Genomic DNA, 55,566 nt, shown 5'->3' with positions numbered 1-55,566 from the left:
AGGTCGGCAGCTTCATCGCCTATTCGGCGATGCGCTTCTACAACGACAACTGCTTCCAGACCGCGGCGTCGCTGACCTACACCTCGCTGCTGGCGCTGGTGCCGCTGATGACCATCGGCTTCGCCATCTTCTCCGCCTTCCCGGCCTTCAACGCGCTGCAGTCGCGCATCCAGACGCTGCTGTTCAAGAACCTGATACCGGAGAACAGCGACGCCATCCTGCAATATCTGGCCGCCTTCATGGCGAACGCCGGCCAGATGCCGGTCTTCGGCATTCTCGGCTTGGCCATCTCCGCGGTGCTGCTGATCTGGACCATCGAGGGGTCCTTCGCCACGGTCTGGCGGGTGCGGGAGCCGCGCTCCTACGTCACGCGCATCCTGTCCTTCTGGGCCGTGGTGTCGCTCAGCCCGCTGTTCGCCGGCGCCAGCCTGTCGCTGTCCAGCACGCTGTGGTCGGTGCTGCAGATCGCCCATCTGGAAAGCTACGCCGACCCGCTGGTCGGGATCGGCGCTGTGCTGCCCTTCCTGCTGCAGCTGGTCGGCTGCACGCTGCTGTACATCATCATCCCGAACCGCGACGTCTATTGGCTGGACGCCGCCTGCGGCGGGGCCATCGCGTCGGTGCTGCTGGAGACGTCGAAGGCCGGCTTCGCCCTCTACATGAGGGAGTTTCCCGCCTACCAGACCATCTACGGCGCGCTGGCGACGGTGCCGATCTTCCTGTTCTGGCTCTACATCGCCTGGTCCACGGTGCTGTTCGGCGCGGTGGTCACGGCGTCGCTGCCGGAATGGCGGGCCGGCAAGATCACCCGCGGCGGGCCGGAGGGGCTGCTGCCGGCGCAGAGGCTCGGGCTGGCGCTGGCCGTGCTGCACGAGCTGATGGACGCCAGCCGCCTGGGCGTCGGCCTGCGCCGCCGCACTCTGGTCGGGCGGGTGCCGGTCGGCACCGTGCTGATCGACGGCATCCTGGAGCAGCTGCGCGACGCCCACTGGGTGGCCCACACCACCCGCGACTCCTGGGTCGTCACCCGCGACCTGGGCGAGGCGACCCTCTACGACCTGATGAAGGCCCTGGGCATCGGCCTGCGCGGGTCGGTGCGCGGCCTCGGCGGGCTGGAGCTGCCCTGGCAGGACCGCACCGCCCAGCTGCTCGACCATGCCGAGAAGAACCAGGAGGACATCCTGAGCGTCGTGATCAAGGACCTGCTGTCCGACACGCCGGTGGAGGCAGGGGCGCCGAAGGGGGAGGGCGCCCCGGCCGTGCCGTTCCGCGCCGGGCGGCGGCCCTGAGCAGGGCTTGCCATGGCGGGCGCCTTTCCACATGGTAGGCGGCTGCGCGCACGCCCCGTGCGACCTTCCGGACCATGAACGCCGAATGACCGAGCCAGCCGCACCGCCGTCGGCGGAGCCGATTTTCGCCGAAGGGCACAACGCCCTGGCGGCGTGGCTGTGGGCGCACGGCCGCGCGGACGAGGCCGTCGCCGCGTGGCGGCGGTCCGTGGACCTTCTCCCCGGTTTCGCCGAGGCGCACCACAATCTGGCGCTCGCCTACTGGACGATGAGCCGTCTGGACGAAGCGGTCGGCGAACAGCGGGCGGCGGTGCGCTCCGCCCCCGGCATGGCCGAGGCGCACGCCAATCTCGGGGCGCTCCTGCTCAGCGTCGGCCGGCCGGCCGAGGCCGCCGCCGCGTTGCGCCGGGCGCTCGCCCTGGTTCCCGGCGACGCCACGGCGCTGGCCAACCTGGCGCTTGCGGGGGTGTCGCCGTCGCGGCCGGGGGCGGTCGATCCGGCCGCGGCCCGGCGCGCCGCCCTGGCCGACCCCGAACTTGCCGAGGCCCACGCGCGCCTGGGCGACTCGCTGTCCCAGGCGACCCGGCTGGAGGATGCCGCCTGCGCCTACCGGCGTGCGCTCGCCCTGTCCCCCGCGCTGGCGGAGGTCTGGGCCAACCTGGGGTTCGTGCGCCAGAGCCAGGGCGACCTGGACGGGGCCGAGAGCGGCTACCGGCGGGCCCTGGCGCTCGATCCCGGCGCGATGGTGGTCGGCTCGAACCTCGCGTACCTCGGCATCTTCCGGCCGGACGTGACGCCGGCGCGCGTGCTCGATGCCCACGCCGCCTGGGATGCCCGGCATGGGCGCCCCCTGGCGGCCTCCTGGCGTCCCCACGCCAACGCGCGCGATCCCGAACGCCGTCCGGTGGTCGGCATCCTGTCCGGCGACTTCCGCGACCATCCCGCGGGCCGCTTCGCCATCCGCGGAGTCGAAGCGCTGGCCGCGCAGGGGTTCGACCTCCTCCTCTACGCGAACCAGACCGAGGAGGACGGATACACCCGCCGCTTCCGCGACGCGGCCCGGCAATTCCGTCACGTCATGGACCGGACCGACGCGGAACTGGCCGACCTGATCCGCGCGGACCGGATCGACGTGCTGATCGACCTCGCCGGCCACAACGCCCGCGGGCGCCCGGGCCTGTTCGCGCGGCGTCCGGCCCCGGTTCAGGTCGCGTGGGCGGGCTACATGGCGACGACCGGGATGGCCGCGATGGACGCGCTCCTGGCCGACCGCCACCACGTCCCAGAGGGGGCGGAGCGCTTCTATCGCGAGCGTATCCTGCGCCTGCCCGACGCGTTCATCGCCTGGGATCCGCCGGCCGGCGCCGCCGATCCCGGCCCGCCGCCCTGCCGGACCGGCGGTCCGGTCACCTTCGGGGCCTTCAACATCGTCACCAAGCTGAACGACGGGGTCCTGGCGACCTGGGCGGCGGTGATGGGGCGGGTGCCCGGCGCGCGCCTGCTCGTCAAGACGACCGCCCTGTCGTGCCCGGCCACCGCCGCCCTGTGGCGGGCGCGCTTCGCCGCCTTCGGCATCGCTCCGCACCGCCTGACCTTCCGCGGCGGGACGGGCACGATGGAGCATATGGCGGCGATCGCCGGAGTCGACGTCGCGCTCGACCCCTTCCCCTTTTCCGGCAGCACCACGACGCTGGAGACGCTGTGGATGGGCGTGCCGGTGATCACGCTGTCCGGCGAGACCTTCGCGTCCCGCCATTCCCTGGCGTTCCAGCGCACCGCCGGGCTGGACGGCATGGCGGCGCGCGACCGGGACCAGTATGTCGATCTGGCGGTGGCCTGGGCGACGGACCGCGACCGTCTCGCCGCCTTCCGGCGCGAGGCGCGCGCGCGCATGGCGGCGTCCCCCCTGTGCGACGGCGAGCGATTCGGCCGCGGCCTTGCGGAGCTGCTGCACGCGGAATGGCGCCGCTGGTGCGAAGCGGCGTAGCGGCTCACACCACCGCGCGGTACTTCCCGATCAGGTCGGCGGCGAAGCCGTCCAGGTCGTTGTCGGCGGGCAGGGTCTGGACGTAGGCGCAGCCGTTGCAGGCCGGGATCTCCTCCCGCCGGCCCTCCAGGTGCTTCAGGCGGAAGTCGCGCAACCGATCGCCGTTCCAGATGTCGATCAGCGGCTCCTCGGCCACGTTGCCGACGATGGTGCCCATGGCCCAGTCGGCGCAGCAGACCGACACCTCCCCGTTGAAGTTGATGGCCAGCTTCAGGAAGGGCTCCGAGCAGACCTTGCGCCCGGTGTCCGGGGCCGCGGCGAAGGCGCTCTCCTCGGCCAGCGCCTCCCCATGGACGGGATGGACGAACAGGCTGTCGCTGATCGGGCCGAAGGTGTCGATGAAGGTCTGCCGTTCCTCCGCGGTCAGCTCCACGTTGATGATTTTGCAGTGGAGATGGAAGGCGCGCCCCAGCTCCGTCTTGCGGCGGTGCAGGTAGGCGACGTTGTCCACCACGGTCTGGAAGCTGTCGAAGCGCCGCGTGACGCGCTTGTACATGGAGTCGCTGGCCCCGTAGACCGACACGCGCATGGCGTCGAGCCCGGCGGCGAGCAGCGCGTCCGCCCGCTCCCGCGTCAGCAGGGAGCCGTTGCTGGTCATCTCCACATGGCGGGCCAGCCCGCGCGCCTTCAGCAGGTGGACCATGTGGTCCACGCGCGGGTTCACCAGCGGCTCCCCGTCCTTGTAGAGGTGGACGGACTTGATCGGCGCGTCGAAGGCGGCGATGTCGTCCACGATCTTGCGGAACAGGTCGAACTTCATGGAGCCGCGCGGCCGCCCGACCTCCTTCAGCAGCTCCGGCGAGCCGGTGGCGCAGAAGACGCAGCGGAAGTTGCAGCCGTTGGACGGGTCGATCAGCAGCGAGAAGGGCGTCGTCAGCGGCAGGACCTGCGACAGGTCGCTGCGCTCGCGGTGGCGGCCATAGGGAATGTTCGCGGTGGTCGATTCGGTCATGGCCGGGGTGTCGTCTGCGGATGGGGAGCCGTGTGACTATCAAGGGATCACGGGGATCGTAAAGGAATCCTTCACCCAAGCCGCCGGACAAGGGACATTGGGTCGCGCCCGGACCTCGGGGGCGCAAGACGGCGGTTCAGGCACCATGCTCGACATTCTCTCCCATCGGGTCGTCTACAGCGACCGGCGCTTCTACGCGGCCTTTCCCTCGGCGGCGACGCTGGCCGACGGCACGGTGCTGGTCGCCTTCCGGCGCGCCCGCGACCATCGCTGGCTGCACGGGGAGCCGGCGGAGGGAAGCGGCGACTTCGACAGCGTCGACCATGTGGACTCGCGCTCCCACCTCGTGATGCAGCGCTTCACCCCGGAGTTCGAGCCGCTGGGCGAGCCGCAGGCCCTGCCCACCGATCCGGAGGCCGGTGACCAGGACGCCAACCTGCTGGTGCTGCGCTCCGGCCGCATCCTGATGGGCGGCTTCTCCTGGTACCCGATGTCGGCGCGCCACGGCGCCCGGCTGCGCGAGAAGGGCGTGCACCTGCTGGGCAACGCGGACAGCAGCGGCACCTTCTTCCTGTTCTGGGGCGGCACCACGCGGTTCAGCGACGACGGGGGGCGGCACTGGTCGCCGCACCGTTATTTGCCGGAACTGCCGGACCAGGGGCCGATCATTCCCGGCGTGCGGCCGATGCTGGGCGGCGCCGTGCGCGGGCGGGCCGTGGAGGCGCCGGACGGCACGCTGCTGATGGCGACCTACACCGGCGGGCCCTACACCAGCTACCTGTTCGCCTCCCGCGACCGGGGGGAGAGCTGGGAGCTTCGCAGCACCATCGCCCGCGACGCCGACGGCAAGGCCGGCTTCTGCGAGACCGCGCTGCACCTGACCGAGGACGGACGCCTGATCGCCTTCCACCGCACGACGGGGCTGAAGGACCATCTGGTCACCTCCGTCTCCCGCGACCTGGGCGAGAGCTGGGAGCCCTGGACGCAGAGCGCGGTGGTCGGCCACCCCTACGACGCCTGCCCGCTGCCCGACGGGCGGCTGCTGGTCGTCTACGGCTACCGCCACAAGCCCTACGGCGTGCGCGCCCGCGTCTGGGACCCTTACAAGGGCCCGCTGGATGATGCGCCGGAGTTCGTCATCCGCGACGACGCGCCGTCGCCCGACACCGGCTATCCCTGGGCGACCGTGCTGGCCGACGGGCGGGTGGCCGTCTGCTACTACATCTGCGACGGGGCGGGGATTCGCCACATCCAGGCGACCCTGCTGCGCGTGCGGGGATAATTGACGGTTGGGCGGGCGTGCCCGTATCGTCCGCCGCGTGTCTTCCATCCCGCATTTTGGGGAGTAGTGCCTCCATGAAGCCCGCCCGCCGGCCGTCGAACCCGCTGTTTTCCTCCGGCCCCTGCGCCAAGCGGCCGGGCTGGTCGCTGGATTCCCTGGACGGGGCGCTGCTCGGCCGATCCCACCGGTCCAAGCCGGGCAAGGCGAAGCTGAAGGAGGTCATCGACCTCACCCGCGCGGTGCTGGCCATCCCCGGCGACTACCGCATCGGCATCGTCCCGGCGTCGGACACCGGCGCGGTGGAGATGGCGCTGTGGAACCTGCTGGGCGCCCGCGGCGTGGACATGCTGGCCTGGGAGAGCTTCGGCAAGGAGTGGGTGACGGACGTCACCAAGCAGCTGAAACTGCCCGACGTGCGCCTTCTCCAGGCCGATTACGGCAAGCTTCCCGACCTGGGGCAGGCGGATTTCGGCCGTGACGTGGTCTTCACCTGGAACGGCACGACCTCGGGCGTTCGGGTGCCGAACGGTGACTGGATCCCGGATGACCGCCAGGGCCTGTCGATCTGCGACGCGACCTCGGCCGCCTTCGCCATGGACATCCCCTGGTCGAAGATCGACGTCGCCACTTGGTCCTGGCAGAAGGTGCTGGGCGGCGAGGCCGCGCACGGTATGCTGGTGCTGAGCCCGCGCGCCGTGGAACGGCTGGAGAGCTTCCAGCCCGACCGTCCGCTGCCGAAGATTTTCCGCCTGACGAAAGGCGGCAAGCTGATCGAGGGCATCTTCGTCGGCGACACCATCAACACCCCCTCCATGCTGTGCGTGGAGGACGCCATCGACGGCCTGCGCTGGGCGCTGTCCATCGGCGGCCTCCAGCAACTGGTCCGCCGGTCGGAACAGAACCTGCGCATCGTCGCGGAGTGGGCGGAGGCCAGCCCCTGGGCCGGCTTCCTCGCCACCGACCCGGCGATCCGCTCCTGCACGGCCATCTGCCTGCGCTTCACCGACCCGGACGTCACCGCGCTGAGCGCGGACGCCCAGGCGACCTTCGCCAAGAAGCTCGCGGCGTTGCTTGAGACGGAGGAGGCCGCCTTCGACGCCGGCTCCTACCGCGACGCCCCTCCGGGCCTGCGGCTGTGGGGCGGCGCCACGGTCGAGAACGAGGACATGGAAGCGGTGCTCCCCTGGCTCGACTGGGCCTTCGCGACCGTGAAGGCCGAGCTGGTCAAGTAAGGCGAGGCCAAAGCGAGGCGTCGTCGGGTTGCGCTGGCGCTCCACCCGACCTACGGCCAAGCAAATTCAAGCGTAGGTTGGGTGGAGCGCCAGCGCAACCCAACACCCACCGCCGATTTCAGGTAAACCCGGCTTCGCCCAGCAGGCGGTAGAACTCCCGCAGGGCCAGCTGGCGCTGAGTGCGGTCGGGCAGATCCTCGACGTATTTGTGCTCGAAGTTGGGCTGGCGCAGGTGGTCCACCACGCGCCGCCGCACCATGTCCAGCGCCCGGCGGCTGCGCAGCGTGCCCGGCGCGCAGAGGCCGATCAGGCGGTTGGCGCGGTGGCGCAGCGGGTCGCCGGGGTTGTCGAGATGCTCAACCACCCGGCTGTGGATGATGTAGGCGACCAGCATGTGGTCCAGATTGTCCGCGAAGCGCCGGCGCCGCTCCTCGGGCAGGGGGGCCTCGGCAATCTGGCAGTAGAGGAGCGTCAGCGTCTCCAGATTGTCCTTCACCGGCAGGCGGCGGTCGATGAAGCGGTCGAAGTCCGCCGGGTCGCCGGTCAGCGCCGTCAGCGCCGCGCCGATGTCGTCCGCGTGCTGCCGCCCCAGCTCCGTGCCGGCCAGCGCGATCAGGAAGCGCACGCGGTCGTTGGCGCCGGGAATGCCGGCGGCGACCTCGGCGATGGCCTGCCGACGGCCCGTGGCCCCGCCCGCTTCGTGGAAGCGCAGGCAGCGCAGGACGAGCGCTTCCGCCATCGGCCCGCCGCCGACGATCCCGTCGAGGGACAGCACGCGCTCCAGAACCGCCTGGAAGGCCTCCCGCTCCTTTCCCGGGTCGTGGCGGTAGAGCGGCTGGGTACCCTTCAGCTGCCGACGCACGAGGTCCAGGATGACGAGCCGCGTCTCGTCCAGGTCGTGGAAGGCGAGAAGCTCGTTCAGGTGGACGGCGCGGTCGTCCTCCGCCCGGCCGCCGGGGGCCAGACGGCCGCGCGCCAGGTCGATCAGGTTGCACAGGGCCTCCGCCAGGCTGCCCTGCATCCCCAGGAGTTCCTGCGCGACCGAGGGCGCGCCCATCACGTCGGCGATGACGCCGTCCACGACCGTCAGCGGCTCGTCGGCGAGCCCGCCGTCCTCGCGCACCAATTCGCCGAGGAAATCCAGCTTGGCGAGCCAGTTGCGCATCTGCACCAGCTCCCGCGACAGGACGACGCGGGCGAGGAAATCGCGCTCTTCCGCCGACAGCCGGGAGTTCAGCTGGTCGAACATCGGGCGGAAGCCGGTGGCGGTGATCGCCGGCAGGTCCTTGCGCGTCGCAGCCCGTTGGGCGCGGTCGCGGACCGACTCCAGCAACCCGTTCAGGGCCTCGCGGCGGCTCCGCCCGTCGCCGGCGCCCTGTTCCGCCTGCAGGACGGCCACCCGCCCCACCGCGCCGGTGACGAGGCCGTCGATCCCCAAGAGCCGGGTCAGTTCCGCGTGGTTGTGCAGGACCTCCGTCGGGGTGACGACCGCCCGTTCCACATAGTTGCGCAGCAGCCGGTTGATCGCCATGCGGCTCTGCACGCCGTAGACGTCCCCGACCGTCGTGCAGACCGGCGGCGCCTCGTCCAGCGGGGCCACGGCGACTGTCCGCGACACGGCGCGGAACTCGGCGTGGATTTCCGTTTCCACGTGCCGCCCGTCGGGACGCCGCCAGTCGCGCACCACCCGCACGCCTTCGATCTTCCCGCCGGACAGGATGCGCCGGGCATAGGACAACGCCTCCGCCTCGATGTCGAAGCGGGTGTCGAGGACCCAGTGGTCCACCTTGTAGATCTGCACCTCGAAGCTGGCGGAGGCGGCGGCCATCGCGTTGTTCGCCGATATTGGGACCCCCGATATTGCGGGGTATGCACGCGCAGGATTCGAACATTTTTCAACCGAATTCAACGGCGTTTTTCGACGGTTGCGCAGGCGGATAACCGCCCGACCGTTCTCAGCGCAGGGGAGACGGGCACGCCCTGCGGGGCTTTTCCGTTTGCATGGGACTTGGGGCTGGGGTATTGACGCGCACCGTGTGTCCGACGTTCGCCTCGACCGCGGTGCGTCGGCCCTTGCCCATTTTTTGACGAGACGACGCCGGCCATGCCCGCTGATCCCCTGAGCTCCGCCCTGTTGCCCGCCGGCCTGCACGACGTGCTGCCGCCCGAGGCGGCGCATGAAGCGGCCGCGGTGGAACGCCTGCTGGCAGACTTCACTGCGCATGGCTACCAGCGCGTCAAGCCGCCGCTGGTGGAGTTCGAGGACAACCTGCTGTCCGGCTCCGGCGCGGCTATGGCGAAGCAGACCTTCCGCCTGATGGACCCGCTGTCGCAGCGGATGATGGCCGTCCGCGCCGACATCACGCCGCAGATCGCCCGCATCGCCACCACGCGGCTGAAGAACGAATCGCGCCCGCTGCGCCTGTGCTACTCGGGCCAGGTGCTGCGCGTGAAGGGCTCGCAGCTGCGCCCCGAACGGCAGTTCACCCAGGTCGGCGTGGAGCTGATCGGCCCGCTGGAGGCCGAGGCGGACGCGGAGGTGATCCTGCTGGCCGCCCACGCGCTGGAAGGCGTCGGGGTGCAGCACCTGTCCGTGGACCTTTGCGTGCCGACCATGGTGCCGCTGGTCTGCCGCGGCCTGGGCCTCGCCGAGGAGGAGATGGCCCGCCTGCGGGCGGCGCTCGACCGCAAGGACGCGGCCGCCGTGGCGGCGGTCGGCGGGCCGGCGGCGGCGCTGCTGCAGACGCTGATGACCGCCTCCGGCCCGGCGGAGCGCGCCATGCAGGTGCTGGCCTCCCTGCCGCTGCCGGAAGAGGCGGAGAAGGACCGCCGCCGCCTGACCGACGCGCTGCGCCTGCTGCGCGCGGCGCGCCCGGATCTGGTCATCACCGTGGACCTGGTGGAGCATCGCGGCTTCGAGTACCAGACCGGCCTCAGCTTCACCCTGTTCGCGCGCGACGTGCGCGGCGAGCTGGGGGCGGGCGGGCGCTACCGCGCCGGGGGCCGCGCCGGGGAAGAGGAACAGGGCGAGCCGGCGACCGGTTTCACCCTCTACATGGACACGCTGCTGCGCGCCGTTCCGGCGCCGGCCGCGAAGAAGCGCGTTTATGTGCCGCATGGCACGTCCTGGGCCGCGGCGGGCAAGCTGCGCGCCGAGGGCTGGGTGACGGTGGTCGGGCTCGCCCCGGCGGCCGACCCGGCGGAGGAGGCGCGACGCCTGGGCTGCGGCCACCGGTTGGCCGACGGCGCGGTGACGGCGCTGGAGTAGTCGTTCCCGGATCCCTTGGCCCGAGCGGGGCGGGGACGGGCTTTCCGTTTTGATTGCGTACTTTTTTGCGGAGACACACATGGCCAACGTGGCGGTGGTCGGCGCCCAGTGGGGCGACGAGGGCAAGGGCAAGATCGTCGACTGGCTGTCCAGCCGGGCCGACGTGGTGGTGCGCTTCCAGGGCGGTCACAACGCCGGCCACACGCTGGTGATCAACGGCGTGACGTACAAGCTGAGCCTGCTGCCCTCGGGCGTGGTTCGGCCGAACAAGCTGTCGGTCATCGGCAACGGCGTCGTCTTCGACCCCTGGGCCTTCATCCGCGAAGTCACGGCGATCAAGAGCCAGGGCGTCGAGGTGTCGCCCGAGACGCTGCTGGTCGCCGAGAACGTCCCGCTGATCCTTCCCGTGCACGGCGCCATCGACCGCGCCCGCGAGGAGGCCCGCGGCGCCGGCAAGATCGGCACCACCGGCCGCGGCATCGGCCCGGCCTATGAGGACAAGGTCGCCCGCCGCGCCATCCGCCTGTGCGACCTCTCCGACGAGGCCGTGCTGAAGGAGAAGGTCGACGCGCTGCTCGCCCACCACAACCTGCTGCTCCGCGGCCTGGGTGCGGAGGAGATGAAGCCGGCCGACCTGCTCGACCCGCTGCGCGAGATCACGCCGCAGGTGCTGCCATACGCGTCGGTCGTCTGGAAGAAGCTCGACGAGCTGCGCCGCGCCGGCAAGCGCATCCTGTTCGAAGGCGCGCAGGGCCAGATGCTCGACATCGACCATGGCACGTACCCGTACGTCACCTCCTCCAACACGGTGGCCGGCAACGCCGCCGCGGGCAGCGGCATGGGCCCGCGCGCCGTGGGGTACGTGCTGGGCATCTGCAAGGCGTACACCACCCGCGTCGGCTCCGGCCCGTTCCCGACGGAGCTGTTCGACGACGTGGGCGAGCTGATCGGCCAGCGCGGCAAGGAGTTCGGCGTGGTCACCGGGCGCAAGCGCCGCTGCGGCTGGTTCGACGCCGTCATGGTCCGCCAGGCGGTGAAGACCGGCGGCATCGACGGCATCGCCATGACCAAGCTGGACGTGCTGGACGGCTTCGACGAGATCAAGGTCTGCGTCGGCTACCGCCTGGACGGGCAGGAGCTGGACTATTTCCCGGCCAACGCCGGCGCCCAGGCCCGCGTCGAGCCGATCTACGAGACCTTCGAGGGCTGGAAGGACAGCACCCACGGCGCCCGCTCCTGGGCGGAGCTGCCGGCCCAGGCGGTCAAGTACGTCCGCCATGTGGAGGAGCTGATCCAGGCCCCGGTCGCCCTGCTCTCCACCAGCCCGGAGCGCGACGACACCATCCTGATGAACGACCCGTTCCAGGATTGAGGACGTAAGCGCCGGGAGAAGGGCCCCTGCGTGGTCGCGTTGGGCCCCCCTCCCAACCTCCCCCCACCTTCGGCGGGGGGAGGGGCTGAGCGTCGGAGCGGCGGAGTTCCCTCCCTCGCCGAAGGTGGGGGAGGGTTAGGGTGGGGGCCCAGCGCGACCCCTCAAGGGGCCCAACGCCCGGCGCTTTCCACCCGTTAAGGGTTTGTTTGCCTTTTGCGCGCCTCCTATTGCGCGCACACGCTCGCAGGCTCCGGGGACAAGCAAGCCATGCCGTCCGATTCCATGACCGCCGCGGCCGCGGAACGGATGATGGCCAACGCCGACCCCGTCAGGCTGGGCGAGCGGTACGAGGTCCTGCCCAACGCGCCGCTCCAGGTTCTGAACGGCGTGGGCGGCAACGCCTTCTCCGCGCGATCGCTGCGCGACAAGCGGGCGGAGCCCTTCGCCATCATCGGGCACGGCGCGACTCTGCCGCGGACCGACATCGCCTCCACCGTGTCGAGCCTGGACAACCAGGTGCACATGCGCCTGCTCGACTGGGGCGTGGTGGACTGGCCCGCCGACCATGGGCGGCGATTCTGCCTGATCTTCGAACGGCCGGCCGGCCGTCGGCTGATGAACAGCATCACCGACGGCGTCGAGCCGATTCCCGAAGACCACCTGACCCGCCAGATCATCCACCCGCTGGTGCCCGCGCTGAAGGAGCTGTCGAGCCGCGGCGTGGTGCACGGCGCCATCCGGCCGACCAACCTCTATTACCGTGACTTGGCGTCCGGCGGGCTGATGCTGGGCGAATGCGTGTCCACGCCGCCCGGCTACGGCCAGCCGGTGCTGCTGGAGACGGTGGAGCGGGGCATGGCGGCCCCGGCCGGCCGCGGCAACGGCACGATGGCCGACGACCTCTATTCGCTGGGCGTCACGCTTCTGCTGCTCCTGCTCGGCCGCAACCCGGTGGCCCACCTGGACGAGGAGCAGATCCTCCAGGCGAAGATCGAGCGCGGGTCCTACCCGGCGCTGGTCGGCCAGATGCGCCTGCCGCTGGCGATCAACGAGGTGATTCGCGGCCTGCTGGTGGACGACCCCAAGCAGCGCTGGACCTTGCAGGACCTCGACCTGTGGGTGGCCGGGCGCCGGCTCAGCCCGAAGCAGCCGCAGGTGCCGCGCCGCGCCGCCCGGCCGCTGGAATTTCAGGGGCAGGAATACTGGCACTGCCGCACGCTGGCCCGCGCCTTCGCCAAGCACGTCGCCGCCGCCTCCACGGTGATCGAAGGCGGGGAGCTGGACAAGTGGCTGCGCCGCTCCATGGGCGACGACGCGCGGGCGGAGGCGGTCGGCAACGCCATCCAGACCGCGTCCACCGGCAAGGCCGGCAGCATGTCGGAACGGCTGGTCTCCCGCGTCGGCATGGCGCTCGACCCCACGGCGCCGATCCGCTACCGCGGCAAGGCGATGATGCCGGACGGCATCGGCACCATGCTGGCCGACGCGTTCCTGCGCGGCGAGTCGCCGCAGCCGGTGGCCGAGGTGCTGGCCAACCAGCTGCCCATGTTCTGGGTGAACGTGCAGAGCGACTTCAAGCCGGAGTTCGTGCCGATGGTGCAGAACTTCGACCAGATCCGCGCCTTCCTGGACCGCACCGCGCACGGGCTGGGCGTGGAGCGGGTGCTGTACGAGATGAACCCGACCATGCCCTGCCTCAGCCCGCTGGTCGGCAAGCAGATCCCGACCAACCCGGCGGAGTTGCTGCGCGCACTCGATTGGGTGGCGGCGGGCGGGGAGCGGCACAAGGACCCCATCGACCGGCACATCGCCGCCTTCCTGGCCGTGCGGCACAAGCGGACGGACGAGCTGCTCTACACCCAGCTCGGCTCCAGCGTGGAGCCGATGCGGCGGGTCATCGCCATGCTGACCATCCTGGCCGACGTCCAGGCCCGCACCGGCACTGATTCGCTGTCGCACCTCGCCGCCTGGGTGGTGGCGCTGCTCGATCCCGCCTTCCGGCGCTTCCACAGCCGCCCGCAGCAGGAGACCGTGCGCAAGCAGGCCGACGGTGCCGCCCACAACGGCCGGCTGGGCGAGTTGCTGAAGATCGTCGACGATCCGGAAGCGCTGCGCCGGGACAAGCTGGAGTTCGAGGCCGCCCAGATCGCCTACCGGGAGGCGGACGCGGAGATCAACAAGCTGCGGCAGACCATCGCCGACCGCGGCACGATCATCGAATCGACCGGCCGCCAGGTGGCCGCCATCGCGTCGAGCCTGCTGTCCACCCTTCTGGTGGCCGGCATCATCCTGTTCTTCGCCTTCTGAGGATTTGAGGGAGCACCCATGGCCCGCGGCGGGAAAAAGCGGAAACGCAAAGGCAGCATGCTGACGCTGATCCTGCTGATCATCCCGGCGGGGCTGGTGGTGCTGCCCACCTCGATCCTGTTCGGGGTCGGCATGATCCCGACCATCGTCGCCTACGTCACCGACCGCGATCCGGAGAAGTCGGCGCCGATCACCGTGGGCGGGCTGAACTTCTGCGGCTGCATGCCCTACGCCATCGACCTGTGGAAGCACAACCACACCATCACGGCGGCCGGCAAGATCTTCGCCGATCCCGTGGCGTGGCTGATCATGTACGGGGCGGCGGCGATCGGCTGGGCGCTCTACTACGGCATCCCGCCGGCCGTGGCGAATTTCGAGGTGATGCGGGCGGAAAAGCGCGTCGGCGCGCTGAAGCAGGTGAAGGTCGGCCTGGTCCAGGAATGGGGCCCGGACGTCGCCGGCGACACCTTCGACGATTCGGGCGGCTTCGCGCCGGGCGAGGAGCCGGCCTGACGCTAAAAGCCCCTCGCCCCTTGGGGGAGAGGGGTTGGGGTGAGGGGTCGTTACGGGCGGCAGCCCGGAATAACGCCCTCAACGCCCTTTCTTGACCGCTTTGGATGGCTTCCAGCCGGCCAGAGGCCGGCGCCACCCTCACCCCAACCCCTCTCCCGGGGCGGGAGAGGGCCTTTGAACCATTACCCCGCCAGCTTCTGCTCCAGGGCGGCGTTCTTGATGGCCTTCTGCAGCTTTTCGAAGGCGCGGACCTCGATCTGGCGGACGCGTTCGCGGCTGATGCCGTACTTCTGCGACAGGTCTTCCAGCGTGGTCGGATTGTCGCGCAGGCGACGCTCCACCAGGATGTGGCGTTCGCGCTCGTTCAGGCCTTCCATGGCGTGGGCCAGCAGCTTGCGGCGCTTGCCCAGCTCCTCGCTCTCGGCGAGCGAGATTTCCTGGTTGGCCGTCTCGTCCACCAGCCAGTCCTGCCACTCGCCCTCGCTGTCGGCGCGCAGAGGCGCGTTCAGCGAATGGTCGGGGGCGCCCAGGCGGCGGTTCATGTTGACGACGTCCTGCTCCGGCACCTCAAGGGTGGTGGCGATGTGGCGCACCTGCTCGGGCGACATGTCGCCTTCCTCGATGGCCTGCATCTGGCCCTTCAGGCGGCGCAGGTTGAAGAACAGCTTCTTCTGCGCGGCGGTCGTGCCCATCTTCACGAGCGACCAGCTGTGCAGGATGTATTCCTGGATGGCCGCGCGGATCCACCACATGGCGTAGGTGGCCAGCCGGAAGCCGCGGTCGGGGTCGAAGCGCTTGACCGCCTGCATCATGCCGACGTTGCCCTCGGAGATCAGCTCCGACAGCGGGAGGCCGTAGCCCCGGTAGCCCATGGCGATCTTCGCCACGAGCCGGAGGTGGCTGGTCACCAGCTTGTGGGCGGCGTCCGAATCCTCGTGCTCCTGCCAGCTTTTGGCCAGCATGTACTCCTCCTCCGCCGCGAGCATGGGGAACTTGCGGATTTCCTGGAGGTAGCGCGAGAGGTTGCTTTCGGAACTGATGACCGGAACGCTGGATAGTGTCGCCATGATTGACCCTCTCCGACGGCCGTTGTTCGTGCCTTCTGCCGGGCACCCGACCGTTCTTCAGTGCTGCGCCGCCACGATCGTTTCCGGATGGGAAGCTAGAGCGTGGGTGGCCGTTAACGCGAAGAATAACCGACTTCTACGCGGGGGTATAGAGTTTTATAGTGATTCTAAGGTATGGATCAAATCCCGGATGTCCGGGGGTAGACTGGTCTGGAAACGCACCTGCTCCCCCCGGGTCGGGTGCAGAAAGCTGAGCCCGACCGCGTGCAGCGCCTGCCTGGGAAAGCCAACAAACAAGCCGCGGACGGGTTCCGGAAGGGTTGAGGCGTGACGACCGCCGGCGCGTCCCGCGCGGCCCTTGCCGTAGAGCGGATCGCCGACGACGGGATGGCCGATATGCGCCATGTGCACGCGTATCTGGTGGGTCCGCCCGGTCTCCAGCACGCATTCGACGAGCGCCAGGGCGGTCCCGAACGCCTTCACCACGCGGTAGCGGGTGGCCGCGTGCTTTCCGCCGTGGGCGACCACGGCCATCTTCTTGCGGTCGGCGGTGCTGCGGCCGATGTTGCCTTCGATCCGCCCCTCCTTGGGGGAGGGGACGCCCCAGACCAGCGCCTGGTAGGTGCGGCTGAGCGATCGGCCGGAGAACTGCTCCGTCAGCGCGTGGTGCGCGCGGTCGTTCTTGGCGACCACCATCAGGCCGCTGGTGTCCTTGTCGAGTCGGTGCACGATCCCCGGGCGCTTCACGCCGCCGATGCCCGACAGGCTGTCGCCGCAATGGGCGAGCAGCGCGTTCACCAGCGTGTTGTCCGGGTTGCCGGCGGCGGGGTGGACCACCAGTCCGGCGGGCTTGTCGATCACCAGCACGTCCTCGTCCTCATAGATCACGTCCAGGGGGATGTCCTGGGCCTCTGGCTGTGCAGGTTCAGCTTCGGGGACGAAAACGTCGAAAGTTTGGCCGGGTTTGACCCTGAGGGAGGGGTCCGTTATCGTCCGCCCGCCCTCGCGCACGCAGCCCTGCTCCAGCAGCGCCTGGACGCGCGAGCGCGACAGCCCGGGCAGTCCCGCCGCGAGCGCCTTGTCGAGCCGGTCGCCGCCGGATTCGGCGGGGATCTCGTAGGTGTGGCGATCACCGCCGTTTCCGGCGTCATGGTTGCTGTTGACGGTGCGCTCGGGCATCGTTCGGCGTAACTCCTTACATTCGCGCGAGAGTGGACCCCAAACCGTGCAGTTCCTCAAGGCACTCGTCGTCATCATGGGCGTGTTGATCATCGCCGGCTTCGCGGTGATCGGCGTCGAACTCTACAAGCGCATGAACGATCCCAACCGGGGGAACCCCGGCGCCGACCCGGACCGCGTCGCGTCCGCCCCCGTCGGCCGGACGGAGGAGGTCGGGCTCGACCTGCCGGCCGGGGCGCGCATGGGTGACCCGGTCGCGGTCGGCAACCGCGTCGTCTTCCGCGTCACCATTCCCGACGGCGTGGACCGGCTCTATGTGATGGATCCGCGCTCCGGCGCCATTTCCACCACGGTCACGACTGGCAAGGCAACCAATCCGCGATGAGTTATGACTTCCGCAGCGACAACGTCGCCGGCGCGGCCCCCGAGGTCGTCAACGCCCTGGCCGCCGCCTCGGTCGGGTCGGCCGATCCCTACGGCAACGACCCCTGGTCGGACAACGTCACGCGACGCCTGTCCGACATCTTCGAGACGGAGGTTGCGGTGTTCCCCGTCGCCACGGGCACGGCGGCGAACGCGCTGACCCTGTCGGCGCTGGTGCCTCCCTACGGCGCGGTCTACTGCCACGACGAGAGCCACATCAACACCGACGAGTGCGGCGCGCCGGAGAACTTCACCGACGGCGCCAAGCTGGTCCCGCTGGCGGGTCCGGGCGGCAAGCTGGACCCGGACACCCTGACGGCGGCGCTGGGCAAGGCCGGCATCGGCGTGGTGCATCGGGTGCAGCCGGCGGCGCTCAGCCTGACCCAGGCGACCGAAGCCGGCACCGTCTACCGGCCGGAGGAGGTCGCGGCGCTGGTCGACGTGGCGCACGGCCACGGCATGGCGGTGCACATGGACGGCGCGCGCTTCGCCAACGCCATCGCCCGGCTGGGCTGCGCGCCGGCCGACGTCACCTGGAAGGTGGGCGTCGACGTGCTGGCGCTGGGCGGCACCAAGGGCGGCTGCCTGGCGGCGGAGGCGGTGGTCTTCTTCAACCCCGCCCTGGCCGAGGATTTCGGCTTCCTGCGCAAGCGGGCCGGGCACCTGGTGTCGAAGGGGCGGTTCCTGTCGGCGCAGCTCGACGCGTGGCTGGCCGACGACCTGTGGCTTCGGCTGGCGCGCCACGCCAACGCCATGGCCGATCGGCTGTCGCAGGGCCTTGCCGCGCTGCCGGGGGCGGAGCTGGCCTTCCCGGTGGAGGCCAACGAGATCTTCGTGCGCCTGCCGGCCGCCGTGGCCGACGGGCTTGAGGCGGCGGGCTACCGCTTCTACCGCTGGGACGGGACGCTGCTGCGCCTGGTCACCGCCTTCGACACGCCGCAGGCCGCCGTGGACGGCTTTCTGAAAATCGCAAAAAACCTGTCAGAAAAGGCTTGATCGGGAAGGGCGGGTTCGCTAAAAACCCGCCCACGCCGACGACGCCACGTCGTCAGACGACGAAAGACTGTCCCCTTCGTCTAGAGGCCTAGGACATCGCCCTCTCACGGCGGTAACAGGGGTTCGAATCCCCTAGGGGACGCCACTCGTTGGCTGACGGTACGAGCATCGCCCGATGAAGGTCCCCTTCGTCTAGAGGCCTAGGACATCGCCCTCTCACGGCGGTAACAGGGGTTCGAATCCCCTAGGGGACGCCATCCTCCGGCATGAACGAGCAACGGCCCGCCTTTTTGGCGGGCCGTCGTCGTTTTGGCGGTGGCCCGCCTTTCGGCGGGCTGTCGTTGACAAGTTGGCCCGCCTTTCGGCGGGCCGTTGTCGTTTCAGAACCCCGTTACCGCTTTGCGGTGGCCCGCCCCTTGGGCGAGATGCCCAGTTCGGCGACCTCCTCCTGCTTGGCGGTGACGAGGCCGGCGGAGCGTGCAACGCTGGGGTCGTGGGGGTGGCTGCGGCGCGGGTAGACGCTGCGGACCTTCTCCACATAATCCTGCGTCTCGCGGTAGGGTGGAACGCCCTTGTACTGCAGGACGGCCCCCTCGCCGGCGTTGTAGCCGGCCAGCGCCAGCGACACGTTGCCGTCGAAGTAGGCGAGCAGCCAGCGAAGGTACTTCATGCCGCCGCGCAGGTTCTGCTCCGGGTCGAAGGGCTTCGTCACGCCGAAGCGCTCCGCCGTCTCGGGGATCAGCTGCATCAGGCCCATGGCGTTCTTGTTCGACACCACGTCGACGCGGTAACCCGATTCCACCGCGATGACCGCCAGCACCAGTTCGGGGTCGAGCCCGTAGGTCGGCGCCAGCTTGGTGACCATCGTGCGGATTTCCTTGGGCGGCATGCGGATGACGCCCCAGCGGATGCTCGGCGGCTCGCAGCGGTCCGGCGCCTTCGCCTTGGCGCTGCCGCCCCGGGCGTAGGACTGCGCCTCCTCGCTGCCCAGCATCGCGGCGCGGCGCAGCCAAGACCGGCCGAGATCCTCGTCGCGCGAGACGGGGCCCTTGCCGGCCATGTGCATGCGGCCGGCCCGATAGGCCGCCTCCGCGTAATCCTGCCGGGCCGCGCGGCAATAGAGGGACAGCGCCAGCCGCTCGTCCCGGTTCACCCCGTTCCCGGCCTCGTAGCGCAAGCCAAGCTCATACTGCGCGCGGGCGCTGCCTTTGCTGGCCAGCGCCTCCAGCGCGCGCACGGTGCCGTCACCCGCACCGGCCATCGCCGTGGTTGGGGCCGCCAAGGCCGTGGCCAGCGCGATGGCACCGAGCGCTCGCCGCCCCGTTCCATAAACCTTGGCACTACCCTTTGTAGAAACCCTCGAATCGTTGGGTGTATGCGGGAAGACTGCCCCGCTAGTGCGATTGGCCGGATTCCCCCGAAAGGGACAAAAGAGTATTGTCCATTTCAGGCGGGACAGCAGCGCCGAAAGAAACACAACATCTGCTGAGGGACGGAGACGCCTACGAAAGGACAAAGAAGAACCGCTTGCTGCGGCCTCAGGGAGGGGTGAATAACACGGTTCATCGCAGGCCTTCCGCCATGCACTCCCGCAAAAGAGATTCGAGACCGGTTGGAGTACTCCAGCCGGTCTTTTCCTTTTGGGCCAAGTCATGAAGCCTCCCGAATGTGCGGGATCAATACGTTCCTCGCCAATAAAGGTTCCTGGCGCGAACGGGCGGTGCCTAGCATGTCCGAGGTAATCTCGCCAAATTGTGTGAGAACCTAGCCTTTTTCCCAACTGGCAGCCCATCCGCCCGGCCATTACGTACTGAAGGGCCAGCGAATGTCTTTGGGGAATCCGGTGATGATCCTGGCGCATTTGGCGCAAATCAGGGACCGGATCGATCCTTCCCGCGTTTCTGAGGCGCTTGAGGCTTTTGGTATTTAGGGAGGCAGTGTTCCACCGATGGCGAACCACGTCGCGAGTTCCTTGCGCCGTCCGGCGTGCGCCCCCGCGTCGCTCGATCCCGTCGCGCTCAGCCCGGTGATTGCCGGGGCCAGAGCCGATGACGACGAGTTGGATGTGGCGGCCGAGGTCGAGGAGGGTGCGGAGGTTGACGCGGAAGGTTCCGGCGCACCGTCGGCACCGCCCGATCCCGCGATCATTGCCCAGATCGAGGCCGAGATTCCGCGCCTGCGCCGTTTTGCGCGCGCCATGGTGCGCGACGCGACGCTTGCGGACGATCTTGTCCAGGAATGCCTGGAACGCGCGCTGTCCCGCCTGCACCTGTGGCGGCCGGGCAGCAATCTCCGGGCGTGGCTTTTCACGATTCTGCGAAACCTGCACATCAACGGCATCCGCCGCCGGCAGGCGGTGGTGGACATCGACGGGGAAGGGCAGGCCGCCATCGGCGCGGCGCACGGCGGCCAGTTCGTCCGGCTGGAGCTGCGCGACCTGAAGCGTGCGCTGGGCATGCTGCCGACCGAACAGCGCGAGGTGGTGCTGCTGATCGGCCTGGAGGGGATCTCCTACGGCGAGGCCGCGGACATCCTGGGAATCTCGATCGGCACCGTGAAGTCCCGCCTGTCGCGCGGGCGGCGCGCCCTGCGCCAGCTGATGGAAGGCCGCACGCCCGGGTCGGACGACGACGACTGATCCGGGGACTGATCCGGGAGACTGATCCCGCCTGGCCCCCATTCTCCCGATCCACGCACAATAAAAACCGGCAACGCTCGGGAGAGCGTTGCCGGCAGGTGCGAGGCTAACATCGAGAGGCTTTGGGGTACTCACGCGGCCGGTCCACAGAGACGAAGGACGACCGCGGGCGCCACGCGGGGGAAGTCACCCCTCCTTCGCAAAGGCGGGGTGCCGGGTCTAGCGGCGCCTGACCAGGCCCAGAATCAAGCTCGCGGCAAACAAGACGAGAAACAGGAAGAACAGGATTTGCGCAATGCCGGACGAGGCCGACGCAATCCCACCAAAACCGAGCGCGCCGGCAACCAGCGCAATGACGAAGAAAACCAGTGCCCAATAGAGCATCCTACCCTCCCTCGCTCGGCCCGAAGCGGTTCACAGCTCGTCCGACGCGCAGTCTGTTGAACGGGCAACTCTGTGAAGAGCGTTTTGTACTGTTCAGAACACTACGGCAGGACGAAGGTTCCCAAGGCTCCGCCCGGCAAAGGACTTTTCTTGGGTAGGTCCGATCCCAAACGGATAGTCCATAGCCGCAAGTGGTCACTTGACGCCTTCCGCGTGGCTTGAGCGCAACAAGAAGGCCGCGTGCGCTGTTGTCGGGGCTGAGAGCCTGCGCCACGAAGGTGCGGGCACAGGGCGTCGCTGCGGCTGTGTTCGGGCGGCGCCCCTTCGCGAGGAGAGGAATGCCATGAACACGAAGCTTTCTCTTGCCGTGATCGCCGCAACCCTGGCGGCGTCGCCGGCGGCCATGGCCCAGACCACCGGCAACACCTACCAGAACAACGCGTCGGAGTCGGGCTACGAGCGCAGCAGCCCGTCCGGCCTGCCGACCACCAGCCCGCAGGTCCGCAGCCTGCCGGGCGAGCAGCCCGATCCGTGGGAAACCAACCGCCCGACGGGCGCGCAGTCCTGGAACAGCCCGTCCTATGGGGCCGCCGGCACCAGCATGGGCCCCAACGACCGCCTGCCGCCCTACGGCAACACCTATGGCACGCCGGCCAACCCGAGCGGTCAGCGCGCCGTGACCGGGTCCGCCGGCACCGGCACCATGGAGCAGTACGATCGCGCGCCCGCCTATGGGAACACCTACGGCACGGAATCCAACCGGCGCGCCTTGTCGGACGCGGTGCCCGGCGACCTGGGCCCCAATGACCGCTCGCCCGCCTACGGCAACACCTACGGCACCGAGACCAACCGGCGCGCCATGTCCAACACCGGCGTGGTCGGCCCGGCCGGCACCATGGGCACGACCGGGACTGCCGGCAGCACGATGGGCTCGGCGGGCTCGACGGGCTCGACGGGCACGATGGGCTCGACGGGCACGATGGGCTCGACCGGCAGCATGGGCACCACCGGCGACACGCAGGGCAACCGCCAGGTGCTGATGAACGTCGACCCGAACGTCCAGGGCCGGGCCGGCCGCGGGCAGAACCGCACCGAGCTGATGCAGACCTCCCTGCTGAACTACTTCAGCGCGGCCGGCTTCACCTCGGTCCGTGACTTCCGCAAGCAGGGCCAGAACTACGTCGCCGAGGCCCAGGACCAGAACGGCCGCTGGAGCACGGTGGAACTCGACCCGCGGACGGGCACCATCGCCTCGGTCCGCTGATCCTGAGGGTTCGGTCACTACTCCATAAGGCGTGACCAGGTGCCGGCGAGGCGGCCAAAGCCCGCCGGCACCGTGGCCTCATAAAGGGGAAGCGGCTGCCGAAGCCGCTGTCCCGCGTCCCGGCCGAGCGTGCGCACGGCCACTTCCGCGGCGCCGCCGACCGGCACCAGGCCGGACGGACCGAACGGCACCACCAGCGACAGACCCTGCTCCAGCCGCCCGCCGAGGCGGCTTTGCGCGTTGTCGGGCCCCGTGGTCCAGGTCAGGTGCGCGGACAGGCGCAAGCCCCCGTCGAACACGCGCAGAAGCTCCACCGTCCCACCCCAGTCGCCGCCGAGGTAGCGGCCGGCCCGCAGGATGCCGGTGGTCGCGGCGCCCGGCGCCTCCAGATAGAGGCTGGCCTGCCCGGTCGTGCGGCCGCTCTCCGCGTCGATGCGCAGCGGATCGCCCGCCGGCCGCTTCCACACCCGGTTCAGGTCCAGCCCGGCCGCCCAGCGCGCCTCGAACGGCCGGTACAGCGCCTCGCCACCGAAGCCGCCGAACATCTCCTCGAAGTGCCCGGCCGACAGCCGCGTGGTCCAGCCATCGGCCGGGCTTGCGACCCAGGCGCCGTACAGGCGCTCCAGCTCGATCCGCGGCAGGGCGTAGAGGGGAAGGTCGCTGCGCACCGGCCGCCCGACCGGCAACGCGTTGGTGTCGAGCGCGGTGAGGTTGTCTGAGACGGCGAACCGCAGCCCGCCGCCGAGGACAATCCCGCGGGCGGGTTCCCCCGTCAGCCGGAGGTCGGTGAAACTGCGCTGGACGAAGGGCACGCCCTGCTCGAACAGGCTTGTCTCCAGCGTCGGGTGCAGGGTGAGCGACCAGCGGGACGGCCAGTCGGGAGGCGGCCCGGCGGCGTCGGAAACACGTGTGGTGCGCCAGATCTCCTCGGCGCTGCCGCGCCCGTCGGCGGCGCGCTCCACGTCGCGGCGCAGCAGGGTGACGGCGGCGCCCTCCAGACCCATGGTCCCGGTCACGACGGTCAGCCGCTCCACCTCCGCCGGCGTGCTGTCGGCCAGAATGCGGGCGGCGCGCCCGACCTCCCGCGCCAGGGGAGCCGTGCCGGCACCGGCCGGGTCGAGCCACAGCACCGCCTCACCGTCCGTCACCAGGGCCGTGCGCGCCGGAAGCCCGGCGAGGCGCGCCAACGCCACGATGTCGTCCGCGGCCATGGGGGTTCCGCCGGCCGGCCGATGCGCCACCGGCGGGGGTGGGCGGGACGAAGGCCCGCCGTCCTCCCGCGGGTCGAGGCGGGCGGAGAGACGGAGCATGGCGCGCTTGCCCTGCTCGAACCCCGCGCCGAGTTCCAGCCATTGGAAAGGGCGATAGGCGAGGCCGGCGTTGACCGGCAGGCCCGGCCGGAAGGCGGGATCCTCCTGCTGTTGCGCGCGGAAGCTGTCGCCGCTGTATTCCAGCTTGACGCTCAGCCCCTCGACCGGCGTGTGCCACTCCAGCCCGCCGAACAGGGCGGTGCGGTTTCCGGTGAACCAAGCCTGTGGCCCGCGCGAGGCGGGCTGGGTGGGGTCCCGGTCGCGCCGGAACTTGCCGCCCAGGAAGCGCAATGGATTCTTGAAATGCCCGTAGTCGCCCAGCGCGCCCCAGCCGAGCCCGACGCTGACGTCCACGTCCCACCAACGGCGGGAGGCCACCAGATACTCCCCGGCGAAGCGGCCCTTGCCGGGCAGGTCGAAGCCGGCGCCGGTCACGTCCCGCCCACCGACCGCCAGGGCGGGCCACCACTCCCCCTCCCGCAGCAGGCGGAGCTTCGCGTCGACGCCCGGCTCGCTGATCCCGTAGGGGTTCGGGTACAGCGTCTCGCGCAGGGCAACCTCCAGCCCGGGCAGCGGCTGGGCACCGACGGTCAGGTGCCGGTGCAGGTCGCCCAGGGCCGAATAGCCGCCGGTGACCGTGCCGTCCGGCAGCAGGCGGGCGGTGGGGGTTTGCAGCAGCCCCACCGTTCCCCAATCCGACAGCGTCGGCACGAGCCCCTCCGCCCGCGCGGTCGCCGCGGAGAGGAGGAGGGTCAGTGCGATCGCGGTATGGTTCACGCCACGGTGGTGATTATCGGAAGAAACTCCCGATCCATGGCATTGTCACACGTATGAATGCAACCGGAATCGGTTCAGCCGGCGTGCGTGTGGTCCAGGTCCGGCTGATAGCCGTAGGGCAGGTGGTCCGGCAGCCACGCGAGGTCATGGTCGCCGAAGGGCAGGTGCTGCGTGGCGGCGTCGGGCAGGGTGGGGGTGGCGTGGCCCTGCGCCGTGGCCACATGGCCCCAGACATCGACGTCCCCGGTCGGCTCCGGATGCTCGGCGGAGGCGTAGACGCCCTTCACGGCGCTGCCGGGGAAGAAGGACTTGTCGGCGGTGACGACCAGCGCGCCGTTCCACCACATCCCAGGCTGCCCCTTCACCACGTCCTTCCCGTCCAAGGCACCCTTGTCGTAGGTGACGATGCTGTCGGTGGGAGACACGGCGTGGCCGTTGATGGTCACCTTGTTGACGAACAGCGTCCGGTCCTGGCCGTTGATCAGGGCGTCGTTGTCGTACTGGATCTGCACCCGGTGCGCGGTGTCCGGCAGGACCGTGGCGTTGAAGGTGAAGTCCTTGGCCGTGGTGCCCGCGACGCCCTCGCCGATCTTCTTGCCGTCCATCAGCAGGTTGAAATGCGCGTTCACCCCGCCGGCGGCCGTGCCCGACGCGTTGACGACGATCGTCGCAGCCGTGGTGGCGGGAAGCTCCATCGGCGGCGGCAGCGTGCTGGTCGGGGCGGCGACGTCCTGGTTCACGTCCAGCTTCACGTTGCTGGTGCCGATGGTGGCCGTCTTGGTGATCGTGCTGGGCAGCCCGGCCCCGGAGAAGGAGACGGTGTAGGTGCCCGTCGGCAGGTCCATCTGGTAGCCGCCGGCGTCCCAGCTGGTGGTCTGGTAGGTGGTGCCGGTCGCGGACACGGCCTTGATCGTCACGCCGCCGATGCCTTCGCCCGGATCGTAGAAGTTGTCGCCGTCCTTGTCGTCGAAGGTGACGCCGGTCAGGAAGGGATTTCCGGCCGTCTTGGCGAAGTCCTGCGTGCCGGTCATGCCGGTGGAGCCCTGGTATTCGCCGGTCTTCAGGCCGACGCCGATTTCGCGGAAGCTGTCGTTCAGGATGTTGGTGCGGTGCCCGGCCGACTTGAACAGGCCGCTCTCCATCGCCTCGACTGTGGAGGCGTTGATGGATGTGCCCGATCCCCACCGGATGGCGATGTTCTCGCCCCACGTCCAACTGCCGGAGAAGCCGTAGCCGGCGTCGGTCATGCGGGCGCCCGGCGAGCTGCCGTTGATCCCGGTGTGGCTGAAGGTGTCGGTGTCGAGCATCCACTGCGAATGGGCGCGGGCCGCGTCGATCAGCGCCGGATCCCAGGCCAGGGCCGCCTTGGCGGCGGTGGAGATGGTGCCGGCCGTCAGCCCCTGGTTCAGGTCGATCCCCTGGCGCGCCGCCTCCGCCGCAGGGTTGGCGCGCGCCCGGTTGATCAGCTCCAGCATATATTGCTCGTATGCGGTCGGCGTAGCCATCGCGCGATCCTTCCCCTATCCATGGTCATATTGCCTTCTCCTTACACGGGAGGAAGGGGATGGGATTGGGTGAAGAATGGAGGCAAAAAAAGGCGCAGGGGATCGAACGAAAGTCTTTGTTTTGCCAAACAAAAAGCCGCCAAACAAAAAGGCCGGCCGAGTCCAGCGGACCCAACCGGCCTTTGTTTCACTGGTGACTGCGCTCAGACCTCTTCGGCCTCGCAGGTCAGGCCCATGGTCTCGGCGGTGTTGGTCACCGCGGACAGGCAGGTGGCGGAGCGTTCCGGCGGAATGGAGACGGCGAAGCGGATGGTGTAGCGCCCGCCCTCACGCTCCGGCAGCGTCTGCGCGTCCAGTCGGACGATGTTCGCCTCGAACTGCGTGAAGATCTCCGACAGACGGGCGATCAGGCCGGGCTGGTCGCCGCCGGACACTTCGACGCGATGGGTGATGCGCGCCAGCGGGCCGGGTACCGGATCGAAGTCGAATCGCGTGACCTTGATCTGCGCGCCGGCCAACTCCGGCAGGCTCGCCAGCCCGTCCTGCACCTCGTCGACCGTGACGCCCGCCGGCAGTTCGCACACCGCCGAGAACTCGGCGCCGGAGCCCATCACGGCGAAGGTCGCGTCGCGCAGGTTGGCACCCAGCGCGAACAGATGCCCGGTGACGGCGGACACCAGCCCGACCCGGTCCGGGCAGAAGGTCGATACGAGCGCGAGCGTCGCCATCACTAAGCTCCCTGGAGTTTCCTCACCACAGAGGCACGCAAGACACGGAGATTGGATCAACGCCCAACTCCGTGTCTCTGTGCCTCTGTGGTTCCAATGTTTTTTCTTGCGATCAGGCCGCCGTGCCGCCCACGGTCAGCCCGTCGAGCCGCAGCGTCGGCTGGCCGACGCCGACGGGGACGCCCTGGCCCTCCTTGCCGCAGGTGCCGACGCCGGGGTCGAGCTTCGTGTCGTTGCCGATCATCGACACGCGGGTCAGGCTGTCCGGGCCGTTGCCGATCAGGGTGGCGCCCTTCACCGCGGGGCCGAGCTTGCCGTCCTCGATCAGGTAGGCCTCGTTGGCGGAGAAGACGAACTTGCCGTTGGTGATGTCCACCTGGCCGCCGCCGAAGTTCTTGGCGTAGAGGCCCTTCTTGACCGACTTGATGATCTCCTCCGGCGAATGGGGGCCGGGGCGCATCACGGTGTTGGTCATGCGCGGCATGGGGTGATAGGCGAAGCTCTGGCGCCGGCCGTTGCCGGTCGGGCGCACGCCCATCAGGCGGGCGTTCAGGCGGTCCTGCATGAAGCCGACCAGGACGCCGTCCTCGATCAGCGTGGTGCACTGGCCGGGCGTGCCCTCGTCGTCCACGGTGATGGAGCCGCGGCTGTTCTCGATGGTGCCGTCGTCCACGATGGTCACGCCAGGGGCGGCGATGCGCTGGCCCATCAGGCCGGCGAAGGCCGAGGTCTTCTTGCGGTTGAAATCACCCTCCAGCCCGTGGCCGATGGCCTCGTGCAGCAGGATGCCGGGCCAGCCGTTGCCGAGCACCACGGTCATCTCGCCGGCCGGGGCGGGGATGGAGGAGAGGTTCACCAGGGCCGTGCGCAACGCCTCGTCGACGAAGGCGCGCCAAGTCTCCGGCTGCATGTAGTGCTCGTAGGTGACGCGGCCGCCGCCGCCGTGGCCGCCGGTCTCCATGCGGTCGCCTTCGGCCACCACGACGGAGACATTCAGGCGCACCAGCGGGCGCAGGTCGGCGACGCGCACGCCGTCGGCGCGGATGATCTGCACCGCCTGCCACTCGCCGCTGATGGAGCAGGAAACCTGCCGCACGCGCGGGTCCTTGGCGCGGGCGTAGGCGTCGATCTCCGCCAGCAGCTTCACCTTCGCCTCGAAGGGCACGATGGGCAGCGGGTTGTCGGGGATGTAGAGCGCGCGGTTGGTGCCGCCCGGCGGCTCCGCCACCGTCCCGGCGTGGCCGGCCTGCACGGCGCGCACGGTCGCGGCGGCGCGGCGGATGGCGTCCTCCGACAGGTTGGAGGCGTGGGCGTAGCCTGCCGCCTCGCCCGCGATGGCGCGCAGGCCGAAGCCCTGGGTCGTGTCGAAGCTGGCCGACTTCAGCTTGCCGTCATCCCAGCCCAGCGACTCGCTCTGCGAATACTCCAGGTACAGCTCCCCGTCGTCGGACCCGCGGAGGGCTTCCGCGACGATCCCTTCGACGCGGGACCGGTCCAGGCCGGCGCGGTTGAAGAACAGGTCGTCGGTTGTGGCGAGCGCGCTCATGAGGACTCCGGGGTATCGGACTTAAGACGTAGGGCGATGGACGCAGGCATGGTCGCGCCCGCACCCGTGATGTGGTCTAAAGATCGGACTTTATAGTGTGGCGACGGGCGGGGCATCCGGCAAGGCTCCTCACCCTCGGCACCAGGGCCTTTTGACGTGCAGGGGGGTGATGCCATGACCGGGGAAACCGCAGCGCTCGGCCAGAGCCTGGAGGCCGCCGCCCGCCCGCTGAAGGACCATGCCCTGCGCGTGACCCTGACCAACGAGGTGCACACCCGCCCGCCGGAGGTGCTGGCCGCTCCGGTGCGCGCGACCATGCTCGCCATGCTCTCCGGCGAGGGGGCGGCGGAGGCCGACCGGAGACAGCTGGAAAAGCTGTGCGACTGGGCGGGCGTGCCGCGCCCGCCGGCCGGGGCGACGCACTACAGCGGTTCCTTCGGCAGCTTCCGCCTGAAGTGGGAACGGCACACCGAATTCTCCACCTGGACCATCTTCCGGCCCAACGCCACCGTGCCCGGCGTGTTGGCGGACCCGTTCCAGGATCCGGCGCTGAACGCCGTGCCGCGGGACTGGCTGGCCGGGCTGCCGGGCGAGTTGATGGTCGGCGTCCATGTGGCCCTGCTGGACGCCGATTCGCCGGAGCCGTCGGCCAACATGCTCGCCGCCATGTTCGGGTCGCAGGGCTACATCGGCACGCGGATTTCCGGGCGCGCGGCCACGGCCTGGACCGACTTCCGCATCCACGGCGACGGCTTCTCCCGCATCCTGATCGCCGACCACGGCATGACCCCGAACCAGGCCGGCCGCACCGTGCAGCGCCTGCTGGAGATCGAGACCTATCGGGTCATGGCCCTGCTGGCGCTGCCGGTGGCGCGCGGGGTGCTGCCGCGAATCGGCCCGATCGAGGCGGATCTGGCCGACCTGACCGCCCGGATCGCCACGCTGGGCGGGCTGGACGACGAGCGCGACCTGCTCGACCGCCTGACCCTGCTCGCCGCCCAGACGGAGCAGATCGCCGCCGAGACCGCCTACCGCTTCGATGCGGCCCGCGCCTACTACAAGCTGGTGGAGAAGCGCATCGAGGAGCTGCGCGAGGTCCGCATCGAGGGGCTGCCCACGGTGGGCGAGTTCATGGACCGCCGCCTCGCCCCGGCGATCCGCACCTGCGAGGCGGCCCACGCGCGGCTCCAGGCCCTGTCGCAGCGGGTGGCCCGCGCCAGCAACCTGCTGCGCACCCGCGTGGAGATCGCCGTGGAAGGGCAGAACGCCGAGCTGCTGGCCTCCATGGACAAGCGTGCGCAGATGCAGCTCCGCTTGCAGGAGACGGTCGAGGGCTTCTCGGTCGTGGCGATCAGCTACTATCTGGTGGGCATCGTCGGCTACGCCGCGAAGGGGATGAAGGGCTTCGGCATGAAGGTCGATCCGGACCTGATCGTCGGCCTGATGATTCCCATCGTGATCGCCTTCGTCTGGTCCGGCGTGCGCCGAGTCCGCAAGGCCATCACCGGCGGGCACTGAGTCCGGAGGAATGGCGAGTCGCCGGTCGGGACCGGCGACAAGCGTCGCCCGGACCGTGTCGGCAGACCCTTAAGGGGGCGGCGCGCCGGCGCCGGGCGGGTGCTAGGCCCTTGTTCCGTCGAGACAATTCGCGACACGAACAATGTGCGACAGGATGTCGCAGTGCTAAACCCATGCGTGGGCTCAACCTCTAGCGATGAGAGAGCTTCAACGCCGCACTGCGCCTATGTCCTTCGTGTGAGGACGGCGTGCTTGTTCCCAAGCGCAATGCAGGGTTAAGCTCGTGCTGCAGCGAAATGTCGCGCCACGAACGGCATGATCTCTGCAGCATCCGGCCCTCGCCGGAACGCCCGACTGTATGCCGTGCTAATAGTTCGGTACACAAACAATATGGGCGACGGAGGGGCCGGCGGGAAGGGTAAACCGCGGCCTATGACCACCGGTTGCGGCCAACGAGAGGGTTGGGGATGAAGACGCAGACCCTGAACGCCGCCGTCTTGGCGGCGCTGACATCTTTGTGCGGTTTTTCCGGGGCCGGCTCTGCCGCCGAACCCCATCCCTGGCAGCTTGGGCTCCAGGAGGCGGCGACGCCGGTCAAGCATGCCATGGACTCGTTCCACAGCCTGCTGACCGTCATCATCTTCGCCATCGTCCTGTTCGTGGCGGCCCTGCTGGTCCTGTGCGTCGTGCGCTTCAGCGCGAAGAAGAACCCGGTGCCGTCCAAGACCTCGCACCACACGATTCTGGAGGTCGCCTGGACCGTCGTCCCGGTCATCGTCCTGATCGTCATCGCGGTGCCGTCCTTCAAGCTGCTGTACCAGGCGGAACGGACGCCCGAGGCGGAGATGACCATCAAGGTCACTGGACGGCAGTGGTACTGGGACTATGAGTATCCCGACCACGGCAACATCACCTTCTCCAGCTACATGATCCCGGACAGCGACCTGAAGCCCGGCCAGCGCCGCCTGCTCGAGGTGGACAACCGCGTGGTCCTGCCGGTCGACACCACGGTCCGCGTGCTGGTCACCGGCGGCGACGTCATCCACTCCTGGGCGGTTCCGTCCTTCGGCGTGAAGAAGGACGCCGTGCCCGGCCGCACCAACGAGACCTGGGTTAAGATCGAGAAGGAAGGCACCTACTACGGCCAGTGCTCCGAGATTTGCGGCGTCAACCACGGCTTCATGCCGATCGCGGTCGAGGCCGTCTCGAAGGAGAAGTTCGCCGAGTGGGTCGCCAAGGCCAAGGTCGCCTACGGCACGCCGGAGAAGCGCGACGTCGCCCAGGCGCCGGCCAACGGCACCGTTCAGTAAGCCGCAGCACGTCCAAAAGACCATTTCGGCCAAGAAAAAACCATTCCGCCGACGCGAGGTTAGAGACATGGCAAATGCCAATCCGGGGGAGGCGCAGGGACACGGCGCCCATGGACATGACCACGGGCACGATCACCACGTGCCGGGGTTCGTCCATCGCTGGTTCTACTCCACCAACCACAAGGACATCGGCACGCTCTACCTGATCTTCTCGGTCATCGCCGGGCTGATCGGCGGCCTGTTCTCCGTCATCATGCGCCTGGAGCTTCAGTCCCCGGGCATGCAGTTCGTGGCGGACGGGCAGGTCTGGAACGTGCTGATCACGGCGCACGGCCTGATCATGGTGTTCTTCGTGGTCATGCCGGCGCTGATCGGCGGCTTCGGGAACTGGTTCGTGCCGCTCATGATCGGGTCGCCCGACATGGCCTTCCCGCGCATGAACAACATCAGCTTCTGGCTGATCGTTCCGGCCTTCCTGCTGCTGCTGGGATCGGCCTTCGTGGGGCAGGGCGCCGGTACGGGCTGGACGATCTACCCGCCGCTGTCCTCCACTCTCGGCCAGAACGGACCGTCGGTGGACATGGCGATCTTCGCGCTGCACTTGGCCGGTGCCTCGTCGATCCTGGGTGCGGTGAACTTCATCACGACCATCTTCAACATGCGCGCGCCGGGCATGACGCTGCACAAGATGCCGCTGTTCGTGTGGGCGATGCTGGTGACGGCCTTCCTGCTGCTGCTGGCCGTGCCGGTACTGGGCGGCGCCATCACCATGCTGCTGACCGACCGCAACTTCGGCACCACCTTCTTCAATCCGGAAGGCGGCGGCGACCCGATCCTGTTCCAGCACCTGTTCTGGTTCTTCGGCCACCCCGAAGTCTACATCATGATCCTGCCGGCCTTCGGCATCATCAGCCACATCGTCTCGACCTTTTCCAAGAAGCCGGTGTTCGGCTACCTGGGCATGGCCTACGCGATGGTGGCGATCGGCGTGGTCGGCTTCGTGGTGTGGGCGCACCACATGTACACGGTCGGCCTGGACGTGAACACGAAGGCCTACTTCACCGCGGCGACGATGATCATCGCGGTGCCGACGGGCGTGAAGATCTTCTCCTGGATCGCCACCATGTGGGGCGGCTCCATCGAGTTCAAGACGCCGATGCTCTGGGCGCTCGGCTTCATCTTCCTGTTCACGGTCGGCGGCGTCACCGGCGTGGTGCTGGCCAACGGCGGCATGGACATCGTCCTGCACGACACCTACTACGTGGTCGCGCACTTCCACTACGTGCTGTCGCTGGGCGCGGTCTTCTCGATCTTCGCGGGCTGGTACTACTGGATCGGCAAGATGTCGGGCCGGCAGTATCCGGAGTTCTGGGGCAAGGTCCACTTCTGGACGACCTTCGTCGGCGTGAACCTGATCTTCTTCCCGCAGCACTTCCTGGGCCTGGCCGGCATGCCGCGCCGCATCCCGGACTATCCGGACGCGTTCTCCGGCTGGAACATGATTTCCTCGCTCGGCGCCTACATCTCCTTCGCGTCCACGCTGTTGTTCGTGTGGATCGCGATCAAGACGCTGCGCAGCGGCGAGAAGGTGGACGCCGCCTACTGGGGTCCGCAGGCCGGCACGCTGGAGTGGACCGTCAGCTCCCCGCCGCCGTTCCACGCCTTCGAGACGCTTCCGCAGGTGAAATAATAAGTACACGTGAGTATCTAGGCCGGGGGCGGTGAGCAGCCCCCGGTTGGAGGGCAGAGAGAATGACGGACCTGAGCCTGGAACGGGCAGCGGACGGGCGGTTTGCCGACAGTGGATTGGGCGGATCGACCGCGGGCGACTACATCGAGTTGCTGAAGCCGCGCGTGATGTCGCTGGTGGTGTTCACCGGCCTTGCCGGAATCGTGGTGGCGCCGGGGCATATGCACCCGGTGCTCGCGGCGGTGGCGGTGCTGTGCATCGCGGTGGGGGCGGGCGCGTCCGGCGCCATCAACATGTGGTACGACCGCGACATCGACGCGATCATGTCCCGCACGGCGAAGCGCCCGATCCCGTCGGGCCGGGTGGAGCCGGACAACGCGCTGGCCTTCGGCGTGATTCTGGCCGCGGCGTCCGTCGTGGTCATGGGGTTGGCCGTCAACTGGGTGGCGGCGGCCCTGCTGGCGCTCACCGTCGGCTTCTACGTGTTCGTCTACACCATGTGGCTGAAGCGCCGCACGCCGCAGAACATCGTGATCGGGGGTGCTGCCGGCGCCTTCCCGCCGATGATCGGCTGGGCGGCGGTGACCGGCGGGGTCGAGTTGCCCTCCATCCTGCTGTTCCTGCTGATTTTCCTGTGGACGCCGCCGCACTTCTGGGCGCTGGCGCTGTTCCGCAATGGGGACTACACCCGCGCCGGGGTCCCGATGATGCCGGTCGTGGCGGGGCCGGAGGCGACGAAGCGCCAGATGCTGCTCTACACGCTGGTGCTGCTTCCGGTGGCCGCGGCGCCCTACGCCGTCGGGATCGGCGGGCTCGCCTACCTGATCGGGTCGAGCCTGCTGGGCCTGCTGTTCGTGCTGTGCGCCGTCCGCGTGTTGCGGGCGACCGACGACAAGCCGGCCAAGCAGATGTTCGGCTTCTCGATCCTCTACCTGTTCCTGCTGTTCGCCCTGCTGGTGGGCGAGCACCTCGTCACCGGAGGTGGGGCATGACCGTTATGGCCAACTTGAATGATGAAAGCTCGGAAATTGAACGGCGCCGGCGGCTGCGCGGGCGCAATTACGCGGTCCTGGCCGCGCTGATCGCGCTGGTCGTGCTGTTCTACGTCATCACCGTCGTCCGCATGGGCGGCGCGCATTAAAGCGGATTGCGATCCGCTTTGGACCGCGACCGCGGGCCCGGCCGCCCATGCGGCCGAAGCCCGGCCGGCGAATGAGGCCATATGAATCTAAAGCGAATGACAATTCGCTTTAGGCGGGATGCAGGGGAGGGGGCCATGAACGACAAGATCCGGCGGCGCAACCGTCTGTTCGGCATCGCCCTGTTCGGGCTGGTGGCCGGCATGGTCGGGCTGGCCTTCGCGTCGGCCCCCCTCTATTCGCTGTTCTGCCGGGTCACCGGCTTCGGCGGGACCACGCAGCGGGCGGAGGCCGCCGCCACGCGGATCGTCGACCGCACCATCACCATCCGCTTCAACGCGGACGTCAACAACGCGCTGCCCTGGAATTTCCAGCCGGAGCTGCGCGAGGTGAAGGTGAAGCTGGGCGAGACGGGCCTTGCCAACTACCGGGCGGAGAATCGCTCCGCCAAGCCCACGGTCGGCACGGCGGTCTACAACGTCACGCCGGACAAGGCCGGCATCTACTTCAACAAGATCCAGTGCTTCTGCTTCAACGAGCAGGTGCTGGAGCCTGGGCAGCAGGTGGACATGCCGGTCGCCTTCTTCGTCGACCCGGCCCTGGCCGACGACCCGAACATGGAGGACGTCGGCACCATCACGCTGTCCTACACCTTCTTCCGCGCGAACGACGAAAAGCAGGTGCTGGCGCAGCATGCGGCCAAGCCGCAAGGCACGACGAATTGAGCGACGGAAGCACATAAGAAGCAACGGGTGGCGGGCGACCGCGAACCACGAGACAAGATCGGCGAAACAAATCGGGGTTGGAAAGAGACGATGGCCGACATCACGCACGCGCAAATGCCGCATCCGCCTGCCTCCGCGCACGGCGCCGGGGCCGGCATTCCGCATCCCTACCATCTGGTGAAGCCAAGCCCCTGGCCGCTGCTGGGCGCCTTCGCGGGCGGCCTGTTCGCGCTGGGCATGGTCATCTACATGCACGGGGGCGGCAAGCTGCTGGCCATCCTGGGCTTCGCGTCCATCCTGGGCGTGATGTTCGGCTGGTGGCGCGACGTCATCCGCGAAGCCGTGCGCGAGAAGGCGCACACCCCGGTGGTGAAGATCGGCCTGCGCTACGGCATGTCGCTGTTCATCGCGTCGGAGGTGATGTTCTTCGCCGCCTTCTTCTGGGCCTTCTACGACGCCGCCCTGTTCCCGAAGGTCTTCGCCGAGAACCCGCAGGGCGTCTGGCCGCCGCCGAACATCGAGCCGCTGGAGACCTTCCACCTGCCGCTGATGATGACGCTGATCCTGCTTCTGTCGGGCGTCACCGTCACCTGGGCGCACCACGCCATCATCGAGGGCAAGAACGCCGAGGCCTCCAAGGCGCTGGGCCTGACGGTCCTGCTGGGCGTGATGTTCACCTTCTTCCAGGGCTGGGAATACGCCCACGCCGCCTTCGGCTTCAAGGAAGGCATCTACCCGTCCACCTTCTTCATGGCGACGGGCTTCCACGGCTTCCACGTCATCGTCGGCACGATCTTCCTGGCCGTCTGCTGGATCCGCACCATGAAGGGCCACTTCACCCCGAAGAGCCACTTCGGCTTCGAGGCGGCGGCCTGGTACTGGCACTTCGTCGACGTGGTCTGGCTGTTCCTGTTCGTGTCGGTCTACTGGTGGGGCTCGCACGGCGGCGGCGCCCACTGACCGGTTGCCTTCTCGCCCTCTCCCAGCCCTGCTGGGAGAGGGAGGGACCCGCCGACGGCGGGAGGGTGAGGGCAAGGTCATCCCGAGAAACCTAGCCCTCACCCTCCCACGGCTCCGCCATGGGCCCCTCCCTCTCCCGCCGGAGGCGGGCGAGGGGACTTGGTCCACGAAAGGATGGGTGTGGTGAGCACCTACTATCCGAACGTCTCGCCGATGACCGCGGGCCTGCGCTGTGCCTGCCCGCGCTGCGGCCGGGGGAAGCTGTTCAAGGGCTTCCTGACCACCAACGAGCGCTGCTCCGTCTGCGGGCTGAACCTCGCCCGCCAGGACAGCGGCGACGGCCCGGCCGTGTTCCTGATCTTCATCCTGGGCTTCCTGGTCGTTCCCGTCGCGCTGTGGGTGTCGATGACCGTGGAGTGGCCGCTCTGGCTTCACGCCATCGTCTGGAGCATCGTGATCCTCGGGCTGGCGCTGGGCATGCTGCGCCCGGCCAAGGCCTATGTGGTGGCGCTGCAGTACCGCCACCGCCGCGACGAGCTTGAGGACACCGACGCGTGACCATGACGGCGACCGCCGAACCCCGCCGCTTCCGCCCGTCGCTGTGGGCGACGCTGACCACCGTGCCTGCGGTGCTGGTCATGCTGGCGCTCGGCACGTGGCAGGTGCAGCGGCTGCACTGGAAGGACGAGCTGATCCACCGGGTGGAGCAGCGCCTGCACGCCGCCCCGGCGCCTCTGCCCGCCACGATCGCGGACCCCGCCGATTTCGAATTCCGCCCCGTCACGCTGTCCGGCCGATTCCTGAACGACAAGGAGATGCGGCTGATCGCGCGGCCCCACCAGGGGCAGGTCGGCTACGAGGTGCTGACCCCGCTGGAGCGCGCCGATGGAGCCGGCGTGGTGCTGGTGAACCGCGGCTTCGTCCCCATGGACAAGCGCGACCCCGCCACCCGCCCGGACAGCCGTGTGGAGGGGCCGGTCACCCTGACCGGGATGGTCCGCCTGCCGCAGCCCGCCGGCTGGCTTCAGCCCGACAATCGGCCGGGCGCCGACGCCTGGATGCGGATCGACCCGCCGGTCATGGCGGCCTCCGTGGGGCTGCCCAACGTCGCCCCGGTGGTGGTGGAGGCATTGCCGGACCCGTCCCGCGGCTCCGCCCCGCTCAACGGCATTCAGCCGCAGGTGGAGCTGCCGAACAACCACCTGCAATACGCGATCACGTGGTATAGCCTCGCCGCGACGCTGATCGTCGTCTATGTCCTGTCGCAACGCCGCCGGATCGGGACCCCCTCATGACCGCATACCAGGACCTGGAACGCCGCTTCGCCCGCATCGCCGCCATCGGGGACGCGCTGGGCATCCTCAGCTGGGACACCCAGACGACCATGCCCGACGGCTCCAACGACGCGCGCGCGGAGCAGACGGCGACGCTGACTGTCCTGGCCCACGAGCTGGAAACCGACCCGCGCGTCGCCGACTGGCTGGCCGAGGCGGAGGGCGACGGCAGCCTGGACGACTGGCAGCGCGCCAACTTGCGGGAGATGCGGCGCAGCCACCGCCACGCTACCGCCGTCCCGACGGACCTCGTCGAGGCGACCAGCAAGGCGATCTCCGCCTGCGACATGATCTGGCGCACCGCACGGGCGGAAAGCGACTACGCCATGCTGCTGCCCTCCCTGACGGACGTGCTGCGCCGCGTGCGGGAGTGCGGGGAGGCCAAGGCCGCGGTGATGGGCCTGACGCCCTACGACACCATGCTGGACGAGCACGACCCCGGCGCCCGAGCCGCGCGCATCGACGCGCTGTTCGACGACCTCGCCGGCTTCCTGCCCGGTCTGATCGAGCGCGTGCTGGAGAAGCAGGCGCGCGACCCGGACCCGATCCGGCCGGAGGGGCCCTTCGCCGTCGAGGCGCAGAAGGCGCTGGGCGTGCGGCTGATGGGGCAGGCGGGGTTCGACTTCAACCGCGGGCGTCTGGACGTGTCGCTGCACCCCTTCTGCGGCGGCGCCACCGACGACGTGCGCATCACCACCCGCTACGACGAGGCCGACTTCACCAAGGCCCTGATGGGCGTGATGCACGAGACCGGCCACGCCCTGTACGAGCAGGGCCGCCCGCGCGCCTGGATCCACCAGCCGGTCGGGCAGGCGCGCGGCATGGCCGTGCACGAGAGCCAGTCGCTGATCGTGGAGATGCAGGCCTGCCGCTCGGCGGAGTTCCTGTCCTACCTCGGCCCCGTGGCGCGGGACGCCTTCGGCGGCTCCGGCCCGGCCTGGGAGCCGGACAACCTGCGGCGCCTCTACACCCGCGTGGAGCGCGGTTTCATCCGCGTCGACGCCGACGAGGTCACCTATCCGGCGCACGTCATTCTGCGCTTCCGCCTGGAAAAGGCGCTGGTCGGCGGCGATCTGGACCTGAAGGACCTGCCCGGCGCCTGGAACGAGGGCATGCGGACCCTGCTCGGGGTGGAGCCGCCCAACGACCGGCTGGGCTGCCTTCAGGACATCCACTGGCCGTCCGGCGGCTGGGGCTATTTCCCCAGCTACACGCTGGGCGCCATGACCGCCGCGCAACTGTTCGACGCGGCCACCCGCGCCGACGCGTCGATCAAGCCGGCGCTCGCCCGCGGCGACCTCGGCCCGCTGGTGGCGTGGCTGCGCGCGAACGTTCACGGCAAGGGCTGCCTGTTTGCCTCAGGCGACGAGCTGCTGACCGCCGCCACTGGCCGGCCGCTGGACGTGTCCGTCTTCAAGCGGCACCTGGAGACGCGCTACCTGGGGGCGTGAGGCCCCCGGAGGTGCTCTGGCGTCACAGCGTCGACTTGACCTTCGGGATCTTCAGCGTGTTGATGTAGCGCGCCAGCGTGTCGCACAGGTTCATCATGGCGTCGTTCTTCAGCTTGTCCACGGCGTCCTTGAAATCATGTTCGCCGCGAAGCGCTGAAAAGTAGGCCTTCTTCGCCGTGCTGCCGAGGTTGATCTCCTTGGCCGCCGATCCCGAGATGTACTCGTCGAGCAGCGCGCGCAGGTCCGTCAGCTTCTTGACCTTCTGGACCGCCATCAGGAAGTCGAAGTTTTCGGTGCTGAACTCACCCTCGCAATATTTTCGGACGTCCTTGAGCTTTCCGGATTTCACGAGCTTTTCAAGATCCTTGAAGGTTCTCGTGGTCTCGGCGGCGGCCAATTTGCTGACGTCTTCGATGCCGTCGGCCAGGGCCTTGACCGCCTTCCGGTAATCGGCGTCCTCCTTGCCGTCGCAGGCGTCGGCTTCTTCCTTCAGGGCCTTCATGTAGGCCGTGGCCTGGGCGACGAAGAGGTGCATCGCCGCGTTCTTGGCCCGGAAGCTGGTCGCCTTGTCGAACAGGGCCAGCGCCTTCGATATGCCCGTCGCCTTGAAGGCGATGCCGAAGATCTTCGTCTTCGGCTTCTTCTTGCCGGTGGCCTTCTCGAACTGCTTCTTCTGCTTTTCCCATTCGGCAAGAACGCTCATCGGCACGAACCTCCGGCTACGATCACCGGCGTTCGTTACCATGCCCGGAGCGATCTGTGTTAGGCGGGTCTGGTTCAATTTGAAGTGGAAACCACCGGTGGTGCCGACGGCCACCCGCGGCGGAATACCTCGAACGCCGGCGCTCAGACCATCGGTGAGCGGAAGAAATTTCCAACGCAAAGGTATAAGCACCACCCAACTTTGCGGTCTGCAAGGTCTCGGCAATTCCGAACCATCTTCTTGCAAAATGCCGTTCAAAACAGCGCAAGCTCTCGGATCGCGCCTGTTGGCAAAAATACCAGATAAATCCTATGAACCGCATTTGGTCACAACCCCGAACAAATGCGGCAAAAGCTCGGCGCGAATGGCAATGTTTCGTTAACCATAAACGGCCAGCCTCGGGACCAACGCGAACGGCAACGAGGTTCAGAACAATGACCATCGCCAATGGCTTCCTGCACACGGACGGCAACCAGATCGTCGATTCGTCGGGCCAGAACATCAAGCTGACCGGCGTGAACTGGTTCGGTGGCGAGGGCTTCGTCTTCAACCCCAACGGCATGGACATGCGCGGTTACTGGGGGATGATGGACCAGATGAAGTCCCTCGGCTTCAACACCATCCGTCTTCCGTGGAGCGATGCGGGCCTTGACGCGGACCGTGCGACGGGCATCGACACCTCCAAGAACCCCGACCTCGAGAACAAGACCCCGCTCGAGGTGATGGACAAGGTGATCGACTATGCCGGCCGCATCGGCCTGAAGGTCATCCTGGACCACCATCGCTCCAGCGACGGTGCGTCCGCCAACGAGAACGGCCTGTGGTACGACGACAAGTACCCCGAGTCGAAGATGATCGAAAACTGGAAGATGCTGGCCGAGCGCTACAAGGGCAACGACACCGTCATCGGTGCCGACCTGCACAACGAGCCGCACGGCGACGCGACCTGGGGCGGCGGCGACAAGGCCACCGACTGGGCCTGGGCCGCGGAGCGCATCGGCAACGCCATCCAGTCCGTGAACAAGGACTGGCTGCTGCTGGTCGAGGGCGTGGAGATCCACGACAACAAGTGGGATTGGTGGGGCGGCAACCTCGCCGGCGCCAAGGATCGCCCGATCGAGTTCGACGTGCCGGACAAGCTGGTCTACTCGGTCCACTCCTACGGCCCGTCGGTCAACCAGATGTCGTGGTTCAACGACCCGAACTTCCCGAACAACCTGCCGAAGCAGTACACCGACAACTGGGGCTGGGCGCTGAAGGACAACAAGGCGCCGGTGCTGGTGGGTGAGTTCGGCGGCAAGCTCGACACCGCCGAGGACAAGGCCTACATCGCCAAGCTCGTCCAGTACATGAACGGCGACTTCGATGGCAACGGCTCCAACGACCTGGGTGCGGGCAAGGAGGGCGCCAGCTGGACCTACTGGTCGTGGAACCCGAACTCGGGCGACACGGGCGGCATCCTGAAGGACGACTGGCAGTCCGTCGACCAGACCAAGATGAACGCCATCAAGTCCGGCCTGTACTCCGGCGGCGCCGGTTCCGGCAAGGCCCCCTGGTCGCCGGCCTCCGCCCAGGCCCTGTCGGAAGGCGTCCACCAGGTCGATGGCCAGGACAACGTCAACGTCTGGACCCACGCCGCCGTGCAGGCCCAGCCGGCCGCCGCCGCGGCCGTGGCGACCCCGACGGCCGAGGTGGCTGCCGCGCTGCACGACCTGACGGTCAACGGGCTGGATCACGTGGACGCTGCGCACGATCCGTCGCAGATCCACTACACCGCGCTGGACCACACCGCCGGCTGAACGGCGGTCTGATCGGGCGAAATCTGGAGGGGGCCGGCGTTCCAGCGCCGGCCCCCTTCGTTCGTCGAAGATCCGTAGGTTGGGTGGAGCGCCAGCGAAACCCAACACACGCAGCACGGCGACCCTGTTGGGTTCCGCTGGCGCTTCACCCAACCTACGCACTTTCGTCCGTCGAAAGGTTCCGTTGCGGGATCCGTTGCTGCATCCTTGCACGGATGGGGGGCAGCGGCTAACTATGCCGCTTCCATGATTGTTGTCGGCCTTGCGTGGGCGTCGGCTTTAAGCGTCGGAGTGTGTGCGGTGCAGTACGTCAGCACGCGGGGCCAAGCCCCGGTCCTCGGTTTCGAAGATGTCCTCCTGGCCGGTCTGGCGCGCGACGGCGGCCTGTATGTGCCGCAGAGCTGGCCGCAGTTCAGCAAGGACGACATCCGGACCATGCGCGGCCTGCCGTACAGCGAGATCGCCGTCCGCGTGATGCTGCCCTTCCTGGGCGGCGCCATTGCGGAGGACGATTTCCGCGCCATCGTCAAGGACGCCTACGCCAGCTTCGACCACGCCGCGGTGACTCCGCTCGTCCAGCTCGACCAGAGCAACTGGGTGCTGGAACTGTTCCACGGCCCCACGCTGGCCTTCAAGGACGTGGCGCTCCAGCTGCTCGGCCGCCTGTTCGACCATGTGCTGGCCAAGCGCGGGGAGCGGGTGACCATCGTCGGCGCGACCTCCGGCGACACCGGCTCGGCCGCCATCGAGGCCTGCCGCGACCGCCAGAACGTGGACATCTTCATCCTGCACCCGAAGGGCCGCACGTCGGAGGTGCAGCGCCGCCAGATGACCAGCGTGCTGTCCGACAACGTGCACAACATCGCGCTGCACGGCACGTTCGACGACTGCCAGGATCTCGTGAAGGCGATGTTCAACGACGTGGCCTTCCGCGACCGGATGGGCCTGTCGGCGGTGAACTCCATCAACTGGGCGCGCATCATGGCCCAGATCGTCTATTACTTCACGGCCGCGGTAGCGCTGGGCGCGCCGGACCGCAAGGTGGCCTTCACCGTGCCGACCGGCAACTTCGGCAACGTCTACGCCGCCTACGGCGCGCGGGCGATGGGGCTGCCGATCGAGAAGCTGGTGGTGGGCTCCAACTCCAACGACATCCTGGCGCGCTTTTTTGCCAGCGGGACCATGTCCGCGGCGCCGGTCGTGCCTACTTTGAGTCCCAGCATGGACATCCAGATCTCCTCCAACTTCGAGCGGCTGCTGTTCGACCTGCTGGGACGTGACGGCGCGGCCGTGACCGCGTCCATGAACCGTTTCCGGGCGGAGGGCAAGTTCGAGGTGACCGAGGCCCAGCTGGCCGAGGCGCTGGCCATCTTCTCCGGCCACCGCGTGGACGAGGCCGGCACCATGGCGACCATCGAGGCGGTCTGGACGGGCTGCGGCTACCTGCTCGACCCGCACACCGCGGTCGGCGTGGCCTCGGCCAAGGCTGCCGGCCTGCCGGCCGACGTCGCCACGGTCATCCTGGCGACCGCGCACCCTGCCAAGTTCCCCGACGCGGTGGAGAAGGCGACCGGCCACCGGCCGGACCTGCCGCCGCGCCTGTCCGACCTCTACGTCCGCGAGGAGCGCCTGTCGGAGCTGCCCAACGAGCTGGGCGCCGTGCAGGACTTCGTCGCCGCCCGCGCCCGCGCCGCCAAGGAGGCCGCATGAGCATCCGCGTGACCACGCTGCCGAACGGGCTGCGCGTCGCGACCGACACCATGCCCGACGTGCAGTCCGTGTCGCTCGGCTGCTGGGTCGGGGTGGGAACGCGCAACGAGCAAGCCGACGTCAACGGCGTGGCGCACCTCGTGGAGCACATGCTGTTCAAGGGGACGGAGCGCCGCTCGGCCTTCCGCATCTCCGAGGAGATCGAGAATGTCGGCGGGCAGCTGAACGCCTACACCACGCGCGAGCAGACCGCCTATTACGCCAAGGTGCTGCACGAGGACACGCCGCTGGCGCTGGATCTGATCGCCGACATGCTCCAGCACTCCACCCTCGACGAGGAGGAGCTGGCGCGCGAGCGGACGGTGGTCCTGCAGGAGATCGGGCAAGCGGCCGACACGCCCGACGACATCATCTTCGACCATTTCCAGGCGACCGCGTACCCGGGGCAGGCGCTGGGCCGGCCTGTGCTGGGCTCGTCGGAGATCGTCGGCGCCCTGTCGCGGTCGGCGCTGGTGGACTACATCGGCGGCCATTACAGCGCGCCGGGGATCGTGCTGGCCGCCGCCGGGCGGCTCGACCACGACCGGCTGGTGGAGATGGCGCTGAAGGCGTTCGGGCGCCTGCCCGACCGGCCGGTGCCGGAATCGGAGGATTCCCGCTACGCCGGCGGCGACTACCGCGAGGCGCGCGACCTGGAGCAGATGCACCTCGTGCTCGGATTCGACGGCGTCGGCGTCCATGACCCGGACTATTACGCGCACTCCGTCTTCTCGACCCTGCTCGGCGGCGGCATGTCGTCCCGCCTGTTCCAGGAGGTGCGGGAGAAGCGCGGGCTCGTCTATTCCATCTACACCTTCGCCGGCGCCTATCGCGACGGCGGCCTGTTCGGCGTCTACGCCGGCACCGGCGAGGACGAGGTGGCGGAGCTGGTCCCCGTCGTCTGCGACGAGCTGATGAAGGTCGCCGAGGACGTCACGGACGAGGAGGTCGCCCGCGCGGCGGCGCAGCTCCGCGCCGGGACGCTGATGGCGTTGGAAAGCACCATGTCGCGCTGCGAACAGCTGGGGCAGCAGCTGCTCGTCTACGGACGGCCGGTGCCGGTGGAGGAGATCGTGCAGAAGATCGGGGCGGTGGACCGCGACGCCGTTGTCCGCGTGGCGCAGCGCCTGCGCGAAAGCCGCCCCACCGTGGCCGCGCTCGGCCCCATCAGCCGGCTGGAGGAGTATGACCGGATCGCCGCGCGGCTGCAGTAAGGGAAGGCCGGCATGATCCGCCTCCTGGGCAGCGGTCTCATCAGCCCGCCGGCCGTGCGGCTCGACGGTCCGAAATGCTACATCCGCCCACCCTTGCCCCGCGACTGGAGGGAATGGGCGGATCTGCGGGCGGAATCCCGCGACTTCCTGACACCCTGGGAGCCGACTTGGCCGACCGACGCGCTGACCCGCGCCGCCTTCGGCCGACGCCTCCGGCGGCAGGCGCAGGAATGGCGCGACGACCAGGGCTACAGCTTCCTCGTCTACGACCGGCAGACCGACGCGCTGGTCGGCGGCCTCGGCCTCACCAACGTGCGGCGCGGCGTGGCGCAGATGGCGACGCTCGGCTACTGGGTCGGCTTGCCCTACGCCCGCAACGGCTACATTTCCGGCGCGACGCGGCTGGTCCTGGATTTCGCCTTCGGGCAGCTCGGCCTGCACCGGGTCGAGGCCGCCTGCCTGCCCACCAACGCGGCCAGCCGCGGTTTGCTGGAAAAGGTCGGATTCACGCACGAAGGCTACGCGCGCGGCTATCTGCGCATCGACGGCGCGTGGCGCGACCATGTCCTGTACGCGATCCTGCGCGAGGAGTGGCGCGGGTAGGGCACCGCCCTCCGTCGAAAGAGGTGCATCGCACCGTTTTTGCAGACGGAGGGCATTGTCGGCTTAACGGACGATTAACCCGCCTCCCGCAATCTTTCGCAATCACCTGTTCCGCATGTGAGGCGAAGATGTCGGGTAAGCCGATCTGGACGAAAGAAAGTTCCCACAGCTACGCGGTGGAGCATGCCGGACAACGTGTCGACCTGCGCTACGAACCGGCTGGCTTTCAAAGCGGGTGGGCGGTCTACGCCGGCGGCCGGCTGATTGAGCGCTGCACCGAACTGATGCAGGCCCGCGGCCTCGCCATGGCGCTCGCCACCAAAGGGGCGTGAAGGCGGTTGGAAGGGGCTTGTCGGGTTTCACCCGACCTACGGCCTCTGCTTACTCGGCGGCGGGTTGATTGGCGGTGGATTGGCGGCCGAGGCCGACGTCTAGCGTCAGTTGATCGATGCGCCCATCCAGGCGCCCGATCTCGCGCATCCGGACGATGCCGAGCATCTCCTTCATCTGGCGCTGCTCATCCTCGAAGCGGCCCATGCGCTGTTCGAGGCGCACGACATCGGCCCGGGTTTCGAGCGTCGTTGTTTCGATCCGCTCGACCTTGTCCAGCAACACCGTCAGGATCGTTTTCAGTTCGGCGTCCATTTTGGGCTCCGCGTACACACCATCGCAGGATACCACCGGAAGGCGACTCGCGACAAGGGTCTACGCGTGCCCGGCTTCGCCGGACAGCATCGACAGGCTGACGCCGAGCTTGGCGATGGAGCGCTCCCACTTGGTGTCCAGGTCGGGATCGAACAGCAGCGATTCGTCGCAGGGGACGTTCAGCCAGCCGTTGGCCTGGATCTCCGCGTCCAATTGCCCCGGCCCCCAGCCGGCATAGCCCAGCAGCAGGATGTTGCGGCGCGGGCCGCGGTCTTCGGAGATGGCGCGCAGGATGTCGATGGTCGCGGTCAGCGCGACCTCGTCGTCGACGACGAGCGTGCCGTCCCGCACATAGTCGGTGGAGTGCAGCACGAAACCGCGTCCCGACTCGACCGGGCCGCCGTAATGCACGGGCATGTTCGTCGTCGGCTGCTGGATGTCCATCTCAAGCTGTTCCAGCAAATCCTCGAAGGTGATCGAGCCGAACAGGCGGTTGACCACAAGACCCATGGCGCCGTCCTCGTTGTGGGCGCACATATAGATGACCGTGCGCTGGAAACGCGGATCCATCATGCCCGGCATGGCGATCAGCAACTGGCCGGTCAGGTAATCCGAGGACTTGGTCAGGTGCGGCATGGGCGGTTATCCTTGTGTCCGGGGGGCGGGAAGCCCAAATGGGCCGGAGCCTGCAACCGTCTTCGCCCGAGTGTGACAGCACGGGCCAAGCTTTGTCATCCATTATAGCGGCGGCGTGTTGCCGGATCGCTACTTGATATGAGAACAGTCCGCGCGATGAAAAGGCTTGTCCCTCTGCTGTTTGCCATCCTGGCCTTGACCACACCCGGAACGGGGCGGGCGGAGGGTGGCGCCTGGACCAAGGCCGGCCCGGTGGAGGCGCGGCTCGTGTCCTCGGTGCAGGGGACGGGCGACCTGAAGACGGTGCCGCTGGGGCTGGAACTGCGGCTGGAGCCGGAGTGGAAGACCTACTGGCGCTCGCCGGGGGACGCCGGCTTCGCCCCGCGGCTGGACTGGGCGGGCTCCGCCAACCTGGCGCGGGCCGACATCGCCTACCCGGCGCCGCAACGCTTCACCGTGCTGGGCTTCGAGACGGCCGGCTACCACGACGAGGTGCTGTTCCCCATCACCGCCGTCCCCACCGAGCCCGGCAAGCCGCTGGACCTGTCGCTGAACGCCGAAATCCTGGTCTGTTCGACCATCTGCGTGCCGCAGGCCTTCAAACTCGACCTGTCCATCCCGGCGGGTCCGGCGGCACCCGGACCGTCGGCCAACGACATCGCGCGGGCGCAGTCGCAGGTGCCCGGCGACGGACGCGCCTCCGGACTCTCCATCACGAGCGTGCGCGCCGAAGGCGGCGCGCTGGAGGTGGAGGTCACCGCGCGCGATCCCATGGTGTCGCCGGACCTGTTCGTGGAGACCGACCCGCCGGTGTCCTTCCCCGCGCCCAAGCGGACCTTCTCCGACGACGACCGGCGCGTGCGGCTGAGGCTCGACGCGACGGACGCGCCGGCCGACCTGAATCTGGCCGGGCGCGCCATGACGCTGACCCTGGTGGACGGGGACCGCTCCATGGAAACGGCGGCGACCGCCGCCGCCGGCCTGTCCGGCGCTGCGTCCCGGGGGCTGGCGGCCATGCTGAGCGTGGCGCTTCTTGGCGGGCTGATCCTGAACCTGATGCCCTGCGTGCTGCCGGTGCTGTCGCTGAAGCTGCTGTCCATCGTTCAGCACGGCGGGCGGGCGCCCGCGGCGGTGCGCGCCGGCTTCCTGGCCTCCGCGGCGGGCATCCTGGTGTCCTTCCTGGCGCTGGCGTCGGCACTGGTCGCGGTGAAGGCGGCCGGCGGTGCCGTGGGTTGGGGCATCCAGTTCCAGCAGCCTTTGTTCCTCGTCTTCATGGTCGTGCTGGTGACGCTGTTCGCCGCGAACCTCTGGGGCCTGTTCGAAGTCCCGCTGCCGCGCGCCGTCGCCGACCGGCTGGGGGGAGGCGAGGGGGGAAGCCTGGGTGGTCAGTTCGCCACCGGCGCCTTCGCCACGCTGCTCGCCACCCCTTGCTCGGCGCCCTTCCTCGGGACGGCGGTGGGCTTCGCGCTGGCCGGCGGGCCGGCGGATGTGTTCGCCATCTTCGCCGCGCTGGGGATCGGGCTGGCGCTGCCCTACCTGCTGGTCGCCGCCTTCCCGCGCGTCGCGCGTCTGCTGCCCCGGCCCGGCCGGTGGATGGTCGCCTTGCGGCGAGTCCTGGGCGCGGCGCTCGCGCTGACCGCGGTGTGGCTGCTGTCGGTTCTGGTGGTCCAGGTGGGGGAGGTCGCGGCGATGGCCGTCGCCGTCCTGATGGGCGGGCTGGTCGCCGCGCTGTGGCTCGCCCGCCGCCTGTCGCCCGCGACCCGCTGGACGGGGGCGGCGCTGGCCGGCCTGCTGGCCGTTGTCGCCTTCGTGATCCCCGCCGCCTTCGGCCCGTCGGCCGGTGCTGCGCCGTCCGCCGTGACCGAGGCGTCGACCCGCTGGACGCCCTTCGCCGAATCGGCGATCCGCGACCACGTCGCCGCCGGGAAGCTCGTCTTCGTGGACGTCACCGCGGACTGGTGTATCACCTGCCAGGCCAACAAGAAGCTCGTCCTGCACCGGGGGGAAGTCGCCCGGCGGCTGGAGGACGCCGGCCTCGTCGCCATGCGCGCCGACTGGACGCGGCCGGACGACGGCATCGCGCGCTATCTGGCCAGCCATGGCCGCTACGGCATTCCCTTCAACATGGTCTACGGCCCCGGCGCGCCGGAGGGCATCGCTCTTCCGGAACTGCTGACGGAGGGCGCCGTGCTGGAGGCGCTGGACCGGGCGCGCGGCCGGGATGGCCTTGCCGGGGGCCCGGCCAGAAGCTAGAAGCTCAAGCCTGGACCGCGCCGATCCCGGGGCGGTCCGATAACAATGGGAGGGCACAAGACATGACCATCCAGGTCGGCGACCGCATTCCGTCGGTCACCCTGAAGCACCTGACCGACAACGGCATGCAGGACATCACCACCGATTCGATCTTCCAAGGCAAGACGGTTGCCCTGTTCTCGGTGCCGGGCGCCTTCACCCCGACCTGCTCCGCCAAGCACCTGCCGGGCTTCGTCCAGCAGGCCGAGGCGCTGAAGGCCAAGGGCGTCGACACCATCGTCTGCCTCGCCGTCAACGACCCGTTCGTGATGCGCGCCTGGGGTGAGAAGAACAACCCCGACGGCAAGGTGATGATGCTGCCGGACGGCAACGCCACCTTCACGGGGGCGCTGGGCCTGACCATGGACGGCTCGGGCTACGGCCTTGGCACCCGCGGCCAGCGTTTCGCGCTCGTCGCCAAGGACGGCACGGTCACCCACCTCGCGGTGGAAAAGCCGGGCCAGTTCGAGGTCTCCTCGGCCGAAGCCGTCCTCGGCGCCCTGTAAGGACAGCAACTTCGTAGGTTGGGTGGAGCGCAGCGCAACCCAACGCGGCCTGGCATCGCGAGGGTGTTGGGTTGCGGCTTCGCCTCCACCCAACCTACGGGCCCACGCTGCGTCAGCCGCGTCCGGCTTGCCGGATGTCGGCGATGCCCTGGCGGGCGAGCGCGTCGGCGCGCTCGTTCTCCGGATGGCCGGCGTGGCCGCGCACCCAGTGGAACTCGATGGCGTGCCGCTGCTTGGCCTCGTCGAGGCGGCGCCAGAGATCCTCGTTCTTCACCGGCTTCTTGTCGGCGGTCTTCCAGCCCCGGGCCTTCCAGCCGTGGATCCACTGGGTGATGCCGTTTTTCACATACTCGCTGTCGGTGTAGAGCCGCACGGTCATGGGCCGCTTCAACGCCTCCAGCGCCTGGATGGCCGCCATCAGCTCCATGCGGTTGTTGGTGGTGGCGGGATCGCCCCCGTACAACTCCTTCTCCACCCCGCCATAGCGCAGGATGGCGCCCCAGCCGCCCGGGCCGGGGTTGCCGCTGCAGGCGCCGTCGGTGAAGATGTCCACCGCCTTCGGGCCGCTCTCGGTCTTCGAATCCTCGGTCTTTGTATCTTGGGCCATCGGCTCAGACCTGGTAGGAGCCGCCATCGTCCAGGCAATAGTCGCCCAGCCCCCGAACGGTCTGGTGGAAGCGCAGCTTGCGCAGATATTCCAGCGGGTCCTTCGGCTTCACGAAGGCGCCCGGCGGGTGGTTCAGCCAGTCGTAGAGGCGCGTCAGCAGGAAGCGCACCGCGCTGCCGCGGCACAGCCAGGGCAGGGCCGCCAGCTCGTCCTTCGACAGGGGGCGGACCTTCTGGTAGCTGGTCAGCAGAAGCCGCGCCTTGGTCGCGTTGAACGAGCCGTCGATCTCGAAGCACCAGGCGTTCAGGCAGATCGCGATGTCGTAGACGAGGAAATCGTTGCAGGCGAAGTAGAAGTCGATCACGCCCGACAGCGTGTTCCCGCGGAAGAAGACGTTGTCCGGGAACAGGTCGGCATGGATGACGCCCGCCGGCAGCGCCCGCGGCCAATGGGCCTCCAGCGCCGCCAGTTCGGCCTCCAGCGTGGCGCGCAGGTTGCGGGCGACCTCGTCGGCGCGCGGCGCGCATTTCTCGAACAGCTCCTTCCAGCCGCCGAGCGACAGGGCGTTCGGCCGCTCCATCCGGAAGTCCGCCACGGCGAGGTGGAGGCGGGCCAGCGCCGGACCAAGCTCCGCGCAATGCTGCGGCGTGATGCGGCGCGGCCACATGCCGGCCAGGAAGGTGACGATCACCGCGGGCCGCCCGCACAGCTCCCGCAGGGCCTTCCCGTCCTTGCCCTGGACCGGCAGCGGGCAGGCGATGCCCTTGTCCGCCAGATGCTCCATCAGGCCCAGGAAGAAGGGCAGATCCTCGCGCCGGGTCCGCTTTTCGTACAGCGTGAGGATGTAGGGACCCTTGCCGGTCACCAGGAGGAAGTTGGAATTCTCCACCCCCTCCGCGATGCCCTTGCACGACAGCACGCCGCCCAGATCGTACTGGGCGACGAAGGCGTTCAGATCCTCGTCGGAAACTTCGGTGTAGACGGCCATGGGACCAGCGCCTTACCGGGATTCGGTGTGCCGGTCAATGCTCCTGGGCCGCGTCACAGGGCGATGCCTTCGTAAAGGGCCGGGAGCGGCAGTTCCGCCCCGATGGAGGCCAGCGGCAACGCCGCGTCGCCGGTGAAATCCTCGACGATCCAGCGCCGCCCGTCGCGCCGCCACAGCTGCGCCTTCACCGAGCGGCTGTCCACCAGCAGAACCTCCTGAACGGACGGGATCTGCATGTAGTCCGGCACCTTGGTGCCGCGGTCATGGCTGGCCGTGCTCTCCGACAGGATCTCCACCACCAGCACCGGATTCGGTGTGGAGCGCTGTCCGGGCTGGTGGGGCGAGCCGGTGACCGCGATGTCCGCCTCGTAGAAGCGGTCGTCGCGGTCGTCCCGTTCGATGGCGGTCTCGGTCAGCACGAAGCAGGGAGGGCGCAGGCGCCGCCGGATTTCGAACGCGATGTTCCCGGACAGGCGGCTGTGCTCTTGGGAGCAGGGGCTCATGGCGCGCGGCTGGCCGCCGACCAGCTCGTAACGGATGTCCGGGTCCTGCCCGTCGGCCCAGTCCAGGAACTCGTCGATCGTCATCCGCTGTATGGCCGGTGCGCCCATGCGCCTGTCCTCTTTGAGGTCCGCTCCTTCGGAATTATGCGTCGGCGGACGCCAGACGGGAAGGGGCGTCGCCGTCCAGCAGGTTCTTGGGCAGCTTGAAGGTGATGTCCTCGAAGGCGGTGCGCAGCTCCTCGATCGTCACGTCGAAGCGGTCGCGCGCGGCGGCGACGACCTCCTCCACCAGCACCTCCGGCGCCGACGCCCCGGCGGTGATGCCCAGGACGCCGACCCCCTCATACTGCGACCAGTCGATGTCGGCGGCGCGCTGGACCAGCTGCGCCTTCGGGCATCCGTTCTGCTTCGCCACCTCGACCAGCCGCTTGGAGTTGGAGGAGTTCGGCGCGCCCAGCACCAGCAGCGCCTCCACCTTCGGCGCGATGGCCTTCACCGCCTGCTGGCGGTTGGTGGTGGCGTAGCAGATGTCCTCCTTCTTCGGGCCCGCGATGGTCGGGAAGCGGGCCTGGAGGGCGGCGACGATGCCGGTCGTCTCGTCTACCGACAGGGTGGTCTGCGTGGCGTAGGCGAGGTTGTCGGGGTCCGGCACCTCCAGCGTCGCCACCTCCTCCGCCGTCTCCACCAGCAGGACGGCGCCGTCGGGCAGCTGGCCCATGGTGCCGATCACCTCCGGGTGGCCGGCGTGGCCGATCAGGATGATCTGGCGCCCCTCGGCGAAGTGGCGCTCCGCCTCGCGGTGCACCTTGCTGACGAGCGGGCAGGTGGCGTCGAGGTAGAACAGCCCGCGCCGCTCCGCCGCGGCGGGAACGGTCTTCGGCACGCCGTGGGCGGAGAAGACCACCGGAACGCCGTCCGGAACCTCGTCCAGCTCGTCCACGAAGACGGCGCCCTTGGCCTCCAGGCTCTGCACGACGAAGCGGTTGTGCACGATCTCGTGCCGGACGTAGACCGGCGCGCCGAATCTCTCCAGGGCCACCTCGACGATCTGGATCGCGCGGTCCACGCCGGCGCAGAAACCGCGCGGCGCGGCGAGCAGGATGGTGAGGGGCGTCTTGGTCATGCGGATGTTCCGATGTCTGGAAAATAAGGGGTGCCGAACGGGGGTGTCGCAACGCTGGCGCGGCCTTGTGCCGACCCGGCCGCTTCTCTACAGTCGCCGCCAGACGCACCAATCCAACCGTTAGGCCAGACCGATGGACCGCCGCCGCGACCGTAATATAGGAACCCCCGACCGGAAAAGCCCGCTGGCACCCCTGTTGATCACACTGGGCTCGCTTGCGGTAGCCGGATGCTCCGGGATGGGGCTGAACGGGGCGCCCCAGGCCTCGACCGCGGCCTATGCCTGCCCGAAGGTGAACATCGTCCGCGACCTTCAGGAGGTGACACAGTTCCGCAACGGCGGCGGGCGCGACCTGACCGACGTGACCTCGCGCGCCGCGCTGGCCGACTTCAGCGGCCATTGCGACTACGCCGACGACGGCGTCACGGTGAACGTGAACCTCTATCTGGTGGCGGAGCGCGGCCCGGCGCTGCAGGGCAACGAGGCGACCTACCGCTACTTCGTCGCCGTGTCCAAGCCGGGCGAGGAAGCGCCGACCACCAAGTCCGAGTTCGAGACGACCGTGACCTTCGAGGCGGGCAAGGCCCGCTCCGGCAGCCGCGAGGAACTGGCCCCGCGCATCCCCCTGCCAAAGGACGCGAACGCCAAGGATTGGAAAATTTTCCTCGGCTTCCAGCTAACGCCAGAGCAACTGGCGTTCAACCGGGCGCAGATGAAGCAGTAAACCGACGGTCGCCGTTGCCTTCCTGCCTGACATGCTGTCGGGGATCGTTCAGATGTCTGGTTCGGAGCGCCCAGGAATGAACTGGGCGCTCCTCCATGGTGAATCAGCCGACCTTGCACGCAGAGAACCAAGTTCCCAGACTGCTGCCACTGATCGCAGATGTGGCCGAATAGTTGTAGTAGGCCTGCACGGTGAGGTAGTCGGTCGTGCCGTTCATATAGACGATGTTGGAGATGCTCGCCATGAATTGACCAGCGAGCGAACTGGTCAGGGTGTTCACCGCGAAGTCGGTGCCATTCTTCTGGATGTCGGCGTAGTACGCGGCACCGGCGCTCAACGTCGTGTACATGATTGACGTGTTCACTTGATAATAGCCCGGAACGTTGGGCTTGAACTGGCTGGTCGTCGTGTCGAATGCATTGCCGACGTTGAACAGCGTGTTGGTGAACTGGACCTGAGCCCAGACGCTCAGGCCGAGCGACTGATTCACACCGTTGCGGTGGGCGTAGCAAATGACCTGATTGGCCGTCTGCGGCGTCTGATCGAACAGTGCCCGTTCGTCAACGATGCCGCTGTTTGCGATAACGTCCTTCGTGCTGTCCAGGAACACCCTCGCCACCGGCAGCTTGCCGGCGGGAATGGCCGGTGGGGTCAGGCTGTTGGCCGTGCCGGCGACCACGTTCGCCGCACCCGTCGTGCGGTCCACCACCACCCGGTCGATGCGGAAGCCCGACGTCGGCGGCGCGAAGGGACCGACGACCTGCGCCTTCACCTCGGTCAGGGTGGTGCCGTTCAGCAGGTAGCCGGGGTCCAGCGCGATGGTCAGGTCCGGCGACACCTGGGCGTGCGGGGCGAAGGGGCCGACGATGCGCTGGGCGACGGCCCAGTTGGCGGCGCTCTGCGACAGGTCGGTGGGGTTGAAGGTCTGAACGGACATGGGCGGGCTCCGTTGTGAAGGGATTGGGAATGGATCGCTGCCGGTTCCGCTATCAATCCTTGCGGCGGCGAAAATAGGAATATCAGCCTCTATTTCGGCTTACGAGACATAAATCCGGTTTGCGGGATAAAAATCCTAGTTGACGCGTGAGCCAGCGAACGCCCGTTTCCCAACTTCCGAGTCGTCGCAAGTTGGGCCGCGAGCCCGATTGACTTTCCCCGGCTTACCGGTAGGGTAGGCCGCACACGCCGACGATCCCTCGCGGGAGAGATCGCGGACCGCCCCCCGGGAAACTGGACGGCGATCCGCGGCGCCGAAGGAGCAACCGCCCCGGAAACTCTCAGGCAAAAGGACCGCAAGGGGGATAAGGCAACTCTGGAAAGCAGCCTTGGCCGAATCGTCCTGACGGACACCGGCCCGGTCTCACCGAAGGAGTAAACCGGACGGACGCCCATGCCCGCCGGTGAATCTCTCAGGTCCAGGACAGAGGGGGCAGGACTCGCGCCGATCCCGGCGCGGGGACGTGACCCTTTGTCGGAGGACCCGCGTGACCGAGGCAGCCGAGAACCTCAAGACCACCCCGCTGCACGCGCTCCATCTGGAGCTGAAGGGCCGCATGGTGCCCTTCGCCGGCTACGACATGCCGGTGCAGTACCCGCTGGGCATCCTGAAGGAGCATCAGCACACCCGCGACAAGGCCGGCCTGTTCGACGTGTCGCACATGGGGCAGGTTCGCCTGACCGGCGACGACCCGGCGGCGGCGCTGGAGGCTCTGGTCCCCGGCGACATCAAGGGGCTGGCGCGCGGCCGCATGCGCTACACGCTGTTCCTGAACGAGCAGGGCGGCATCCTCGACGACCTGATGGTGACCAACGCCGGCGACCACCTGTTCCTGGTCGTCAACGCCGCCTGCAAGGAGCAGGACGTCGCCCACCTGCGCGACCGCCTGAAGGGCAAGGCCGAGGTGGAGCTGCTGGACGACCTCGCGCTGATGGCCCTCCAGGGCCCGGCCGCGGCGGGCGTGCTGGAGCGCTTCGTCCCCGAAGCCGCGACCATGAAGTTCATGAGCTACCTGCCGGCCACCTTCAACGGCATCCCGGTGGTCATCACCCGCTCCGGCTACACCGGCGAGGACGGCTACGAGATCTCCTGCGACAAGTCCGACGCGGAGACCATCGCCCGCGCCCTGCTGGCCGAGGACGAGGTGGAGGCCATCGGCCTCGGCGCCCGCGACTCGCTGCGGCTGGAGGCCGGGCTCTGCCTCTACGGCCACGACATCGACACGACCACCACGCCGGTCGAGGCCGCGCTGGAATGGGCGCTGTCCAAGCGCCGCCGCGAGGAGGGGGGCTTCCCGGGCTACGACATCATCAAGGACCAGCTCGCGAACGGCGCCCCGCGCCGCCGCGTGGGCTTCCGCACCGAAGGGCGCCAGCCGGCCCGCGAGCACACCGAAGTCTGCGACATGAACGGCAACAAGATCGGCGAGGTGACGAGCGGCGGTTTCGGCCCGACCTTCAACGCGCCGGTCGCCATGGGCTATGTGGACCGCGCCCACGCCGCGCTCGACACCCCGGTGCAGCTGATGGTCCGCGGCAAGCCGCTGGCCGCCAAGGTCGCCGCCATGCCCTTCGTCCCGCAGCGTTATTACCGGGGCTGAACCCCCGTAGGTTGGGTGGAGCGTCCGCGAAACCCAACTCACTCCGCATCGCGACCTTGTTGGGTTCCGCTTCCGCTCCACCCAACCTACGCAAACCGAACGTCCGAACAGGGAAATCAGGCCATGACCATCAAGTACACCAAGGATCACGAGTGGGTCCGCGTGGAGGGTGACGTCGCGACGGTCGGCGTCAGCGACCACGCCCAGCACCAGCTCGGCGACGTCGTGTTCGTCGAGCTGCCGGACGTCGGCCGCCAGCTCCAGCAGGGCAAGGAAGCCGCCGTGGTCGAATCGGTGAAGGCCGCCAGCGACGTCTACGCCCCGGTTTCCGGCGAGGTGATCGAAGCCAACGCCGATCTGGAAAACGACCCGTCCCTGGTGAACACCGGGGCCGAAACCACCGGCTGGTTCTTCAAGCTGCGCCTCAGCAACCCGGCCGAGCTGGACGCCCTGATGGACGAGGCCGCCTACAAGGCCTTCGTGGAAGGACAAGCCTGAGATGCGTTACCTGCCCCTGACCGAGGCCGACCGGCGGTCCATGCTGGCGGCGATCCGCGCCTCGACCGTGGACGACCTGTTCCGCGACGTGCCGAAGGCCGCCCGCCTTTCCGGCCCGATCGAGGGGCTGCCCAACCACATGGGCGAGCTTGAGGTCGAGCGCACCCTGTCGG

The 55,566-nt window shown here is 68.7% G+C and carries 51 protein-coding genes, 2 tRNA genes and 1 riboswitch (2 of these 54 running past the window's edge); of the genes, 35 read left to right on the top strand and 18 right to left on the bottom strand.

Going from position 1 to position 55,566, the window contains the following annotated elements:
- Both J2851_RS08650 and J2851_RS08645 read left to right on the top strand, forming a co-directional pair.
- Positions 1–1,289, top strand: partial view of a YihY family inner membrane protein gene (locus tag J2851_RS08650; protein ID WP_209765763.1) — the 3' portion only. The gene continues 58 nt to the left of window position 1, outside the view; only the last 1,289 of its 1,347 coding nucleotides appear in the window; the start codon falls outside the window, past its left edge; its stop codon occupies positions 1,287–1,289.
- Positions 1,290–1,374: 85 nt separating this feature from the next.
- On the top strand, positions 1,375–3,276 hold the full coding sequence (locus J2851_RS08645; protein WP_246500517.1) for an O-linked N-acetylglucosamine transferase, SPINDLY family protein: 1,902 nt from the start codon (positions 1,375–1,377) through the stop codon (positions 3,274–3,276).
- Positions 3,277–3,280: 4 nt separating this feature from the next.
- On the opposite strand, the gene J2851_RS08640 is transcribed toward J2851_RS08645, so the two are convergent.
- Positions 3,281–4,288 carry a radical SAM/SPASM domain-containing protein gene (locus J2851_RS08640; protein ID WP_209765758.1) on the bottom strand — a complete coding sequence of 336 codons (1,008 nt, stop codon included), beginning with the start codon at positions 4,286–4,288 and terminating at the stop codon, positions 3,281–3,283.
- Between the two features lie 145 nt (positions 4,289–4,433).
- Between J2851_RS08640 and J2851_RS08635 the strand changes: the two genes are divergently transcribed.
- Positions 4,434–5,570 (top strand): sialidase family protein, encoded by a 1,137-nt coding sequence (locus J2851_RS08635; RefSeq protein ID WP_209765756.1) that lies wholly within the window; start codon positions 4,434–4,436, stop codon positions 5,568–5,570.
- Between the two features lie 74 nt (positions 5,571–5,644).
- Complete coding sequence (locus tag J2851_RS08630) at positions 5,645–6,802, top strand: phosphoserine transaminase (protein WP_209765754.1); 1,158 nt, start codon at positions 5,645–5,647, stop codon at positions 6,800–6,802.
- A gap of 118 nt (positions 6,803–6,920) precedes the next feature.
- On the opposite strand, the gene J2851_RS08625 is transcribed toward J2851_RS08630, so the two are convergent.
- On the bottom strand, positions 6,921–8,630 hold the full coding sequence (locus J2851_RS08625; protein ID WP_209765753.1) for a hypothetical protein: 1,710 nt from the start codon (positions 8,628–8,630) through the stop codon (positions 6,921–6,923).
- A gap of 276 nt (positions 8,631–8,906) precedes the next feature.
- Here J2851_RS08625 and J2851_RS08620 point away from each other — a divergent pair, with 276 nt between their 5' ends.
- From J2851_RS08620 to J2851_RS08605, 4 genes are all read left to right on the top strand, one after another.
- Positions 8,907–10,070 (top strand): ATP phosphoribosyltransferase regulatory subunit, encoded by a 1,164-nt coding sequence (locus J2851_RS08620; protein ID WP_209765751.1) that lies wholly within the window; start codon positions 8,907–8,909, stop codon positions 10,068–10,070.
- 79 nt (positions 10,071–10,149) lie between these two features.
- The gene (locus J2851_RS08615; protein WP_209765749.1) at positions 10,150–11,442 is read left to right on the top strand and encodes an adenylosuccinate synthase; all 1,293 of its coding nucleotides are present in this window, start codon (positions 10,150–10,152) and stop codon (positions 11,440–11,442) included.
- A gap of 267 nt (positions 11,443–11,709) precedes the next feature.
- Positions 11,710–13,749 carry a protein kinase family protein gene (locus tag J2851_RS08610; protein ID WP_209765747.1) on the top strand — a complete coding sequence of 680 codons (2,040 nt, stop codon included), beginning with the start codon at positions 11,710–11,712 and terminating at the stop codon, positions 13,747–13,749.
- Between the two features lie 57 nt (positions 13,750–13,806).
- Complete coding sequence (locus J2851_RS08605) at positions 13,807–14,262, top strand: hypothetical protein (RefSeq protein ID WP_246500516.1); 456 nt, start codon at positions 13,807–13,809, stop codon at positions 14,260–14,262.
- A gap of 182 nt (positions 14,263–14,444) precedes the next feature.
- Here the strand turns inward: J2851_RS08605 and rpoH are convergent, their stop codons facing one another.
- Together rpoH and J2851_RS08595 are read right to left on the bottom strand one after the other, a co-directional pair.
- Positions 14,445–15,329 (bottom strand): RNA polymerase sigma factor RpoH, encoded by an 885-nt coding sequence (gene rpoH / locus J2851_RS08600; protein WP_209765744.1) that lies wholly within the window; start codon positions 15,327–15,329, stop codon positions 14,445–14,447.
- A gap of 156 nt (positions 15,330–15,485) precedes the next feature.
- Positions 15,486–16,508, bottom strand: coding sequence for an RluA family pseudouridine synthase (locus J2851_RS08595; RefSeq protein ID WP_209765742.1), 1,023 nt, complete (start codon positions 16,506–16,508; stop codon positions 15,486–15,488).
- 46 nt (positions 16,509–16,554) lie between these two features.
- Between J2851_RS08595 and J2851_RS08590 the strand changes: the two genes are divergently transcribed.
- The 4 genes from J2851_RS08590 to J2851_RS08575 all read left to right on the top strand — a co-directional run bounded on the left by J2851_RS08590 (position 16,555) and on the right by J2851_RS08575 (position 18,184).
- The gene (locus tag J2851_RS08590) at positions 16,555–16,893 is read left to right on the top strand and encodes a hypothetical protein (protein ID WP_209765740.1); all 339 of its coding nucleotides are present in this window, start codon (positions 16,555–16,557) and stop codon (positions 16,891–16,893) included.
- A complete protein-coding gene (locus tag J2851_RS08585; protein ID WP_209765739.1) occupies positions 16,890–17,927 on the top strand; it encodes a threonine aldolase family protein in 1,038 nt (345 codons plus the stop codon). Before J2851_RS08590 ends, J2851_RS08585 begins: the two co-directional genes overlap by 4 nt.
- A 69-nt stretch (positions 17,928–17,996) precedes the next feature.
- A tRNA-Glu gene (locus J2851_RS08580) sits at positions 17,997–18,072 on the top strand.
- 36 nt (positions 18,073–18,108) lie between these two features.
- Positions 18,109–18,184, top strand: a tRNA-Glu gene (locus J2851_RS08575).
- A gap of 134 nt (positions 18,185–18,318) precedes the next feature.
- Here J2851_RS08575 and J2851_RS08570 read toward each other — a convergent pair.
- The gene (locus tag J2851_RS08570; protein ID WP_246500515.1) at positions 18,319–19,209 is read right to left on the bottom strand and encodes a transglycosylase SLT domain-containing protein; all 891 of its coding nucleotides are present in this window, start codon (positions 19,207–19,209) and stop codon (positions 18,319–18,321) included.
- Between the two features lie 666 nt (positions 19,210–19,875).
- Here J2851_RS08570 and J2851_RS08565 point away from each other — a divergent pair.
- Positions 19,876–20,565 carry a sigma-70 family RNA polymerase sigma factor gene (locus J2851_RS08565; RefSeq protein WP_209765737.1) on the top strand — a complete coding sequence of 230 codons (690 nt, stop codon included), beginning with the start codon at positions 19,876–19,878 and terminating at the stop codon, positions 20,563–20,565.
- Positions 20,566–20,784: 219 nt separating this feature from the next.
- On the opposite strand, the gene J2851_RS08560 is transcribed toward J2851_RS08565, so the two are convergent.
- Positions 20,785–20,949: a DUF1328 domain-containing protein gene (locus J2851_RS08560; protein WP_209765735.1), complete on the bottom strand. Its 165-nt coding sequence runs from the start codon at positions 20,947–20,949 to the stop codon at positions 20,785–20,787.
- A 343-nt stretch (positions 20,950–21,292) separates the two neighbouring features.
- On the opposite strand from J2851_RS08560, the gene J2851_RS08555 reads away from it, so the two are divergent.
- Positions 21,293–22,213 (top strand): hypothetical protein, encoded by a 921-nt coding sequence (locus tag J2851_RS08555; RefSeq protein ID WP_209765733.1) that lies wholly within the window; start codon positions 21,293–21,295, stop codon positions 22,211–22,213.
- Positions 22,214–22,230: 17 nt separating this feature from the next.
- Here the strand turns inward: J2851_RS08555 and J2851_RS08550 are convergent, their stop codons facing one another.
- The 4 genes from J2851_RS08550 to tldD all read right to left on the bottom strand — a co-directional run bounded on the left by J2851_RS08550 (position 22,231) and on the right by tldD (position 28,079).
- A complete protein-coding gene (locus J2851_RS08550) occupies positions 22,231–24,234 on the bottom strand; it encodes a YjbH domain-containing protein (RefSeq protein ID WP_307419340.1) in 2,004 nt (667 codons plus the stop codon).
- A gap of 140 nt (positions 24,235–24,374) precedes the next feature.
- Positions 24,375–25,805 (bottom strand): CAP domain-containing protein, encoded by a 1,431-nt coding sequence (locus J2851_RS36675; protein ID WP_209765728.1) that lies wholly within the window; start codon positions 25,803–25,805, stop codon positions 24,375–24,377.
- Between the two features lie 203 nt (positions 25,806–26,008).
- Complete coding sequence (locus tag J2851_RS08540; RefSeq protein ID WP_209765726.1) at positions 26,009–26,533, bottom strand: glycine cleavage system transcriptional repressor; 525 nt, start codon at positions 26,531–26,533, stop codon at positions 26,009–26,011.
- 112 nt (positions 26,534–26,645) lie between these two features.
- Positions 26,646–28,079, bottom strand: a complete 1,434-nt coding sequence (tldD, locus tag J2851_RS08535) for a metalloprotease TldD (protein ID WP_209765724.1) — start codon at positions 28,077–28,079, stop codon at positions 26,646–26,648.
- Between the two features lie 174 nt (positions 28,080–28,253).
- Here tldD and J2851_RS08530 point away from each other — a divergent pair, with 174 nt between their 5' ends.
- From J2851_RS08530 to J2851_RS08485, 10 genes are all read left to right on the top strand, one after another.
- A complete protein-coding gene (locus J2851_RS08530; RefSeq protein WP_209765722.1) occupies positions 28,254–29,597 on the top strand; it encodes a DUF3422 family protein in 1,344 nt (447 codons plus the stop codon).
- 467 nt (positions 29,598–30,064) lie between these two features.
- Complete coding sequence (gene coxB / locus J2851_RS08525) at positions 30,065–30,907, top strand: cytochrome c oxidase subunit II (RefSeq protein ID WP_209765720.1); 843 nt, start codon at positions 30,065–30,067, stop codon at positions 30,905–30,907.
- Between the two features lie 67 nt (positions 30,908–30,974).
- On the top strand, positions 30,975–32,597 hold the full coding sequence (gene ctaD / locus J2851_RS08520; RefSeq protein ID WP_209765718.1) for a cytochrome c oxidase subunit I: 1,623 nt from the start codon (positions 30,975–30,977) through the stop codon (positions 32,595–32,597).
- A 62-nt stretch (positions 32,598–32,659) separates the two neighbouring features.
- Complete coding sequence (cyoE, locus tag J2851_RS08515) at positions 32,660–33,589, top strand: heme o synthase (RefSeq protein ID WP_209765716.1); 930 nt, start codon at positions 32,660–32,662, stop codon at positions 33,587–33,589.
- The gene (locus J2851_RS08510; protein WP_209766058.1) at positions 33,586–33,738 is read left to right on the top strand and encodes a hypothetical protein; all 153 of its coding nucleotides are present in this window, start codon (positions 33,586–33,588) and stop codon (positions 33,736–33,738) included. Before cyoE ends, J2851_RS08510 begins: the two co-directional genes overlap by 4 nt.
- A 135-nt stretch (positions 33,739–33,873) precedes the next feature.
- The gene (locus tag J2851_RS08505; RefSeq protein WP_209765714.1) at positions 33,874–34,461 is read left to right on the top strand and encodes a cytochrome c oxidase assembly protein; all 588 of its coding nucleotides are present in this window, start codon (positions 33,874–33,876) and stop codon (positions 34,459–34,461) included.
- 90 nt (positions 34,462–34,551) lie between these two features.
- Complete coding sequence (locus tag J2851_RS08500) at positions 34,552–35,421, top strand: cytochrome c oxidase subunit 3 (RefSeq protein ID WP_209765713.1); 870 nt, start codon at positions 34,552–34,554, stop codon at positions 35,419–35,421.
- Positions 35,422–35,595: 174 nt separating this feature from the next.
- Positions 35,596–35,979, top strand: a complete 384-nt coding sequence (locus J2851_RS08495) for a DUF983 domain-containing protein (protein WP_209766038.1) — start codon at positions 35,596–35,598, stop codon at positions 35,977–35,979.
- A 2-nt stretch (positions 35,980–35,981) separates the two neighbouring features.
- Positions 35,982–36,716, top strand: a complete 735-nt coding sequence (locus J2851_RS08490; RefSeq protein WP_209766037.1) for an SURF1 family protein — start codon at positions 35,982–35,984, stop codon at positions 36,714–36,716.
- Positions 36,713–38,206, top strand: a complete 1,494-nt coding sequence (locus tag J2851_RS08485) for a carboxypeptidase M32 (RefSeq protein ID WP_209765711.1) — start codon at positions 36,713–36,715, stop codon at positions 38,204–38,206. Before J2851_RS08490 ends, J2851_RS08485 begins: the two co-directional genes overlap by 4 nt.
- 22 nt (positions 38,207–38,228) lie before the next feature.
- Here the strand turns inward: J2851_RS08485 and J2851_RS08480 are convergent, their stop codons facing one another.
- The gene (locus tag J2851_RS08480) at positions 38,229–38,909 is read right to left on the bottom strand and encodes a regulator of G-protein signaling domain-containing protein (protein WP_209765709.1); all 681 of its coding nucleotides are present in this window, start codon (positions 38,907–38,909) and stop codon (positions 38,229–38,231) included.
- 434 nt (positions 38,910–39,343) lie between these two features.
- Between J2851_RS08480 and J2851_RS08475 the strand changes: the two genes are divergently transcribed.
- From J2851_RS08475 to J2851_RS08455, 5 genes are all read left to right on the top strand, one after another.
- Positions 39,344–40,708, top strand: a complete 1,365-nt coding sequence (locus tag J2851_RS08475) for a glycoside hydrolase family 5 protein (RefSeq protein WP_209765706.1) — start codon at positions 39,344–39,346, stop codon at positions 40,706–40,708.
- Between the two features lie 300 nt (positions 40,709–41,008).
- Positions 41,009–42,418 carry a threonine synthase gene (gene thrC, locus J2851_RS08470; protein WP_209765704.1) on the top strand — a complete coding sequence of 470 codons (1,410 nt, stop codon included), beginning with the start codon at positions 41,009–41,011 and terminating at the stop codon, positions 42,416–42,418.
- On the top strand, positions 42,415–43,671 hold the full coding sequence (locus tag J2851_RS08465) for a M16 family metallopeptidase (RefSeq protein ID WP_209765701.1): 1,257 nt from the start codon (positions 42,415–42,417) through the stop codon (positions 43,669–43,671). The genes thrC and J2851_RS08465 overlap by 4 nt, the downstream gene beginning before the upstream one ends.
- A gap of 12 nt (positions 43,672–43,683) precedes the next feature.
- On the top strand, positions 43,684–44,274 hold the full coding sequence (locus J2851_RS08460) for a GNAT family N-acetyltransferase (RefSeq protein ID WP_209765699.1): 591 nt from the start codon (positions 43,684–43,686) through the stop codon (positions 44,272–44,274).
- 128 nt (positions 44,275–44,402) lie between these two features.
- On the top strand, positions 44,403–44,606 hold the full coding sequence (locus J2851_RS08455; RefSeq protein WP_209765697.1) for a hypothetical protein: 204 nt from the start codon (positions 44,403–44,405) through the stop codon (positions 44,604–44,606).
- Positions 44,607–44,655: 49 nt separating this feature from the next.
- On the opposite strand, the gene J2851_RS08450 is transcribed toward J2851_RS08455, so the two are convergent.
- Positions 44,656–44,919 (bottom strand): hypothetical protein, encoded by a 264-nt coding sequence (locus tag J2851_RS08450; RefSeq protein WP_209765695.1) that lies wholly within the window; start codon positions 44,917–44,919, stop codon positions 44,656–44,658.
- A 60-nt stretch (positions 44,920–44,979) separates the two neighbouring features.
- Entirely contained in the window at positions 44,980–45,555 is a 576-nt protein-coding gene (locus tag J2851_RS08445; RefSeq protein WP_209765693.1) for a YqgE/AlgH family protein, read from the bottom strand.
- 156 nt (positions 45,556–45,711) lie between these two features.
- Between J2851_RS08445 and J2851_RS08440 the strand changes: the two genes are divergently transcribed.
- Together J2851_RS08440 and J2851_RS08435 are read left to right on the top strand one after the other, a co-directional pair.
- Positions 45,712–47,808 carry a protein-disulfide reductase DsbD family protein gene (locus J2851_RS08440; protein WP_209765691.1) on the top strand — a complete coding sequence of 699 codons (2,097 nt, stop codon included), beginning with the start codon at positions 45,712–45,714 and terminating at the stop codon, positions 47,806–47,808.
- Between the two features lie 62 nt (positions 47,809–47,870).
- The gene (locus J2851_RS08435; RefSeq protein ID WP_209765689.1) at positions 47,871–48,353 is read left to right on the top strand and encodes a peroxiredoxin; all 483 of its coding nucleotides are present in this window, start codon (positions 47,871–47,873) and stop codon (positions 48,351–48,353) included.
- 112 nt (positions 48,354–48,465) lie between these two features.
- Here J2851_RS08435 and rnhA read toward each other — a convergent pair whose 3' ends face one another.
- The 4 genes from rnhA to ispH are packed head-to-tail and all read right to left on the bottom strand — an operon-like array spanning position 48,466 to position 51,574.
- The gene (rnhA, locus tag J2851_RS08430; RefSeq protein WP_209765687.1) at positions 48,466–48,960 is read right to left on the bottom strand and encodes a ribonuclease HI; all 495 of its coding nucleotides are present in this window, start codon (positions 48,958–48,960) and stop codon (positions 48,466–48,468) included.
- Positions 48,961–48,964: 4 nt separating this feature from the next.
- Positions 48,965–49,948 carry a homoserine kinase gene (locus tag J2851_RS08425; RefSeq protein WP_209765685.1) on the bottom strand — a complete coding sequence of 328 codons (984 nt, stop codon included), beginning with the start codon at positions 49,946–49,948 and terminating at the stop codon, positions 48,965–48,967.
- 53 nt (positions 49,949–50,001) lie between these two features.
- Positions 50,002–50,559: a Uma2 family endonuclease gene (locus tag J2851_RS08420; RefSeq protein WP_209765684.1), complete on the bottom strand. Its 558-nt coding sequence runs from the start codon at positions 50,557–50,559 to the stop codon at positions 50,002–50,004.
- Between the two features lie 34 nt (positions 50,560–50,593).
- Complete coding sequence (ispH, locus tag J2851_RS08415) at positions 50,594–51,574, bottom strand: 4-hydroxy-3-methylbut-2-enyl diphosphate reductase (protein ID WP_209765682.1); 981 nt, start codon at positions 51,572–51,574, stop codon at positions 50,594–50,596.
- Positions 51,575–51,812: 238 nt separating this feature from the next.
- Here ispH and J2851_RS08410 point away from each other — a divergent pair, with 238 nt between their 5' ends.
- A complete protein-coding gene (locus J2851_RS08410) occupies positions 51,813–52,298 on the top strand; it encodes a hypothetical protein (protein ID WP_246500514.1) in 486 nt (161 codons plus the stop codon).
- 103 nt (positions 52,299–52,401) lie between these two features.
- On the opposite strand, the gene J2851_RS08405 is transcribed toward J2851_RS08410, so the two are convergent.
- Complete coding sequence (locus tag J2851_RS08405; RefSeq protein ID WP_209765678.1) at positions 52,402–53,235, bottom strand: C1q-like domain-containing protein; 834 nt, start codon at positions 53,233–53,235, stop codon at positions 52,402–52,404.
- Positions 53,236–53,487: 252 nt separating this feature from the next.
- A riboswitch (glycine riboswitch) is annotated at positions 53,488–53,601 on the top strand.
- 181 nt (positions 53,602–53,782) lie between these two features.
- On the opposite strand from J2851_RS08405, the gene gcvT reads away from it, so the two are divergent.
- From gcvT to gcvPA, 3 genes are all read left to right on the top strand, one after another.
- A complete protein-coding gene (gcvT, locus tag J2851_RS08400) occupies positions 53,783–54,895 on the top strand; it encodes a glycine cleavage system aminomethyltransferase GcvT (protein WP_209765677.1) in 1,113 nt (370 codons plus the stop codon).
- Positions 54,896–55,018: 123 nt separating this feature from the next.
- Positions 55,019–55,393: a glycine cleavage system protein GcvH gene (gene gcvH / locus J2851_RS08395; protein WP_209765675.1), complete on the top strand. Its 375-nt coding sequence runs from the start codon at positions 55,019–55,021 to the stop codon at positions 55,391–55,393.
- A gap of 1 nt (position 55,394) precedes the next feature.
- Positions 55,395–55,566: the beginning of an aminomethyl-transferring glycine dehydrogenase subunit GcvPA gene (gene gcvPA, locus J2851_RS08390; protein WP_209765673.1), read on the top strand. It continues 1,172 nt past the right edge of the window; the window shows 172 of its 1,344 coding nt (coding positions 1–172); it begins with the start codon at positions 55,395–55,397; its stop codon lies off the right edge, out of view.

Source organism: Azospirillum rugosum (assembly GCF_017876155.1).
In the GTDB taxonomy this organism is placed as follows: Bacteria; Pseudomonadota; Alphaproteobacteria; order Azospirillales; family Azospirillaceae; genus Azospirillum; species Azospirillum rugosum.
Note: the sequence above shows the minus strand (reverse complement) of the source record. Positions and strands in the feature narration are given on the sequence as shown.

Excerpts from the sequence above, each read along its gene's own strand:
- J2851_RS08645 (WP_246500517.1), top strand. The coding sequence starts at position 1,375 with ATGACCGAGCCAGCCGCACCGCCGTCGGCGGAGCCGATTTTCGCCGAA.
- J2851_RS08640 (WP_209765758.1), bottom strand. The coding sequence starts at position 4,288 with ATGACCGAATCGACCACCGCGAACATTCCCTATGGCCGCCACCGCGAG.
- J2851_RS08635 (WP_209765756.1), top strand. The coding sequence starts at position 4,434 with ATGCTCGACATTCTCTCCCATCGGGTCGTCTACAGCGACCGGCGCTTC.
- J2851_RS08630 (WP_209765754.1), top strand. The coding sequence starts at position 5,645 with ATGAAGCCCGCCCGCCGGCCGTCGAACCCGCTGTTTTCCTCCGGCCCC.
- J2851_RS08625 (WP_209765753.1), bottom strand. The coding sequence starts at position 8,630 with ATGGCCGCCGCCTCCGCCAGCTTCGAGGTGCAGATCTACAAGGTGGAC.
- J2851_RS08620 (WP_209765751.1), top strand. The coding sequence starts at position 8,907 with ATGCCCGCTGATCCCCTGAGCTCCGCCCTGTTGCCCGCCGGCCTGCAC.
- J2851_RS08615 (WP_209765749.1), top strand. The coding sequence starts at position 10,150 with ATGGCCAACGTGGCGGTGGTCGGCGCCCAGTGGGGCGACGAGGGCAAG.
- J2851_RS08610 (WP_209765747.1), top strand. The coding sequence starts at position 11,710 with ATGCCGTCCGATTCCATGACCGCCGCGGCCGCGGAACGGATGATGGCC.
- J2851_RS08605 (WP_246500516.1), top strand. The coding sequence starts at position 13,807 with ATGCTGACGCTGATCCTGCTGATCATCCCGGCGGGGCTGGTGGTGCTG.
- rpoH (WP_209765744.1), bottom strand. The coding sequence starts at position 15,329 with ATGGCGACACTATCCAGCGTTCCGGTCATCAGTTCCGAAAGCAACCTC.
- J2851_RS08595 (WP_209765742.1), bottom strand. The coding sequence starts at position 16,508 with ATGCCCGAGCGCACCGTCAACAGCAACCATGACGCCGGAAACGGCGGT.
- J2851_RS08585 (WP_209765739.1), top strand. The coding sequence starts at position 16,890 with ATGAGTTATGACTTCCGCAGCGACAACGTCGCCGGCGCGGCCCCCGAG.
- J2851_RS08565 (WP_209765737.1), top strand. The coding sequence starts at position 19,876 with ATGGCGAACCACGTCGCGAGTTCCTTGCGCCGTCCGGCGTGCGCCCCC.
- J2851_RS08560 (WP_209765735.1), bottom strand. The coding sequence starts at position 20,949 with ATGCTCTATTGGGCACTGGTTTTCTTCGTCATTGCGCTGGTTGCCGGC.
- J2851_RS08555 (WP_209765733.1), top strand. The coding sequence starts at position 21,293 with ATGAACACGAAGCTTTCTCTTGCCGTGATCGCCGCAACCCTGGCGGCG.
- J2851_RS36675 (WP_209765728.1), bottom strand. The coding sequence starts at position 25,805 with ATGGCTACGCCGACCGCATACGAGCAATATATGCTGGAGCTGATCAAC.
- J2851_RS08540 (WP_209765726.1), bottom strand. The coding sequence starts at position 26,533 with ATGGCGACGCTCGCGCTCGTATCGACCTTCTGCCCGGACCGGGTCGGG.
- tldD (WP_209765724.1), bottom strand. The coding sequence starts at position 28,079 with ATGAGCGCGCTCGCCACAACCGACGACCTGTTCTTCAACCGCGCCGGC.
- J2851_RS08530 (WP_209765722.1), top strand. The coding sequence starts at position 28,254 with ATGACCGGGGAAACCGCAGCGCTCGGCCAGAGCCTGGAGGCCGCCGCC.
- coxB (WP_209765720.1), top strand. The coding sequence starts at position 30,065 with ATGAAGACGCAGACCCTGAACGCCGCCGTCTTGGCGGCGCTGACATCT.
- ctaD (WP_209765718.1), top strand. The coding sequence starts at position 30,975 with ATGGCAAATGCCAATCCGGGGGAGGCGCAGGGACACGGCGCCCATGGA.
- cyoE (WP_209765716.1), top strand. The coding sequence starts at position 32,660 with ATGACGGACCTGAGCCTGGAACGGGCAGCGGACGGGCGGTTTGCCGAC.
- J2851_RS08510 (WP_209766058.1), top strand. The coding sequence starts at position 33,586 with ATGACCGTTATGGCCAACTTGAATGATGAAAGCTCGGAAATTGAACGG.
- J2851_RS08505 (WP_209765714.1), top strand. The coding sequence starts at position 33,874 with ATGAACGACAAGATCCGGCGGCGCAACCGTCTGTTCGGCATCGCCCTG.
- J2851_RS08500 (WP_209765713.1), top strand. The coding sequence starts at position 34,552 with ATGGCCGACATCACGCACGCGCAAATGCCGCATCCGCCTGCCTCCGCG.
- J2851_RS08495 (WP_209766038.1), top strand. The coding sequence starts at position 35,596 with ATGGGTGTGGTGAGCACCTACTATCCGAACGTCTCGCCGATGACCGCG.
- J2851_RS08490 (WP_209766037.1), top strand. The coding sequence starts at position 35,982 with ATGACGGCGACCGCCGAACCCCGCCGCTTCCGCCCGTCGCTGTGGGCG.
- J2851_RS08485 (WP_209765711.1), top strand. The coding sequence starts at position 36,713 with ATGACCGCATACCAGGACCTGGAACGCCGCTTCGCCCGCATCGCCGCC.
- J2851_RS08480 (WP_209765709.1), bottom strand. The coding sequence starts at position 38,909 with ATGAGCGTTCTTGCCGAATGGGAAAAGCAGAAGAAGCAGTTCGAGAAG.
- J2851_RS08475 (WP_209765706.1), top strand. The coding sequence starts at position 39,344 with ATGACCATCGCCAATGGCTTCCTGCACACGGACGGCAACCAGATCGTC.
- J2851_RS08465 (WP_209765701.1), top strand. The coding sequence starts at position 42,415 with ATGAGCATCCGCGTGACCACGCTGCCGAACGGGCTGCGCGTCGCGACC.
- J2851_RS08460 (WP_209765699.1), top strand. The coding sequence starts at position 43,684 with ATGATCCGCCTCCTGGGCAGCGGTCTCATCAGCCCGCCGGCCGTGCGG.
- J2851_RS08455 (WP_209765697.1), top strand. The coding sequence starts at position 44,403 with ATGTCGGGTAAGCCGATCTGGACGAAAGAAAGTTCCCACAGCTACGCG.
- J2851_RS08450 (WP_209765695.1), bottom strand. The coding sequence starts at position 44,919 with ATGGACGCCGAACTGAAAACGATCCTGACGGTGTTGCTGGACAAGGTC.
- J2851_RS08445 (WP_209765693.1), bottom strand. The coding sequence starts at position 45,555 with ATGCCGCACCTGACCAAGTCCTCGGATTACCTGACCGGCCAGTTGCTG.
- J2851_RS08440 (WP_209765691.1), top strand. The coding sequence starts at position 45,712 with ATGAAAAGGCTTGTCCCTCTGCTGTTTGCCATCCTGGCCTTGACCACA.
- J2851_RS08435 (WP_209765689.1), top strand. The coding sequence starts at position 47,871 with ATGACCATCCAGGTCGGCGACCGCATTCCGTCGGTCACCCTGAAGCAC.
- rnhA (WP_209765687.1), bottom strand. The coding sequence starts at position 48,960 with ATGGCCCAAGATACAAAGACCGAGGATTCGAAGACCGAGAGCGGCCCG.
- J2851_RS08425 (WP_209765685.1), bottom strand. The coding sequence starts at position 49,948 with ATGGCCGTCTACACCGAAGTTTCCGACGAGGATCTGAACGCCTTCGTC.
- J2851_RS08420 (WP_209765684.1), bottom strand. The coding sequence starts at position 50,559 with ATGGGCGCACCGGCCATACAGCGGATGACGATCGACGAGTTCCTGGAC.
- ispH (WP_209765682.1), bottom strand. The coding sequence starts at position 51,574 with ATGACCAAGACGCCCCTCACCATCCTGCTCGCCGCGCCGCGCGGTTTC.
- J2851_RS08410 (WP_246500514.1), top strand. The coding sequence starts at position 51,813 with ATGGGGCTGAACGGGGCGCCCCAGGCCTCGACCGCGGCCTATGCCTGC.
- J2851_RS08405 (WP_209765678.1), bottom strand. The coding sequence starts at position 53,235 with ATGTCCGTTCAGACCTTCAACCCCACCGACCTGTCGCAGAGCGCCGCC.
- gcvH (WP_209765675.1), top strand. The coding sequence starts at position 55,019 with ATGACCATCAAGTACACCAAGGATCACGAGTGGGTCCGCGTGGAGGGT.